This is a genomic window from SAR324 cluster bacterium, assembly GCA_029245725.1.
Taxonomy (GTDB): Bacteria; SAR324; SAR324; order SAR324; family NAC60-12; genus JCVI-SCAAA005.
Genome location: JAQWOT010000201.1, coordinates 1 through 57,671, shown reverse-complemented (window position 1 = coordinate 57,671; position 57,671 = coordinate 1). Strand labels below are relative to the sequence as shown.

54 protein-coding genes (1 of these 54 running past the window's edge) are annotated in these 57,671 nt (G+C 46.5%); 28 read left to right on the top strand and 26 right to left on the bottom strand.

The genetic code is table 11. The features are described 5' to 3' along the window. The 4 genes in view from nrfD to P8O70_10815 are tightly spaced (each overlapping or abutting the next) and all read left to right on the top strand, a layout consistent with a single transcriptional unit that may run on beyond the window. Positions 1-1,297, top strand: partial view of a polysulfide reductase NrfD gene (gene nrfD / locus P8O70_10830; protein ID MDG2197368.1) — the 3' portion only. The gene continues 182 nt to the left of window position 1, outside the view; 1,297 of the gene's 1,479 nt are visible here — the last part of the coding sequence; the start codon falls outside the window, past its left edge; it ends in the stop codon at positions 1,295-1,297. Next, on the top strand, positions 1,287-1,811 hold the full coding sequence (locus P8O70_10825) for a DUF3341 domain-containing protein (GenBank protein MDG2197367.1): 525 nt from the start codon (positions 1,287-1,289) through the stop codon (positions 1,809-1,811). Before nrfD ends, P8O70_10825 begins: the two co-directional genes overlap by 11 nt. Next, positions 1,795-2,472, top strand: a complete 678-nt coding sequence (locus P8O70_10820) for a cytochrome c (protein ID MDG2197366.1) — start codon at positions 1,795-1,797, stop codon at positions 2,470-2,472. The genes P8O70_10825 and P8O70_10820 overlap by 17 nt, the downstream gene beginning before the upstream one ends. Next, on the top strand, positions 2,469-3,749 hold the full coding sequence (locus P8O70_10815; GenBank protein MDG2197365.1) for a molybdopterin oxidoreductase: 1,281 nt from the start codon (positions 2,469-2,471) through the stop codon (positions 3,747-3,749). The genes P8O70_10820 and P8O70_10815 overlap by 4 nt, the downstream gene beginning before the upstream one ends. A 43-nt stretch (positions 3,750-3,792) precedes the next feature. Here P8O70_10815 and P8O70_10810 read toward each other — a convergent pair whose 3' ends face one another. Further along, complete coding sequence (locus tag P8O70_10810) at positions 3,793-4,506, bottom strand: hypothetical protein (GenBank protein MDG2197364.1); 714 nt, start codon at positions 4,504-4,506, stop codon at positions 3,793-3,795. A 328-nt stretch (positions 4,507-4,834) separates the two neighbouring features. On the opposite strand from P8O70_10810, the gene mpl reads away from it, so the two are divergent. The 12 genes from mpl to P8O70_10750 all read left to right on the top strand — a co-directional run bounded on the left by mpl (position 4,835) and on the right by P8O70_10750 (position 15,336). Then, complete coding sequence (mpl, locus tag P8O70_10805) at positions 4,835-6,262, top strand: UDP-N-acetylmuramate:L-alanyl-gamma-D-glutamyl-meso-diaminopimelate ligase (protein ID MDG2197363.1); 1,428 nt, start codon at positions 4,835-4,837, stop codon at positions 6,260-6,262. After that, positions 6,259-7,065 carry an SUMF1/EgtB/PvdO family nonheme iron enzyme gene (locus tag P8O70_10800; GenBank protein MDG2197362.1) on the top strand — a complete coding sequence of 269 codons (807 nt, stop codon included), beginning with the start codon at positions 6,259-6,261 and terminating at the stop codon, positions 7,063-7,065. Before mpl ends, P8O70_10800 begins: the two co-directional genes overlap by 4 nt. Then, positions 7,062-8,981: a DUF4105 domain-containing protein gene (locus P8O70_10795; GenBank protein MDG2197361.1), complete on the top strand. Its 1,920-nt coding sequence runs from the start codon at positions 7,062-7,064 to the stop codon at positions 8,979-8,981. The genes P8O70_10800 and P8O70_10795 overlap by 4 nt, the downstream gene beginning before the upstream one ends. Positions 8,982-8,984: 3 nt before the next feature. After that, on the top strand, positions 8,985-9,389 hold the full coding sequence (locus P8O70_10790) for a hypothetical protein (GenBank protein ID MDG2197360.1): 405 nt from the start codon (positions 8,985-8,987) through the stop codon (positions 9,387-9,389). A 190-nt stretch (positions 9,390-9,579) separates the two neighbouring features. Next, positions 9,580-9,906, top strand: a complete 327-nt coding sequence (locus P8O70_10785) for a hypothetical protein (protein ID MDG2197359.1) — start codon at positions 9,580-9,582, stop codon at positions 9,904-9,906. 434 nt (positions 9,907-10,340) lie between these two features. After that, the gene (locus tag P8O70_10780; GenBank protein MDG2197358.1) at positions 10,341-10,808 is read left to right on the top strand and encodes a cytochrome c; all 468 of its coding nucleotides are present in this window, start codon (positions 10,341-10,343) and stop codon (positions 10,806-10,808) included. Positions 10,809-10,853: 45 nt separating this feature from the next. Then, on the top strand, positions 10,854-11,294 hold the full coding sequence (locus P8O70_10775) for a DUF411 domain-containing protein (protein MDG2197357.1): 441 nt from the start codon (positions 10,854-10,856) through the stop codon (positions 11,292-11,294). 102 nt (positions 11,295-11,396) lie between these two features. Beyond that, positions 11,397-13,391, top strand: coding sequence for a heme lyase CcmF/NrfE family subunit (locus P8O70_10770; protein MDG2197356.1), 1,995 nt, complete (start codon positions 11,397-11,399; stop codon positions 13,389-13,391). Positions 13,392-13,393: 2 nt separating this feature from the next. Beyond that, on the top strand, positions 13,394-13,936 hold the full coding sequence (locus tag P8O70_10765) for a TlpA disulfide reductase family protein (protein MDG2197355.1): 543 nt from the start codon (positions 13,394-13,396) through the stop codon (positions 13,934-13,936). Between the two features lie 45 nt (positions 13,937-13,981). After that, a complete protein-coding gene (locus P8O70_10760) occupies positions 13,982-14,530 on the top strand; it encodes a tetratricopeptide repeat protein (protein MDG2197354.1) in 549 nt (182 codons plus the stop codon). 24 nt (positions 14,531-14,554) lie between these two features. Next, the gene (locus P8O70_10755) at positions 14,555-14,812 is read left to right on the top strand and encodes a hypothetical protein (protein MDG2197353.1); all 258 of its coding nucleotides are present in this window, start codon (positions 14,555-14,557) and stop codon (positions 14,810-14,812) included. Further along, positions 14,809-15,336, top strand: a complete 528-nt coding sequence (locus tag P8O70_10750; GenBank protein MDG2197352.1) for a gamma carbonic anhydrase family protein — start codon at positions 14,809-14,811, stop codon at positions 15,334-15,336. The genes P8O70_10755 and P8O70_10750 overlap by 4 nt, the downstream gene beginning before the upstream one ends. Here P8O70_10750 and P8O70_10745 read toward each other — a convergent pair. Then, positions 15,333-15,734, bottom strand: coding sequence for a hypothetical protein (locus tag P8O70_10745; protein MDG2197351.1), 402 nt, complete (start codon positions 15,732-15,734; stop codon positions 15,333-15,335). The two genes, P8O70_10750 and P8O70_10745, sit on opposite strands and share 4 nt — an antisense overlap. Before the next feature lie 155 nt (positions 15,735-15,889). Here P8O70_10745 and P8O70_10740 point away from each other — a divergent pair, with 155 nt between their 5' ends. Next, positions 15,890-17,314 carry a VWA domain-containing protein gene (locus P8O70_10740; GenBank protein ID MDG2197350.1) on the top strand — a complete coding sequence of 475 codons (1,425 nt, stop codon included), beginning with the start codon at positions 15,890-15,892 and terminating at the stop codon, positions 17,312-17,314. A gap of 24 nt (positions 17,315-17,338) precedes the next feature. Continuing rightward, positions 17,339-19,672: an AAA family ATPase gene (locus tag P8O70_10735; protein ID MDG2197349.1), complete on the top strand. Its 2,334-nt coding sequence runs from the start codon at positions 17,339-17,341 to the stop codon at positions 19,670-19,672. On the opposite strand, the gene P8O70_10730 is transcribed toward P8O70_10735, so the two are convergent. Beyond that, positions 19,568-22,996, bottom strand: a complete 3,429-nt coding sequence (locus P8O70_10730) for a transglycosylase domain-containing protein (protein ID MDG2197348.1) — start codon at positions 22,994-22,996, stop codon at positions 19,568-19,570. The two genes, P8O70_10735 and P8O70_10730, sit on opposite strands and share 105 nt — an antisense overlap. Before the next feature lie 9 nt (positions 22,997-23,005). Beyond that, complete coding sequence (locus tag P8O70_10725; protein MDG2197347.1) at positions 23,006-23,353, bottom strand: 4a-hydroxytetrahydrobiopterin dehydratase; 348 nt, start codon at positions 23,351-23,353, stop codon at positions 23,006-23,008. A gap of 222 nt (positions 23,354-23,575) precedes the next feature. Between P8O70_10725 and P8O70_10720 the strand changes: the two genes are divergently transcribed. Then, a complete protein-coding gene (locus P8O70_10720; GenBank protein MDG2197346.1) occupies positions 23,576-24,061 on the top strand; it encodes an alpha/beta hydrolase in 486 nt (161 codons plus the stop codon). A gap of 266 nt (positions 24,062-24,327) precedes the next feature. On the opposite strand, the gene P8O70_10715 is transcribed toward P8O70_10720, so the two are convergent. From P8O70_10715 to P8O70_10695, 5 genes are all read right to left on the bottom strand, one after another. Beyond that, positions 24,328-26,130, bottom strand: coding sequence for an aminopeptidase P family protein (locus P8O70_10715; GenBank protein ID MDG2197345.1), 1,803 nt, complete (start codon positions 26,128-26,130; stop codon positions 24,328-24,330). Between the two features lie 77 nt (positions 26,131-26,207). Then, a complete protein-coding gene (locus P8O70_10710) occupies positions 26,208-26,636 on the bottom strand; it encodes a hypothetical protein (protein ID MDG2197344.1) in 429 nt (142 codons plus the stop codon). Between the two features lie 90 nt (positions 26,637-26,726). Then, positions 26,727-27,323, bottom strand: a complete 597-nt coding sequence (locus P8O70_10705; GenBank protein MDG2197343.1) for a hypothetical protein — start codon at positions 27,321-27,323, stop codon at positions 26,727-26,729. Continuing rightward, positions 27,320-28,660, bottom strand: coding sequence for a tRNA (N6-isopentenyl adenosine(37)-C2)-methylthiotransferase MiaB (gene miaB / locus P8O70_10700; GenBank protein MDG2197342.1), 1,341 nt, complete (start codon positions 28,658-28,660; stop codon positions 27,320-27,322). The genes P8O70_10705 and miaB overlap by 4 nt, the downstream gene beginning before the upstream one ends. A gap of 23 nt (positions 28,661-28,683) precedes the next feature. Then, on the bottom strand, positions 28,684-29,079 hold the full coding sequence (locus P8O70_10695; protein MDG2197341.1) for a hypothetical protein: 396 nt from the start codon (positions 29,077-29,079) through the stop codon (positions 28,684-28,686). Between the two features lie 209 nt (positions 29,080-29,288). Here P8O70_10695 and P8O70_10690 point away from each other — a divergent pair, with 209 nt between their 5' ends. Together P8O70_10690 and argB are read left to right on the top strand one after the other, a co-directional pair. Then, positions 29,289-31,166 (top strand): LysM peptidoglycan-binding domain-containing protein, encoded by a 1,878-nt coding sequence (locus tag P8O70_10690; protein ID MDG2197340.1) that lies wholly within the window; start codon positions 29,289-29,291, stop codon positions 31,164-31,166. A 47-nt stretch (positions 31,167-31,213) separates the two neighbouring features. After that, on the top strand, positions 31,214-32,086 hold the full coding sequence (gene argB, locus P8O70_10685) for an acetylglutamate kinase (protein MDG2197339.1): 873 nt from the start codon (positions 31,214-31,216) through the stop codon (positions 32,084-32,086). Here the strand turns inward: argB and P8O70_10680 are convergent. The 8 genes from P8O70_10680 to cyoE form a co-directional block, all read right to left on the bottom strand. After that, positions 32,083-33,060: a L,D-transpeptidase family protein gene (locus tag P8O70_10680; GenBank protein ID MDG2197338.1), complete on the bottom strand. Its 978-nt coding sequence runs from the start codon at positions 33,058-33,060 to the stop codon at positions 32,083-32,085. The genes argB and P8O70_10680 overlap by 4 nt on opposite strands. A 24-nt stretch (positions 33,061-33,084) precedes the next feature. Continuing rightward, entirely contained in the window at positions 33,085-33,306 is a 222-nt protein-coding gene (locus tag P8O70_10675) for a hypothetical protein (GenBank protein ID MDG2197337.1), read from the bottom strand. A gap of 5 nt (positions 33,307-33,311) precedes the next feature. Further along, positions 33,312-33,911 (bottom strand): heme-copper oxidase subunit III, encoded by a 600-nt coding sequence (locus tag P8O70_10670; protein ID MDG2197336.1) that lies wholly within the window; start codon positions 33,909-33,911, stop codon positions 33,312-33,314. Positions 33,912-33,914: 3 nt separating this feature from the next. Further along, positions 33,915-34,265 (bottom strand): cytochrome C oxidase subunit IV family protein, encoded by a 351-nt coding sequence (locus tag P8O70_10665; GenBank protein MDG2197335.1) that lies wholly within the window; start codon positions 34,263-34,265, stop codon positions 33,915-33,917. 2 nt (positions 34,266-34,267) lie between these two features. Then, positions 34,268-34,861: a cytochrome c oxidase subunit 3 gene (locus P8O70_10660; GenBank protein MDG2197334.1), complete on the bottom strand. Its 594-nt coding sequence runs from the start codon at positions 34,859-34,861 to the stop codon at positions 34,268-34,270. A 55-nt stretch (positions 34,862-34,916) separates the two neighbouring features. Next, on the bottom strand, positions 34,917-36,632 hold the full coding sequence (locus P8O70_10655) for a cbb3-type cytochrome c oxidase subunit I (GenBank protein ID MDG2197333.1): 1,716 nt from the start codon (positions 36,630-36,632) through the stop codon (positions 34,917-34,919). A 25-nt stretch (positions 36,633-36,657) separates the two neighbouring features. Next, a complete protein-coding gene (locus tag P8O70_10650; protein ID MDG2197332.1) occupies positions 36,658-37,425 on the bottom strand; it encodes a cytochrome c oxidase subunit II in 768 nt (255 codons plus the stop codon). Positions 37,426-37,557: 132 nt separating this feature from the next. Continuing rightward, a complete protein-coding gene (gene cyoE, locus P8O70_10645) occupies positions 37,558-38,460 on the bottom strand; it encodes a heme o synthase (protein ID MDG2197331.1) in 903 nt (300 codons plus the stop codon). A gap of 336 nt (positions 38,461-38,796) precedes the next feature. On the opposite strand from cyoE, the gene grxD reads away from it, so the two are divergent. The 6 genes from grxD (at position 38,797) to P8O70_10615 (ending at position 44,813) form a co-directional block, all read left to right on the top strand. Continuing rightward, entirely contained in the window at positions 38,797-39,513 is a 717-nt protein-coding gene (gene grxD, locus P8O70_10640; GenBank protein ID MDG2197330.1) for a Grx4 family monothiol glutaredoxin, read from the top strand. A gap of 18 nt (positions 39,514-39,531) precedes the next feature. After that, positions 39,532-39,909, top strand: coding sequence for an iron-sulfur cluster assembly accessory protein (locus P8O70_10635; protein MDG2197329.1), 378 nt, complete (start codon positions 39,532-39,534; stop codon positions 39,907-39,909). Beyond that, positions 39,887-40,528 (top strand): YggT family protein, encoded by a 642-nt coding sequence (locus P8O70_10630; protein ID MDG2197328.1) that lies wholly within the window; start codon positions 39,887-39,889, stop codon positions 40,526-40,528. The genes P8O70_10635 and P8O70_10630 overlap by 23 nt, the downstream gene beginning before the upstream one ends. Before the next feature lie 66 nt (positions 40,529-40,594). Continuing rightward, entirely contained in the window at positions 40,595-43,351 is a 2,757-nt protein-coding gene (locus tag P8O70_10625) for a Calx-beta domain-containing protein (protein MDG2197327.1), read from the top strand. Between the two features lie 244 nt (positions 43,352-43,595). Continuing rightward, positions 43,596-43,808: a helix-turn-helix domain-containing protein gene (locus tag P8O70_10620; GenBank protein ID MDG2197326.1), complete on the top strand. Its 213-nt coding sequence runs from the start codon at positions 43,596-43,598 to the stop codon at positions 43,806-43,808. Between the two features lie 72 nt (positions 43,809-43,880). Continuing rightward, positions 43,881-44,813 (top strand): ROK family protein, encoded by a 933-nt coding sequence (locus P8O70_10615; protein ID MDG2197325.1) that lies wholly within the window; start codon positions 43,881-43,883, stop codon positions 44,811-44,813. Between the two features lie 79 nt (positions 44,814-44,892). Here the strand turns inward: P8O70_10615 and P8O70_10610 are convergent, their stop codons facing one another. From P8O70_10610 to lon, 9 genes are all read right to left on the bottom strand, one after another. Next, a complete protein-coding gene (locus P8O70_10610) occupies positions 44,893-45,576 on the bottom strand; it encodes a hypothetical protein (GenBank protein MDG2197324.1) in 684 nt (227 codons plus the stop codon). Positions 45,577-45,607: 31 nt separating this feature from the next. After that, the gene (locus tag P8O70_10605) at positions 45,608-47,128 is read right to left on the bottom strand and encodes a DUF2225 domain-containing protein (protein MDG2197323.1); all 1,521 of its coding nucleotides are present in this window, start codon (positions 47,126-47,128) and stop codon (positions 45,608-45,610) included. A 131-nt stretch (positions 47,129-47,259) separates the two neighbouring features. Then, positions 47,260-48,144: a 50S ribosomal protein L11 methyltransferase gene (locus tag P8O70_10600; protein MDG2197322.1), complete on the bottom strand. Its 885-nt coding sequence runs from the start codon at positions 48,142-48,144 to the stop codon at positions 47,260-47,262. Next, complete coding sequence (locus P8O70_10595; protein MDG2197321.1) at positions 48,141-48,410, bottom strand: hypothetical protein; 270 nt, start codon at positions 48,408-48,410, stop codon at positions 48,141-48,143. Before P8O70_10595 ends, P8O70_10600 begins: the two co-directional genes overlap by 4 nt. Next, positions 48,397-49,581: a glycosyltransferase family 4 protein gene (locus P8O70_10590; GenBank protein ID MDG2197320.1), complete on the bottom strand. Its 1,185-nt coding sequence runs from the start codon at positions 49,579-49,581 to the stop codon at positions 48,397-48,399. Before P8O70_10590 ends, P8O70_10595 begins: the two co-directional genes overlap by 14 nt. A 6-nt stretch (positions 49,582-49,587) precedes the next feature. Beyond that, complete coding sequence (gene asnS / locus P8O70_10585) at positions 49,588-50,979, bottom strand: asparagine--tRNA ligase (protein MDG2197319.1); 1,392 nt, start codon at positions 50,977-50,979, stop codon at positions 49,588-49,590. Further along, positions 50,976-52,328 carry a hypothetical protein gene (locus P8O70_10580; GenBank protein MDG2197318.1) on the bottom strand — a complete coding sequence of 451 codons (1,353 nt, stop codon included), beginning with the start codon at positions 52,326-52,328 and terminating at the stop codon, positions 50,976-50,978. The genes asnS and P8O70_10580 overlap by 4 nt, the downstream gene beginning before the upstream one ends. Positions 52,329-52,363: 35 nt before the next feature. Next, positions 52,364-54,307, bottom strand: coding sequence for a threonine--tRNA ligase (thrS, locus tag P8O70_10575; GenBank protein MDG2197317.1), 1,944 nt, complete (start codon positions 54,305-54,307; stop codon positions 52,364-52,366). A 48-nt stretch (positions 54,308-54,355) separates the two neighbouring features. Beyond that, complete coding sequence (gene lon, locus P8O70_10570) at positions 54,356-56,752, bottom strand: endopeptidase La (protein MDG2197316.1); 2,397 nt, start codon at positions 56,750-56,752, stop codon at positions 54,356-54,358. A gap of 190 nt (positions 56,753-56,942) precedes the next feature. On the opposite strand from lon, the gene P8O70_10565 reads away from it, so the two are divergent. After that, positions 56,943-57,671: ABC transporter substrate-binding protein (locus tag P8O70_10565; protein MDG2197315.1), on the top strand; the 729-nt coding region annotated here is incomplete at its 3' end.

The window sequence follows — 57,671 nt, the reverse complement described above, 5'->3', positions numbered from 1 at the left end:
GTTGGGTTTCCTCTCTGCTCTGCTACTTGGTGCAGTCAGCCTAGCGATACAAGTTGATGTTGGGATTGGGAATAGCGGGATCAGCCACCCCATCGCCTGGGGCTTCTACATCACTGACTTCGTTTTTTGGATTGGCATCGGCCACGCAGGAACACTGATCTCGGCTGTCTTTTACTTGACCCGAGCACCATGGAGAACCGCGATTTATCGCAGTGCCGAGGCAATGACTGTCTTTGCCGTAATGACGGCAGGGCTATTCCCACTCCTGCATACTGGTCGCCCTTGGTTAGCATATTGGCTGATTCCCTATCCGAATGAGCGCTACCTCTGGGTGAACTTCAAATCTCCCCTAGCTTGGGATGTTTTCGCGGTTACGACCTACATGTCCGTTTCTATCATGTTCTTTTTGTTGGGATTGGTTCCTGACATGGCAATCATGCGAGATGAAGCCAAAAGGAGAGGCAAGATGCTCCAGGCTAAAATATATGCTATCTTTGCGATGAGTTGGCGTGGAACGAACCACCAGTGGGTGCACTTCATGCGGGGCTACTTGATTTTTGCAGCTTTGGCGACACCCTTGGTTTTCTCAGTCCACTCCATCGTGTCTTGGGACTTCGCAATGGCATCGATTCCTGGCTGGCACACCACTATTTTTGCACCTTATTTTGTTGCAGGAGCAATTTTCTCTGGACTGGCAATGGTAATGACCGTGCTCATTCCAGTAAGGGTGGTGTTCCGATTGGAGGACTACATCAGCTATCACGTAGTCAACAAAGTTTGTCAGGTGATCCTGTTTACCTCGATGATTGTAGGGTATGCCTATGCGACCGAGTTCTTCATCGCTTGGTACAGTGGTAGCCCCTATGAACGTGCCGTCTTCTACTTCAGGCCATTTGGACACATGGCCACTTGGTCACTCACCGGTGATCAACCCGTCTCTTTTCCACTGTTAGCCTTCTACTTGATGGTCTTCTGTAACGTCATCGCCCCCATTCCTCTGTGGCGTAAAAAAGTTCGCAATAACTTGGTCGCAGTTTGGATCATTTGTGGTCTGATCAACGTGGGTATGTGGTTTGAGCGATTCAATATCGTTGGTAGTTCACTGCAGCGTGATTTTCATCCTTACAACTGGGGAGAGTACTGGCCAACTTTGGTGGAAGTTGGTATCACAATTGGAAGCTTCGGCTTCTTCTTCACGCTGTTTAGTCTATTCGTAAAAGCTTTACCACCGATGGCAATCATGGAATTGAAAGAGGCGGCTGAGCCTCCAATGAGAAAGGGACATCATGAGCACTAAGTTCTCAGGAGTCTGGGGAACTTTTGAATACCTAGATGACACCACAGAAGCAATTGAAGAATTGAGAAAAAAAGGTGTTGAACCGACCGTACTTTCACCCTGTCCTCGACATGAAATCGATCATGCGCTAGGTGAACCGCAGAGTCCCGTTCCGTTTATCTCTCTCTTTTTCGGAGCGCTAGGCTGCCTGATTGGCTATAGCCTACCAGCTTGGACCGCTTCGGATTGGGTACTTCCTGTGGGAGGAAAGCCGATTGTGACGATTACACCATTCACTATCATCGGGTTTGAGATGACAATTCTTCATGCCGCCATTTTTACACTGCTCGGACTGACGATTTTGATCATTATCGACTCGCTAAAAAATCCAATTCCCAAAGCAGCACGAGAGTACTTACGCTTCCAGCGAGATCGCTTCGGAATCGTGGTGCGCTGTGAAGCTTCGCAATATACACTCTATGAGGATTTGTTAAAAAAATATCAAGCAGAGGAGGTTTATGTTGAGAAAGGCTAAGGTGCGCCTGATTACTACAACCTTTGCGATGCTAGCTCTAGGTGGAGTAGTCTTTGCTGTTGACAACTACCCCTATTTCGATCCGAAGGATACGGGTTATGGGATTACCAATGATGACAAACCTTGGTTTGATGGAAAGGACTACCCTTTCTATCGAGACATGTACGATGGGAAGAGCCTAAAACCCATGGAAGAGGGAAGCTACGAACAGTTTCCACAAGATTCGGTACCCGTCAAAATTTCCCTAAACAAGATTCAGCGCATTTACGATCCGTTCATCCCTGCAATTGCAGGAGATGGCGCAGGAAAAGCAGGACATCCGCGAGAATACTTTCCAAAAAATCCAGGACAACCTACAGCAATATCTATTGCTAGAGGACAAGTCCTCTACGACACCTACTGCGCTGCCTGTCATGGTACAGATGGATTGGCTAAGACCGTTGTGGTTGAAAAAGGAGTCCCTGCACCAGCAATTGATCAGATGGTAAAGAATCCTGAGTGGGGCCCACACCTCTACAACAAGATCAAGTACGGCAGTTTCTTTCAGGAGCCTCGTGGCTACATGCCTGCCTATGGAGCCCAGACTTCAGTGCAAGACCGCTGGGATATGGTCAATTACATGATGAGCGACGCGTTTGGAAAAGGAGCCATGGTGCAATGAAAGAGATTATCGAACACTCTCAGATTGAACTACCCAAGAGTTTGAAGACGGTACTCTGGGCCTTTGTATTACTTGGTGCAGGCATGTTCGTGATTGGCTTAGCAACCGGTAATGAGGAAGGAATTACACGGACATGGCAAACTTTATTGATCAACGTAATGTTTTGGGGAGGTATTGCCCAGGCTGGTGTGATTCTCTCCGTAATCTGGCAGATTACTGATGCCAAATGGGGACGTCCTTTCAAACGACTTGCAGAAGCCTGTGCTGCTTTCCTGCCTGTTGCCTTCGTGATGTTTATTCTAGTGTTCTTCGGGAGCACTGTTCTTTACGAGTGGACACACACCCCATTCATGCACCATGGAGTAGCTGTCAAAGCTGGTTGGTTGAATATTGAATTCTTTGTCATCCGCAATATTTTCTGGCTGCTCTTGCTTTATGGAATCTCATATTGGTTCGTTGTGACTTCTATCAAGCCAGATTTAGGACTTGCCCGAAGGATTATGGGCTCTCGCTGGGGTGGAGTGCTGGCTGATAAATTGTTGGATGGATACGGAGATCAGGAAGACGAAGTTACTCGACTGAACCAACTATCCTCACGTATTGCGCCCGCACTGGCATTGCTCTATGCAATCGGTGGTTCATTTTTGGTATGGGATTTTGTGATGACGCTTGATCAAGAATGGTTCAGTACACTTTTTGGTGTATTCTTCTTGATTGGGAATTTACAAGCAACAATGGGCATTCTGATTGCCATCGCTGTGACCGTTCGGAATCATTCAAAAGTCCTTGCAGAATACATCACAATCAATAGATTGCATGATCTGACAAAATTGGTCTTTGCGTTCTCGTTGCTTTGGACATACATGGCCTTTTCACAATACATTGTGATTTGGTATGCAGATCTTCCGGAGGAAACACCATACTTGGTAATCCGATCCCAAACAGAGCCTTGGTCAACTCTATTTTTGATTCTGTTCTTATGGCTCTTTGTGTCTGTTTTCCTGGGATTGATGCCTAAAACTTTGTGTCGCACTCCCAATTATATCAGATTCATGGGAATCTACGTTGCGATTGGACAATGGTTGGCTGTTTACATGATGGTCGTTCCTTCATTGCAACACTTCGGGCACTATCACATTCTACTCGGATTCCATGAGTTACTAATCACTCTGGGCTTCGGTGGAGCTTTCTTCCTCTGCTACGTTGCTTTCTTGGAGCAGGTGCCACTGCTGCCCATTTCAGACAAGCATCTATGTAAGTCTTGGCACGGCCACTGATTCATCGAAAAAAGGCTTTCAGGATCCACTTGGAAGCCTGCTCTCACTTTCCTTTCTCCCTAGTTGAAATTCCGAGTAACTGCAACAATCCATGATCATCCCGCAGTGTTTGGGTGAATTCAAACCGTAGCAGAAAGCTTTTGGGATCCTTCACATGCTGGTGTGTACTAATCACCCTGCCACTCAGAGACGAGTACCAATCCTTTTCAATATCTGGATCTGCATCTGGGAGCTGCTGCAGGCTCAATGAACCATGTGCACCCTTAACCACCGGACGATGATAGCGAAATGTTGCACGTTCCAAGTTGATCTGCTGGAGAGCAACAACCCGTGCTTCCTCACCCAGCCTTGCAACGGCTCGAGGACAACGATCTTCCATCTCACGCCTTGCGGTTTTCCAGAGTTTCTCAAGAGCTTGATCTGGTAAGCCAAGTCGATGGCCGACCTCATAAAAGAAATTTATTTCACTGGGAAGTAGACGACCATCTACAATCATGATGCCGGCCAGTAGCTTTAGTATCTCAAACGCTAGTTCTCCATCCAGCTGAATTGAATGGACTCGAACTTTCCTTTCTAACCTAGCCACCGAAAGTAGTTTCTCTTTGAGTTCCTGGCTCTCAACCAACTCCATTGCCTTCTGCAGGTAGGGAAGTTCTGCATCATCTACTTTACCATCAATCGTGATGATACCAACCATTACTTCTGCCAGCCAGTTTCTCTGCTTTGAGTCCAAATCTTGGACTACGGCAAAATTCATTGCTTCCTCCAAAAACCATCTGATTTTGCACTTCCAGTTCCCCTAAATTTGTTGCAAGGGGTATGGCATGTCAGACGATTACATTCAGTATTTCCGACACGTAGGTGATAATTCATCTTAGCTCTGCCAGTTCATGCTCCTCTCGGAAATTGAAGAAAATATTCGGCATCTTTGAAAGAAAATTGCAACTGACATAAATTGACCAACTTGCTCATCAGCCAACCACACAGTATCTTTCAAAAGTTCTATCACTCCTTTACTTTCATATATTGACCTAGGACCATCCAAGATCAAAACCTCATTTCATTGCCCTGTTTGTAACTCACTCATGATTCACAAGCAAACCTCTCTCAACCATATTCATTTTAGTGGAATTTGTGGCACTGCCATGGGTTCTCTCGCAGTACTACTCCAAAAACGTGGATACCACATCACTGGCTCAGACCAAAATGTATACCCACCGATGAGTGATTTCCTAAGAGAGCATAGTATTCCAGTTCATGAAGGCTTTTCTCTAGCGAATCTGGAACCACAACCAGACTTGGTTGTATTGGGCAATGCGCTCTCGCGTGGCAACCCAGAAGTTGAAGCGGCCTTGGCCCAACGTATTCCTTATATTTCAATGGCAGAATTGCTGAAGGAATTCTTCATTCGTGGTCGAACTTCTTTGGTCGTCACTGGCACACATGGCAAAACCACTACAACTTCACTACTCGCTTGGATCTTTGCCAACGCCGGTATGAATCCAGGATTTCTGATTGGTGGGATTGCTGAAAATTTGAAGACTAGTTGTGCCGATGGCAGTGGAGACTTCTTTATCACCGAAGGAGATGAATACGACACAGCCTTTTTTGACAAACGCTCCAAATTTTTCCACTACCTGCCTGATCAGTTGGTACTAAACAACTTGGAATTTGATCATGCTGATATTTTTGTGTCCCTCGAACAAATACAGCAAAGCTTCCGCTGGCTTCTACGTCTGGTTCCAGGCAATGGACTCGTGGTTGCGAACGGTGACGATGACAACCTCAAACCTGTACTGGAACAAATTTACAGTCCCTTGTTAACATTTGGGCTAGGACCGGACTGTAATGTCCGAATTGAGGATATTCAAATCTGTGAAACAGGTTCTCAGTTTCGGCTGGAAGGCGCTGGTCAGAATTCTCAACAAATCTGGAACTTGCCAATGGCAGGTATTCACAACATTCGGAACGCCACGGCTGTCATTTTACTGGCTCAGCATAACCATCTTAGTACCGAACAAATTCAGCAGGGTTTTTCAAGCTTCCAGGGTGTGAAGCGACGTCAGGAATTGCGGGGAACCATCAATGACATCTGGGTGTACGATGATTTTGCTCATCACCCTACGGCAGTTGCAGAAACTATTCGGGCTCTTCGGCAAAAGCATCCTGGAAAACGCCTTCGTGCGGTCTTTGAACCGAGAAGCAACACTAGTGTCCTGCGGATACACCAAGAACAATTGGTCAGCGCCTTAGCTCAGGCAGACGAAGTTCTCTTGGCCCCACCGCATCGAGCAGAGCGAATCCCTATAAATGAACGATTAGACGCCCAGGCAATAGTGCATGCCCTGAACAGCCAGATTCCAGCCCATGCACTGGAAATCTCAGCTATCTTAGAACATTTACAGACTACGGCGACTAGTGGTGATGTAATCCTCATCATGAGTAACGGAAAGTTTGATAATCTGCATGAGCGCTTGTTGAAAGTCCTGAACTCTGAGACAGGTTTAGCATGAAGCCCTTGAACTGGCTGATCTTGTTCGTGGTTGGCCTACTGCCAATTGCTGGGCTGGTTTGGACCTTCCAAACCGATCCTCACTTGGCTGTTCCTGAAGACTCCAAAAATTCTTGGATTGACCCACTGACAGCCATCATCTTTGTTTATGTCAATCCAAGTTGTGAAGCTGGTCAGGATCCCTGTCCTCCTCCTCTCTGGATGGGAAGACATGAAATCACCAACCAACAATTCCAGAGGTTCCGGCAGTCGCATTCGAGTCGGAATTACCGGAATCAGCCATTAGACACTCCATTGCAGCCAGTCGCTTATGTCAGTTGGGAAGAAGCTCATGCATTTGGTGAGTGGTTAACCCAGCAACACAGTGGTCGATATCGCTTTCGCTTACCGACATCAAAAGAATGGCAACAAGTTTGTAAAACCAGAGAAACTCAACCCTGGAAAACTGCTGAGCAAGCTTGCCAATGGGCTTCAGTAAGTGATGAAGTCGCAGCTACAAGTTTTGGTTGGAGCCACCCCACTCATCCTTGCAACGACAATTTCACAGTCAGTGCTCCAGTCGGTTCCTTTCCTGTCAATACCCATAACCTTTCTGACGTACTGGGTAACCTTGCGGAATGGACTAGTGAAAAAGCCAAACTTCCCAATTCGGCAGTGCAAGGATATATCACCCGTGGAGGTAGCTGGTTCAGCCCTCCAGATCAGATTTCCTGTAAATTTCAGGAAGCTTTTTCTGCGCTCACTTCAGATCCTCGCATTGGCTTTCGGCTAGTTGCTGAAGGACTTCCAACCCCAGAGCAATGAAAGGGAATCATCTACTGTTCTGGTGGTTATTCTACCCACTGCTACTCATCAGGCTAGGGGCGCCACTAGCAGCAGAAACAATCGCACCGCAAACTCTACTTCAGTCCGCTACAACCAAAAAAATTGCTCAACACTCCTACTGGTTGCGACTGCTTCACTATCGTTCCACTATCCCATCCAGCAAAAGTGAGATCGTCAGTCAGGATTTTTTTCTAGATCACAACGGTGCACAGAACCCTCAAGCTGAATTGAACGCCACATTGCGAGCGTTTTATGAACCAGTTGGTGAGAATCCTGATCAACATGCGCAGTGCCGTTTTATTGCGCGTTTTCACTGGTTACAGCAACAACTCGAGTTTTCCCCAGCACCCCAACTCGTCGAATGTCCACACTTTCAACGCTGGGCCGGACTATCCAAACTTGATTCGCTAAGCGTAGTCTTTGTTTCGGCTTATTTGGACAATCCAGCCTCCTTTTTTGGCCATCTATTGGTCAAAATCAATTTGAAGGAGGGACTCTTTGCGCATCCTCTGCTCAGCCCAACACTTAACTTTGGTGCTAGTCCTGATCCAGCTGATAACGCTTTAGTTTATGCAGTGAAGGGAATTTTTGGTGGCTATAGCGGCCGCTTCTCTGACGAAAGGTTCTACAACTTTCAGCATATTTATGGAGAAAATGAATTACGAGACCTGTGGGAATACCCTCTGAAGCTAACAGAAGCTCAAGAGCGCCGTGTACTTTTCCACTCTTGGGAGCTGCTGCAGGATATTCACTTTGAATACTATTTCTTCTTGGAGAACTGCGCTTATCGTATGGCAGAGCTGGTTGCCATGGCTTGGGAAGAAGAGATTAATCTTTATTCTACATCTGAGTTCTGGGCCATTCCCGTCGATGTTTTCTTTCGATTACAACGTCTGCAAACTTCTGACGGGCAGTCGGTCCTTGGTGAACCAATCCTTGTCCCTTCCCGACAACGTAGACTGCAGTGGAAAACCCTAGATCTGAGCGAATTGCAGCAAGATTGGGTGATCCGAATCCAAAGCCAACCGGAACAACTGAATAAATTAGAACAATCTGGACTATCTCCAGAAGCCCAAGCTCAGGTGCTTGATGCGCTCACAGACTTGCTACAGTACCAGAAAGCACGAGAAGAGATACTCTCAGAATCTCATCAGAATCTGCGTCAAAAAGTTCTACTGAAACGTAGCAAACTACCGATACTCGTTAAGAAACCACAACCATCCACACCCGACCCTTTGAAGGGGCACCCTCCTTTGAGAACTCAGTTCGGTGGGTTTCAAAGAAACGACACAGAGCAAGGGATAGAAGTGGGAATTCGTGCGGCCTATCATGATCTGTTGGATCCAGTTCCTGGGCATCTCCCCTTTGCAGAATTACAAGCTCTGGATTTGAAAGTCCGTTTCGACAAAAAACGCTGGTGGATTCATCAACTGACATTTTTTGAGATTCAAAATCTTTCTATTTCCCCAACACGATTAGACACAGTTTCAGGGGTTTCTTGGCGAACAAGCGGTGAGTGGCAAGAAGAGGCTCTTGATGAATCTCAACATAAAGTCATGCGACTTGTTGGGGGCATCGGACAGAGTATAGCGCTACACCCTGATCTAGTTGGATTTACTTTTGCTGATACAATTCTGCAATCACGCACAGGTTCAATGCCAGAAACCAGCTTTCAATTGCAGCCTGCTGTAGGTGTACTCTGGCAAACTGGTGATCAATGGTCCATGCTAGCTCAATCCAGTTATTGCCAACCCTTGTTGGGGGAAAGTGCAATCGGTCTTAGTACCGAATGGGAGGGTCGTTGGCAGGTAAATTCAAAATGGGGACTTCGTTTTACTTGGCAACAGCAAGGGGCTGTACAAGAAGCCAAAGTGCTAGTTCATCATTTTTGGTAAAGTATGCACGAACTGCTCAGCCCCACTCTGTTGCCCTTGGTGGCACTGCTCATTGGCTTACTGGCTTTTGCTATTTGGAAGCAGGATCAAAAGCGACGGCAGTGGGCTGCTTGGCTCTGCAGTATTATCCTCTTGCTGATCTGGTTGCTGAGCGAAGTATGGATCCAGTCACCATCCGTTGATACCAACTTGGCTGGTCTACTTGCCAAGCATCAATTATATTCGAACTTGGCATGGTATCTGACCCTTTGCAGTACAGTTTTATTGTGGCTTTCTCTGCGGCCGACTGCTCCCGTGATTAGGATTGTTCTAGATACCTTTGTACTGCTCTTCTTAGTTTTTGGCTTTCTCACCATCTGGGGAATGGTTTGGATGGGGCAATTGCTCAGTAATCCCCAAGCTTTTTGATGTCTCCTAGTGGCTTTTCTTGCAGCACAGAAGCCAACCTGTTAATCTTAGGTTTCAAACTTCTACTCTCCTAAGATCATATGAAAGAATGTATTATTACAGTTCTTTTCTAACTATTTTTGGATTACCAACCTCCAGTTTTGCTGATTCGCGACAATTGGTTGAGCTTCCTGAAATGATGTGAGATCATATGCTGGAAAACATGCGGGACTATCTACTGGCTCTGACTGAAATTCAACAACATCTTGCTCTGGAAGAATACGAAAAAGCCTCCACTGTCGCAGAAAACCGACTAGGCATGTCTTCTTTAAGCGGTCACGGTGCATCGCATATGGCTCGTTTCATGCCCACCGCTATGCAGCAAATTGGTACACAGATGCATAAGGCAGCTAGCCGATTTGCGACTATTGTACGAGAAGGAGGTTTGGAAGAAAGTACACCGAAAATCGCAGAAGGCCTAGCAGGTGTCATGCAACAGTGTGTTGCTTGCCACAGTTCGTATCGAGTACATCCATGACCAAAAGATATCGATGGAGGTACTTCCTGTACTGTCTGATTAGCCTTCTTCTTATCTCTTCAACAACCTGGGCAGCAACTTGTCACTCACCAACTCTAACGTCTCAAGATCTGTCAATCTTTTCACCGAATGGTTTCAGTTGCCATTCGCAAGCTGACAGTAGGATTCATGGAATTCAGTGCATTCATAACAATCAAGAAGCCTGTCTTCTTCGTAGGAAAGCAACATTACCTGACCCAAACGCCTTTGCTAGTTTTACCCCTCAGTTCACTATAATCTCAACTAATTGCCCCACAACCAACCCCTGTTTTACAGACTCAATCCAGCCTGTTTTTGAACATATCTTTCTTCAAAATAGTGTCTTCCGAATTTAGGCTATCTCGCTACCCAAATTTTATGTGATTTGACAGAAACTTTTGGTTGTGAGTAGCGATATGATGGAGAATCAGCTTGTTCTGAGGAGAAGACAACTGACTGCCCTTTTGCTAGCACTGATTGTCGGGCTACTTTTGTTTGAACCCTGGTCATTATTCTCCAAGCCAATTTGGGAACAGGCACCCAGCAGTGAAAGCATTACCAAAGGGGAACAAATATTCGCAGCAAATTGTGCGGTATGCCATGGAGAGAAGGCTGTAGGAGAAAACCTTCAACGTCCGCTGGGAGGTATGAAGGATCAAGGAGGTTACCTGGCCCCAGCTCTCAACGGAACTGGTCACGCGTGGCATCATCCTGATGAAATACTGTTTAGAATAATTCAGGAAGGTTCGATTGCGGGAGATTCACCAATGCGGAGCTTTGCTGGAAGACTCAGTGATTCCGAGATTGTTGCTAGCATCCATTACTTCAAATCACTCTGGCCAGAAGAAATTCTGAATCGACACAAAGAAATGGTACAACACTGATCAATTTTGATTTTCATTCCATACTCTCTTACCACGGTAATTTCAATGAAAACACTGATAAGTAAACTTCTAATCATACTATTACTAACGGTGGCTTCTGTTGTTTGGGCCTCCGATATCACAATGTACAAGCACCCACAATGTGGCTGCTGTGAAAAGTGGGCGAATATCCTGCGTGATGAAGGACATCAGGTTACCAGCAAAGGCACCTACAACATTGAGCAACTCAAAAATCAGATGGGATTACCCAGTTCTCTGCGCAGTTGCCACACTGCCATCATTGGAGATTTTATCATTGAAGGACATGTGCCTGAAAAGACACTCGCTCGCTTTCTTGCTGACCCACCAGTTGGTGCCCAAGGGCTAGTTGTACCGGGGATGCCCATCGGTTCACCGGGGATGGAACATTCAACCCGAAAAGACGCATATGATGTGCTTTGGTTTGACCAGCAAGGCAAGGCACAGGTCTTCGAACACATTGACTAAAGCTCTTGTTGCAAAGCAAATCTCAAAAGCATTGCGGGGGCTTTTGCCCCACGCTAATTTACCAAAGATAATTTCATACGCTAAACACCAACGGAGTTAGAGATGTCCGATCTTGGCACGATCGCCTTGATGATTGCTCTTGCTGCTTGTCTCTATGGCACAGTTGTACCCCATCTGGGTGTTAGAACAAACAACTGGAACCTAATTCGTTCTGCACAAAATGCGAGCATCATCAGCTTCTTTCTGATTGCTATCGCCTCTGGAGTGCTGATCCACGCTCTTGTAGTAAGCGACTTCAGCATCTTCTATGTTTGGCGCAACTCCAGCGTTGACATGCCGATGTTCTTCAAAGTGACGGCATTCTGGGGGGGTCTGGAAGGTTCGCTGCTATTTTGGATTTTGGTTCAGAGTTTCTTCGCGATGGTCGTTGCTTTTCGCTACCAGTATAGCAATCGAGAAATCATCCCCTATGTAATCGCCACTCTGAATGGAATCCTCTGTTTTTTGCTCGTTTTGCTCCTCGGTTGGTCCAATCCCCTGGATCTGCAAGCAACCATTCCTGCAGAAGGACGAGGACTGAATCCGTTGCTACAGCATATTGCCATGGTGGTTCATCCGCCTTCGTTGTATCTGGGCTTCATCGGTTTTAGTGTGCCCTTTGCGTTCGCGATTGCCGGGATGATTCGAGGCAAATTAGACAATGAGTGGGTACTGACCACTCGCCGCTGGACTCTGGTCTCTTGGTATTTCCTCTCAATGGGGTTGATCCTCGGTGGGCAATGGGCGTATGAAGAATTAGGGTGGGGTGGTTTCTGGGCTTGGGATCCTGTTGAAAACGCTGCCTTCATGCCTTGGTTGACAGGTACCGCTTTCCTACACTCTGTGATGATCCAGGAAAAGCGTAACATGCTCAAAATCTGGAATGTTGTGTTGATCATTATCACATACGGACTAACCATCATCGGAACATTTCTGACCCGCTCAGGAGTGGTCAACTCAGTTCATTCCTTCACTCAATCTGAAATTGGCCCTGCTTTTCTGGTCTTCCTCGCTGTTGTTCTGGTTGTCAGTTTTGCGCTGCTCTTTCGGCGCATTCAAATGCTGGAATCCGAACACAAGATGGAAGCCGTACTATGCCGTGAAAATGCCTTTCTTGTTCAGAACGTAATCTTTGTAGGCATGGCATTCACCGTTTTGCTGGGAACCACATTCCCACTGCTAGCAGAAGCGATTCGTGGCACAAAGTTGTCTATTCAGGCACCGTTTTTCAACACGATCATGGCACCGATGGGCTATGTTCTATTTTTCTTAATGGGTATTGGGACCGTGCTTGCCTGGAGGAAATCGAGTAAAGAAAGCCTGCGCAGAAACTTTCAGAACCCGATGATTACAGCAACCGTTGGAACCATTATTCTGGCTGTCGTCATTCCATTTCATTTAGAAGCATTTACAATTTTTTGGATTGCTATCTTTGTCACGGTCACCATTCTGATTGAAGTTGGCAAGGCAGCACATGTGAAAGGCAAGCAACTACAAGCTAGCCCCCTAGTAGGGTTGATTCACGTTTTTCAGCGTAACCAGCGTCGCTATGGTGGATTAGTGATTCACTTGGGAGTCGTGCTAATGTTCCTTGGCTTTGCCGGTACATTTTTCAGCGAAGAACGCGACCTAACACTGGAACGCGAAGAAATGGTGCCACTGAACGCTTACTATTTAAAGTTCACTGGTGTTGAACAATTTCAGGTACGCAATGCCACACACCGGGCTGCAATCATTGAAGTCTATGATCAGGACAAACAGTTGCTGGAAGTGATGAAGCCTGCCAAAAGCTTCTATCCAACCCAACCACAACCCCTGACTGAAATTGCACTACGAAGAGAATTCCTGAAAGACCTCTACCTGATATTTTCCAGTGAATCCGGTGCTGACAGCGAATTAGTGACAATCAAGACCTATGTCAATCCACTCGTTGGTTGGGCCTGGATGGCTCTTCCCGTATTCACTCTGGGTATCGGCATCTGTTTGACGTATCGACCTCGCAGTTTGACCTCGCGCCAGGAAGTATTGCGTCAACAGTACCTTGCTGCTGAAGGCTGAGTATGTGGAATTCATGGAAATTCTGGACAGTCTGGGTCGCCTTAGGTGGATTGATTGGTCTGTTCGCTTTTGGTTTCACCACAGACCCCAAGAAAGTTCCTTCTCCCCTAATTGGCCACGAAGCGCCAAATTTTCAACTCGTCAATCTCTGGAACGGGGAATCCGTTGAACTAAGTGCTCTACGCGGTAAGCCCGTAGTCTTGAATTTCTGGGCTTCCTGGTGCGTTGAATGCCAACAAGAAGCTCACATTCTGGAAGCTTTTCACAAGCGTTACGGTGAAACAGTTCCTCCTCAGGTTCACGTCCTTGGCGTAGCCATTCAGGACAAATCCGAACAAGCGCAAGCTTTTGCGCGACAGTTTAATAAAACGTACTTCCTTGGCCTCGATAACACCAACGGTGACATCGCTTTGGAGTATGGTATTTATGGGGTGCCAGAAACGTTTTTTATTGATCCTCAAGGAAAGATTCGTTTCAAGCAAATTGGGGAGGTCAGCGCAGAATTGATGCAGGAACAAGTCGACGAAATGCTTGGTCAAGGGTAGTCGTAATCAGATTAGACAACTTGGTTTTTTGAGACAGGAGGCCTCATGAAGTTCATTATTCCTTTTCTGCTAAGTATCGCTGTTGGCTGGAGTGGTCTGCAGGCTGACCAACGTAATCCAGAATTACCTGATCTTTTTAACCAACTGGAACAGGCGGAAACCTCCTATACGGCAAGTCCGATTGTTCAAAACATTTGGACGATCTGGTTAAAACATCCGAACTCACAGCTTACACAAGCCATGAAAGCAGCTTCCGAGATCATGCAGAACGGTGACTTGGAGCAGGCTGAGTTATTATTTACGCAATTGATCGAAAAAGCTCCTGGCTGGGCAGAGGCCTGGAACAAGCGAGCCACCGTTCGCTACTACAGAGACAACCTGATCGGCTCAATTGCTGACATCAAGGAAACTCTTGTCTTGGAACCTCGCCATTTTGGTGCACTCTCTGGTCTAGGAATGATCCAAATGCGTCTTCAGGATTATTCAGAGGCCTTATCAACCTATGAATCTCTGCAAAAAATCCATCCAAACTCACAGGATGTTGGAAGAATACTTCCAGCACTACGTCAGCGGATTTCTCAACAGTACCTCTAGATCTTCTTCTTCAAACCACCATCTATGAAATTCCAGCAAATCCAGGAACTCTGGGAAATCAATCCAAATCCATTCCTTGGATTGTTCAGTCCACCGGGTCAGAAGGAACATCAATTATTTGCTGCACTCTGTGGAGCAGCAGTAAGAGGAAAAACTGATCTTGTCCAGATTAGTTCGCAAGAACTGGAAAGAGAATCTGGATTGAAGAGTGATGAACTCAGCGCAATGCTTGTACAACTGGAAGAAAAGGGAGTAGCTCGTAGAATCAAGGAATCCAAATGACTCTATCTGCTCTAGGTGAGAATTATCCACAATTACATGACAGCACTTATGTTGCAGAGAGCGCACAGATCATTGGCAATGTTCGGCTAGCGGCCAAGAGTTCTGTTTGGTTTCAAAGTGTGCTGAGGGGAGATTCTGATCAAATCGTGATTGGTGAAGAAACAAACGTACAAGATGCGACCATCTGTCACGTCGATCCAAGCTTCCCTTTAGAGGTTGGTACTCGAGTCACAGTCGGGCATCGCTGCATTTTGCATGGCTGTACGATTGGAGATGACTGCTTGATCGGGATGGGGGCTATTCTGATGAACGGTGTGCGAATCGGAGAGGGAAGTATCGTTGGAGCAGGAAGTTTATTGCTGGAAGGAACCAAAATTCCTCCTTTTTCGCTGGTAGCTGGTTCACCAGCCAAGGTGAAGAAAGCTTATGGGCCCGAGATTCTTGAACAGATTCGTCAGGCAAGTGCCCATTATGTCATCAGAGCGGAACACTACCGCAGCAACTGGCGGAAACTCGAATCCTAGGCGCTTTGCGCAAGAGCGTCATAGTTCATGGGGGAGGCGTTGTAGCGGTGAATTTCCGCAAACACCTGGCGCAGTTCCTGTGGACTCAGGTCTGAAAGAACCTTGTGATTGCTGCCTAGCAGACGGTTCAAAAAGAGCATCTGCTGCTCTTCAGATCGATAACCAAAAATCTTCAGTTGTTGTCGTAAAACATCGAAGACTCGTTGACTAATCTGAGGTTGGCTTTCTTCCTCGACTACTTGAAAACTTTCCTTGGACAGAGAACGCAACTCTTGGCGCAGTTCTACTTCTTCAGAAAGCTTTGAAAATCTTTTGCGCTCTCGGAGGACTTCCACCACAACGATCAATCCTGTGATCATCAGGGAAATCAAACAAAAACCGAGTAGTATGGTCTCCATGAACAAACTCCGTTGGCATGCGGAAGAAAAATTGCTAGGGCATCTAGGGCATTGACGCACACAAGATCCACAAAAGCACAAAGCAGACCAACCCTTCCTGTCTATATTTCTCATCAAAACAACCCAACAAACACTCTTTATAGCGCAAGCAACTCTTGAAGAACAGCACCATTTACACTTCTCCAGCACCACCTCAACTTGATCCCCGACCTCATGCGGACCTACGTGCACAGACACGCCAATTGGCCAGTGAACACCTGCGAAACGTGGAGCTGGCACCGGCAATTCGTCGCAGTCAGGAATTACAAAATTCTCTACTCACTGAGTATGCGGGTGACTCACCAGAAAATATCGAGCTTCTGAAAAAATGTCTTCAAGAAGTCAGCCTCATGGGAATCAATTTTGTGATTCCTAAACGACGTGTGCTCCTCAGCGTTCATGAGATTTTGCGTCTATCAAACCTTGGGTTTCGCTTTGGCAAACTAGACCCAGACTTTGAGATTCACCTACAGCAAGGTCGTCGTATTCCTTTTTTTAAGGGAGAGCCACTTCCTAAGCAAAACTGGGAACAAAAATTTGCCTGCATACTCAAACACAAAATTTGCCTGGAACTTCTACAAGAATATCGCTCTGCTTTGGAAACTATTAATCGGCAACGCCAACAAACCCTTGAAAGCAAGAATAAGAATTCAAGCCTGAACAAGGAACTACGGCAGCAGGCAGAAGAGAACATGTTCCAGTTTAAAGTCCCAACCAAGTTTGATTTACTCGATCCCCCGCTAATTCCAATGGAGGAAAGTCTGTTTGCTCATGATCAACAAGTGATGGAAGCAACCCTGTCCGATGTTGCCAAGAAAGTGCTGGAGATGCAAAATCAGGGAGAGCTTCCTTCTTTATTTCAGGAAACCACACTTCCCGAGATTCAGAGTGTACCGCACCATGTGATGATTCTGTTGGACATGAGTGCTTCGACCTTCGAGAAAGAAATCTTTAAGCTCTCCAATCTGGTTTGTGCGGAGTTATTGAGAACTCTGCCAACCTATTTACCTGACTCTACGTTGAGTATTTTACCCTATAGCGACGGTGCTCAGGGGGTAATGAATAATTTTCAGAATTTCATTGCACCAGGCGGCACAACTGCCTACGATGCCATCTTTTCATTTTCTCAACAGTTGCTTGGGAAAACAGAAGGGCATAGAGTGGTGATTCATCTCTCTGATGGGTTACCAAACAGCTTGGAAGACGCTTGCCAACAGGCTAAACAGTTTCCGACTCTCAATATTCACTATGGACAAATCATTTTCGGCCATACTAAAAGAGTTGGTGACTTAGCAGATTATCTGTTTGTAGATGAAGCTACTACTTCCGGACAAGATCGAGATTCCACCCGTTTTGAAAAATATGTATCTCACTTCACTGATGTTGCCTTGGCGTCACAAGGTGAGCAAATCATACTCTGGGTTATGCAGCATCTTGATGAAGCGGTGATAGCCATGCTGGATCTATTTATCGGGCAATATTTCCTGCAGCAAGCTTCACCTGAGGCTACTCATTCTGAAGACACACCCACGTCCCTCTAGACCTCTTACTATTCGTTACCTGTTATGCGAACACCGGTTGCTACTCTCCCGGACGCAGTGTGTGAAGAGTTGGACTTATTACAACAAGTTCAACAAGGAGCCTTGCGTGATCAAGCTGATGAAGCTGACCCCAATTATTATGATGACATTCTCGAGTTGCGAGATTCTCTAAGTGAAGCGCATCCAGAAGATTTACCTGCACTGACCACCCAAATTGAACAACTGGTTCTGCTTGCTCAACGTCAACAGGAGCGGACACCACGGAATCGAAGTTTTCACTGGCACTCCCCATATTTTGCCCACATGCGCTTACAGGAGCAGGGAAAGACTCGAGATTTACTGCTTGGCAACCAGAACTTCTTCTCAGGCCATCTCTCCTGCTCCATAGTCGATTGGAAAAAGGCTCCGGTTAGTCAAATTTTCTACCGTTACCAGGAAGAGGAAGAGTATATCGAAGAACTGGGAGGGCGTGAAGTTGAAGGACGGCTCTTACTTAGAAGACTAGTCCGTATCGAAGATGGAGTTCTACGCAGTGTCAGTTGTCCACAAGGAACGTGGTTTTTTGAAGACGGTCAGTGGTTTCAGTGGAAACAGACGAGGATTGAGCTGAGTGGTGGAAGTGGCAGTGCTACCCGACCAGTCCATGAAATTGGACCGTACCGACTGGATAAGCACCTACCGCAAATCACAGCCCTGATTGATGAACGGCAGTTTGAAATCATTAGTCAGCCAGAAGCTAGGGTGATTCTTATTCAGGGTGGGGCTGGTTCGGGCAAAACAACAGTAGCTTTACATCGACTCGCCTACCTGATGATGCAAAAGCCAAACTACTTCAACAGCAATAGCATCCTACCGATTGTTTTCAATCGTGCCCTCGCCCAGTACATTAGCAAGCTGCTACCTTCACTTGGAGTTGATGGTGTAGAAGCAAGAGTCTTTCAGGAATGGGTTGCTCAGTTACGTCAACGTTTTTTCCCAGACCTGCCTTCTCGTTATGCTGAGAATACTCCCGTAAGAGTAATCGAGTTCAAGCGAAGCCCTGTCATTCTAGCTTGGTGTGCTAAGGAGCTAGAGCATCGGCTGGAACGGTTTCAGGCTACCCTGATGGAATTGTTTAGTTCATTGATCAAAGGGGATGATGTAATCACTGTGTGGAACAGCTCTGCTAACTCTCCAGTGACCGATCGGTTATCTCGCCTGTTGAAATGGACCCAGGGGCAAGAAACCTTTACACATCTACCACCTATACCCAATTCCTCAATCCAGCAGCGAATAGACCGTCTAGTAGAAGATTGGTTCCCTGATGTCCTCAAGAATCCTCAAGCATTAGCTCTTCAACTCTGGAATGACGCGCTGATTCAACGTAGAACCTTGCAGGAAGCAATCACTGATTTTGCTCCAGGTTCGTTCAGTGAAAGTCAACTCGAAGAAATTTGGAGTTGGAACGTACGTTGTTACCAGCGGCGTCAGGTCATCGTCGGAGAACGAGTCGAAGAAGATGGAGAAACACCGGAAGGTTGGCTAGAAAATCAGAGTCTCAGCGATGAATTGCCAACCCTAGATGAAGAAGATGACACCCTACTGTTGCTGCTTTACCAACTGACTACGGGACCTCTCCGTGGTCGGAAGAATAAATTACTGCAGTATCATCATTTACTAGTAGATGAGGTCCAGGATTTCAGTATTCCAGAGCTTCAGTTATTACTCTCCATGACGCCTCCAGAGCGTAGAAGCGTAACGTTGGCTGGAGATATGGATCAACGTATTTTGGCAGGAAATTGCTACCAGGACTGGGATACCATGTTACAGGCCCTGAGTGTGGAAGTTACTGCAATGGAACCGCTAACGATTGGCTACCGGTCTACCTATGAAATTATGGAGGTTGCAAGGCATGTCATTGGTCACCTAAGCGTAAATACAGTATGGGAAGCCACAAGACATGGTGCACCTGTGGAACGGTTTGGCTTTCAGCATCCAGGAGTACTGATTGCGTTTCTAGTGGATAGTCTCGGCAGTTTACTGAGGAGAGAGCCTTCTGCGAGTGTGGTCGTACTCACTCGAGAGCTACCAGAGGCTAGAAAAATTGCAGAGCAGTTAGAACGAGCCGAGATACCAGGATTACGATTGGTTGCTGATCAGGATTTTTCTTTCAGGGCCGGAGTTGAAGTGACTGATATTTCACAAACCAAGGGACTTGAATTTGACTATGTTCTCTTAGTTGATGCAGATGCTTCCACTTATGGCCCAGATGATCTATCTCGGCACTTGCTCTACGTCGGTATCACTCGTGCTGCTCATCAACTGTGGCTGCTTCATTGCGGTAATCCATCTTCCCTCCTTCCAGACACCCTCCACTGAAGTATGTGATCGCCCTTCCAGCAAGCGAGAAAACAGTGGAATCTCCCGGGGTAATTTGGAGTCGGGTAGTGGTAAGAAGACTTCTGCGTTGCGCTCCGTGACATCTCCCTCCAGCAAGCCATTTTTATCATTTACATTGAGCGGAGGAGATGTCGCATAACTTAGAAGTAGCTTTCCTTCGAGCGACTTGAGATTGGGATGATAGATTCGTAGGCGTTCTTGGTACTCGTGAGTCTGAATCAAGTAGTAGGCGATACGCGACCAAACTGGCAGAGCTCCGCTGGAACCTGTCAGGCGGAACCGATTTGCAGTTGCTTCGGCTTCCCCAGGTCGATCTGAGCCAACATAGACGGCGATTGTGTAACCTCCCTGGGTTTGCATTCCCTGTCGTGTTGGAACTGGCAAATGACCAACAAAGGTCGCATTTGAATAATTGTTGGCAGTTCCTGTTTTCCCTAGAGCAGGGATTTGTACTTTCACCTGTTTTCCATCTTCACGCACATACTCTGTTTGTAGAAAGCGTTTTGCTCTTCGGCCTGTTCCATACTCAACTACCGAACGCATAATTTCTTGCAAAGCCCGATTGACACCAGGATCAAGAATGGTACGAGATTGATGATTCGCTTCGTAAATAGTTCTACCCCCGGTATCCTCAATCCGTCGAATCAATGACCAATGTTTTTTGGGTGATGTGGAATCTCCAAAAACTTGACCTGTGGCCAGTGACTGATAAAGCATTGCCAGATCTTGTAGCGTTACGTCATTCGCACCAAGCGGAAACGAAAGCACCGGCTGAAGTGGGCTCTCGACACCTAGGAGCGTTGCTACTTCCACAATTGTCTGTAGGGAAAGCAGCATCCTGAAGTCATGATTCCAATAAAGACGTGCCGTTGAATAGGGCTTCTGGCGCAATAAATCCTGCTGACGTTGTTGCATCAAGTCTTCAAGTCCCTGAAAAATCGTGGAACGGATCTGTCCGTGCAACCAAATGTTAGCTGGTGAAAAGAAGCGCTCTCGCTGATTCGAAGTCCAGACCTGATTGTACAAGCGGAAGCGATAGGGAGTTATGGGAACCCAGCCTTTTGTAAGATCACGGGGGTTCTCTGCGTAGGCTAATCGTGGAGGTATGGGGGTGTTATAAGGATCTGTCCGCAGTGCACTTTCATGAACATAAAAATTTTGAATCCACTCTCCTGCCACCTGATCATCAGTTTTAAAACTGCCGTTGAGGAAGGTATCTTTTGTTTGTACAAGTTGCTGCCGTAACCGTTCTTGCAACTCCTGAAGGCGCAAAAAGTTATTTTCCAATAACTCTCTTTCGCGGATTACACGCGCAGAACCCGAACGCAAGCGTGAGCGCACCTCAGCACGCCAGTTCCGACCATGATAAAGATTGCGCAGCGCCTGCTCTTCTTCAGGTGGTTCAAAGGCAGTATTGCGTAAGAGTTCCTGCCGAGCTGCTTCCATCAAGTAGGGCTGCATTCGATACTGAGTATCAATAATTCCATAAGTATCTCGCAACCGGACAACGTAATCTGCACGACTTTCGTTCTCTTCTCGTGCAAAGCGAGCGAATTCCATTAGTCGTTCGAACTGCTCTAGGTCCAAGTAATCGAGCAGGTGTTCCAGCAAATAGATACTGGCTAGATTCTCTGAAAGCGCACCAGCCCAGACCATCGAACTTTGATTATCTGGTGGATTATGATCGGGCTTGGGAATGTAGACTTCACCCTGCCATTGATAAACCCGATACTCATTGGACAAGGCCTCCAACGGATTCCAACCCAACTCCATTGCCACCATGTATAGTAACAACTTAAAGGTTGATCCAGGTTGACGATAGGCCTGCATGGCTCGGTTGAATCCACGAGGGTCAAATCCACCTGCAAAAGCCCGAACCTCACCATCTTGCAGAACCATCACGCCCCCGTCAAGGGTTGGTTGCTGTTCAATGCTCGCCTGCCAAACAGACCCTGTATTATCACGTTGATGCAAGGCCACTAGAATTGAACCACCTGTTTTTAGGTTCTCAAGCGCTTGCTGAAAATCTTTTTTTCGAAGTTTGTTGGTTACTTGTGGATTTATTCGACGGACGAACTCTTCCAATAACAAGCCCCAAACTTCTGCCCGATCAGTTCCTACTTGAACCTTTACGCTCGGGTTATCTCCCAGTAACACCTCTTCAATTCGGCCAGTGTAGAAGTTTCCGGATTCAGGTTGTAATGAGGATGGCTCTGGATTCGTGACTGGAGCAACATAGCCATTGCGCTGAAATTCTAAGCGAGAGAGATGTCGCCGCAACTCAAACTGCGCAAGATATTGGAGATTGGGATCAAGTGTCGTCTGAATGCGGAGTTCTCCCTTTTCCACCCCCTCAGCACCATAGTCCTGTAAAATAGAGTGAAATGGCTCTTCGTTCATCTGCTGTCGGACCACCTCAATCTGGTGGTTATCTTGATAACGGAACGACCCCTGTCGAAAAGCTACCAAATCCTGAGACGCCTCCAGGAAACGCTCCTCAGAGATGAGTTCCATTTCCAGCATGTTGCGTAAGACATAGTCTCGACGCTCCGTTGCTCTCTCGACAATACGCTGTATTTCCTCTGGATTCTGGGTTCGGAAGGGATTGTAGTTTGCCGGCCCCTTAACCGAACCAGCAATGAAGGCGATCTCAGAAAGATTCAGGTCTGAGACGTTTTTGTTGAAATAGTAACGGGCCGCTATCGCCAATCCCTGCCCTGTTCCGTGCACGTGGAATAGATTGGTATAGAATTCAAGAATATCTCTTTTACTGTAGCGAGCTTCCAAACGCAGGGCATCCAGTGTCTCCAGGGCCTTGTTTGCCCAACGCCCCTCTCCATGTTCCGGTCGGTGTTCAAACAAAAGTTCTGAAGTCTGCTGGGTGAGAGTGCTACCTCCCTGAATAACACGCCCTGCAAGCAAATTGGCCCAAGACGCTCGGAGGATTCCAATAGGGTCGATGCCGATATGCTGGTAAAAAGATTGATCTTCACTAGCAATGATTGCGTCAAAGAATGCTTCTGGAATCACTGCATCCAGGTCAGAATCAATCCGAGTTGGCTGGTTGGCCTGCAGGTAAAGAAGATGAACTTGATCGTAGAAGGCGCCTAATTTCGTGCGTTGATCACGATAGTAGACGGTTGTTTCGGTAAGCAGACGCTGCTTGATCGCATTACGATCAAGATGAGGAGCAGGAGCTAGGAACACAAGATAGCCCAGTACTGCTGTACCAGTCAGCAGTACTAGATTGATCAGCGTGAAGAGCCCGAAGCAGGCTTTGGCGACATATCGTGGAACTGACAAGATCTCACATCAGGTAGCAGTAAATTCATTTGCGTGAATCAGGTCACTCTTGGCAGCCATGATGAAATCACTCTCCACCAAGCCATCAATCTTGTGCGTCCAGTAGCTCACACGTACGTTGCGGAAGGATAATATCAACTCAGGGTGATGGCCTTCTGATTCTGCTAGATTCGCAATTAAATTCGTGAAACGAAGAGCTTCTTGGTAAGAGGGAAAGGCATAATCTTTCTGAAGATGGTGCTTGTTGATCATCTTCCAGTCATTCTGCAATTCTTGGAGCAGCACTTCTAGCACATCTCCTTTAAGCGGTGGAACACCTCCACAGCAAGGCACACACTGCCTTTGGGACAACTCCATTATTCTCTTCTCCTTGAATTCGCTTGCTGCAAAATAAAGCCCACTGCAAACTATTGAAACACTTCTATTTTGCCTGGGCTAACCAGTATTTCGCAAATCAATTCCCCTGCACTCAGAAATATGACAACTCCTGAATCTCACTATGTGTTGTGCTGTGAACGAGAACTCCATGTAGAAGTTTGGAATCCTGCTGCAAGTGAAACTCTGGTCCTCTAGCACGGATTGACACGCACAGGAAGAGACTTTCGTACACTGGCAACCCATCTCTCTCCACACTATCGCCTGCTAATTCCTGATACTCTTGGACGAGGTCATTCGCAGTGGGCACAAGATCCAATGACGGAATATACCGTCCCATTCTACATGAAACAGGCAGTTGCCCTATTAGAGCATTTTCAGGTCAAGCGTTGTGGCTGGATCAGAACTTCGATGGGTGGGATCATGGGCATGCTGCTTGGAGCCACCAGTTTACAGAAGCACTTGGTGGGATTCGTGATCAACGATATCGGTCCGGAGTTACCTACTGGAGCGATTCAGCGGATTGCCAGCTACGTTTCCAGGCCCCCAACTTTTAACAATTTTCAGGAACTGAAGCAGTATTTTCAGCAGGTCTACCAGCCTTTTGAGTGGCTCAGTGATCAGGAATGGCAGGAGTTGGCAATTTCCTCAGCTAGGAGGAAAGATGATGGTAGATGGACTGTTCACTAAGATGTACGTTTATCAGAATACTTTGCCCAAGCGTCCCAAGGAGGAGATCTGTGGGAGATCTATGAGCAGATTTGTTGTCCAGTGATGATTCTTCGAGGTGAATTTTCCGATATACTGACTCCCAGTGTTGCAGACCAAATGACGACTAGAGGACTAATGGGAAAGTTATTTACCCTCCCTAACTGTGGGCATGCACCCTATCTGAACACTCCCGAACAAATCGGTCTTCTAAAGAAATTCTTGCAGGAGACTTTCCACCAAGCTTCCTAAGCAGCCACCTGTAACCGCTGCGACCAGTCACAAGCTTGCTGGAGATACTCTTTCTCCCCGTCTTCATTGAGGAGTGGTGAAATCTCTTCCCAAACTCGCTTGTGATAGTGCTGCAACCAATTCCATTCGTCTTCTGTAAGAAGTTTTTCACAGACTAGCTTACGCTCAAAGGGGATCAGGGTCAGGGTGTCAAAGCAAAGCCACTCTTTGCCATCTGGATGCTTAGGATGCTGGGCAGCTGGCTGCACGACGTAGAGATTTTCCAAACGAATTCCTCCCCAACCCGTGCGATAGTATCCAGGCTCATTGGAAATAATCATTCCAGACCGAAAGCCAACATCTCCGGCAAAGGCCGATATGCGTTGTGGTCCTTCATGTACCCCGAGGAAGGCTCCTACGCCATGACCCGTTCCATGTCCGAAATCAAGTCCTTCATTCCATAACAAAGATCGAGTCACACCATCCAGTACCGCACCATTCGTACCCTCAGGAAAAACCTGGCGAGCAAGTCGAATATGTGCTTGCAACACCCTCGTATAGCATCGTTGCTGCTCAGCATCAGGCTCTCCCCAGATCATCGTACGAGTCGCATCGGTTGTTCCTCCCCCACACTGAATACCAGAGTCGACCAATAGGAATTCACCATCTGTCAGAATTTTTGCTGCACTCGGATTGCTGTAATGAACAATCGCTGCGTTGGCACCAACTCCAGCAATTGTTTCAAAGCTCAAATCTGCAAAATCTGGTCGTCTCTCATAGTAGCTACGTAGCCATCCAGCATATTGTTGTTCGCTTACCTGTTCACTGTTCTGCTGGGCTTGCTTCAATCTAGCAAGACTCTGAATTTTCCCAACTGCTGCCTGTCGGTGAGCGTAGCGAATACGCTGCAATTCGACTTCATTCTTCAAAGCACGTGGCATGATAACTGGACTTTCTGCTTCCAATACCTGGGCAGATTGATCTTGTAATAACAGCAAGGTGCCCATTGTAACACCCTGCGGGTCCAACCACACACATGCAGAAGCATCCTCTGCTAATTGCTTTAAGGTGAGAGCGTAGTCCTCATATGAATGAAACGTCCAATCCGTTAGTGATTTTAGTTCTGCGCTAGTAGGAAAATGACAAAAGCAGATTGCTTCTGTCTTGGAAATCAGCGCATAGGATTCGAAGACTGGATTACAAGGAACATCTTTTCCCCGCAAATTAGTCAACCAGGCAATCTCATCTAGCTGGGTCAATAATAAATGCGTAGCCTGATGTTTATCTAATTGGTCACGCAATTCAGTCAACTTTTCTGAGGTGGAACGACCCGTCCAAGAAAGTGGCAACAAATTAGGCTCTACCCGTTCAGGTGTCGCAATTGATCCGGTCTGATCAACCAAGTTACCAAGCACTGGTACCAACTCCGACTGGCAACTCACCAACGCCTGTGACCAACGCCTCCAACTCCGTGGGCTAACTGTGAATGGATCTACTCCGAAACGACACCCAGTCGATTGCTCTGCAAGCCATTCCACAACGTCTGGAACTCCGGCGAGCCCTAGCTTTCGGATTTCAAAATGCTCTCCGCTTTGCGCATCTGCTTGAATATGGTAGCGAGAATCCACAAATAGTTGCGATCGTTCTTCCCGCTGAACAATCGCGATACCAGCAGATCCATTGAATCCACTCAATGCTTCCAAACGACGGTGGTGTAGAGGCACGTACTCGTTGAGGTGCTCATCTGTCGTTGGCACTAAATAGCCATCTAATTCAGATTCCTGAATCAACTTCTGTAGCTGAGACAGACGACTAGACATTTGTAAATCTCTTTTGATTTGCGATTAGTTTGTGTTGGCCTTCGAGGCCAACACTTTTTGGGGAATGTGAGAAACAATCAGAATAGTTTGATCGGTGATTTGACACCTTCGGTAGGATAACGTGGGCGTGGGCGACTAGATGGACGTGTCCCATATTCTGGCTTCACTCTGAATGGATTGAAGTTCCGGCGTTGGGTATCATCATCTTCCAACACAGAGCGTCGGAGTGAACCGTAATTAAGCGGATAAATCGGTGGATTTCCTGTATTGCTCTCAACCATGCTGTTCACCGAACGGCCCCTACGAACCTCAGCTTGGTATGCTTGATCATAGTAACCACTTTGATAACCAGCACGAGACTGTGTTCGATGCTGCTGAAGTTGTTCATAGTTAATGCTTGGGCTTCGCGGCGCCATTGGCTTTCCACCAGTGATTCTTCGCGCTTCGACTTCCTGTACTCCAAGATAGAGCAACCCAAAGCACATCCATACAATCCATGGTTTCATAATCCTATCTTTCTTCTTCAATTTTGGTTTACGATAAGAGATGTGCAAATACTAAACAAATATTTTACCACCTTCTTCTATCGAAGATCTTTAGGTTAGACTACGAATCAAATCAATAGCCCATTCTTCTTCCTGATAAGCAGAAGAATCTGCAGCCACACCACCTTGTGAAATCAGAATTTCAGGGGCTTGGTCCAATGGCGGCTGTGTGGGCTTAGCACGCTTCACTGCTGTACGAGGAACTATCATCTGGACTTCTTCTTCACGCAGCGTCTGAATCATCTCACGCATCTTATAACTGCGCATCAACTGCCCTAGTATGCGTTTGGTGTAAAGATCCAGAAGATTGGGTCCCTCACGATGGAAAAGAGCAAACCATTGTAACGGCTCTTGAGTGTGGATCATCGCTGTACCATTGAAAAGCGGAAGAAAAGTCGCTGGCACCTCATCATTCCAAGCAATCAATGTACAGTCGCCAAAAGCCTGTTCCGGCGTTGCATGGTCATCTAGGAGCGTTTGAAGCAACTGCGGCCCAATATTGGGATAGGGCGTCAACAGGTTTCGCAGATGATCTCGGCGATTTCCTTGTTGCCAAGCTTCTACACAATGCGCCTCACACTCTCCCTCAACGTGGCAGATTGGGCAAACAAGATCTATTCGACTAGTGATCTGAAGTTGATTGATCATTTTGACAGTGGTTCTGCTTCCAGCAGGTAGGTTTTAGCTCCAGTGATCCGAACTGGCACTAATTCTCCTGGTTCAGCGGCACAGTTTGCAATCGCGACCGAGTGGTAACCTCGACTCCTTCCGTTGAGTCGATTTGGGTCCTTCAAATAAGGGCCTTCGACCAAGACCTCCTGCGAACTACCGATCAAAGCCTTATTTTTGGCTTTTACAATCGGCTCCTGTAACTCCAATAGCTGGCTCAATCTCTCGATCTTGACCTCTTCTGGCAACTGTCCTGAATATGCCGCCGCAGGTGTATCTGGCCGTGGAGAGTACTTAAATGCAAAGATCTGGTCATAATGGATGGTTTGGATCGCTTGCAAAGTCTGTTCGAAATCCTCTTCTGTTTCACCAGGAAAGCCAACAATCATATCGGTTGATAACGTTCCCTGTGGTACATAACGGCGATACAAGGCTACTTTTTCCAGATATTTTTCCAAGGTATACCAGCGACGCATTCGACGTAGCACACGATCTGAACCTGACTGCAGAGGTAGGTGGAGTTGTTCACATAGACTTGGTAACTCAGCAAATTCTTCCGCAAGTTCTTCTCGAAAATCTTTAGGATGTGGTGATGTAAATCTTATGCGTTGCAATCCTTCAATCTTGTCCATTCGCCGTAGCAATTGGACAAAGTCGACACCATCTGCCTTGTACGAATTGACGTTCTGCCCAAGTAAACAAATTTCACGAACTCCCTGGGCAACCAGATTTCTAGCTTCCTGCAAAATATTTTCTGGTTCCCGACTCACTTCCAAACCCCGTGTCATAGGGACAATACAAAAAGAGCAAAAATTATTACACCCTTTGGTGATCGCAAGATGAGCCTTCAGGTTAGCTCCTTTTGATAAAGAAACTTCCTCTGGGATAAAATTTCTAACTTTTTGACGAGGAGCTACACGATTTGTCCTTGCGATACGCTCTCCCTGAGCAACTTCTGCTAAGAGTTCAGGTAGTTCGAATAAATTATCTGTACCAAAGACCAAATCAACACTGCGTTCTCTTGCAAGAATTTGCTGACCTTCCTGTTGAGCAACACACCCACCAACTCCAATTTTCAGCTTAGGATTAGCTTGCTTTAGTTTCCGCAGCCTGCCTAGCAGGCTATAAACTTTTTGTTCTGCCTTGTCTCGAACAGAGCAGGTATTCAGCAGAATCAAGTCAGCTTCTCCAGCCTCATCTGTGTACTGGTAATTTTCCTGATTCAAGATTTCAAGCATCTTGTCGCTATCGTACTCGTTCATCTGACAACCAAAGGTTGCTATGTGCACCTTACGTTGAGGCAAAGTCGATTTCATGAAGTAGTCAAATTGGTTAAGTATTAGTTTAGTTCAACAGACTGTAACGGACTTAGATCCATTTCTGCGGCACAGATAGAGCATGCGACATCCTGCAGATCCTGAGGATATTCCACATAATGAGACTTACCATTATTTATCCAGAGTGTCTCCTCGAATTGTAAGCCATGGGCTGTTGGACGGACAAACTCATACCATTCTGTGCGATACAAGTTCTGCAAGCTTTTCAGCACAAAGTATTGGCCACTCTCATCCCTGAATCCACGATCAGGCTGAGCCATTACTTTCGACTCCTCAGTACGTTCTAAGATCGCTCTAAAGTCGAATTTACCCCATAAGAAATGAACTGAAGGCGTAACAGGATCGCGATCAACTTGAAAAACAAAATAGTTTTGACGTCGGAATGTATAAGAATTCAATGTAGCCTCTTTTACTCAGTACCAGTGGACTTAAATTTGATTAAATTGACCTAATGGATCTCTTTTTTGCAAGAAAAACTTTAGTCTACAAGCTGAATTACAGTGAAAAACTCTTTTTTCTTTTGTGTCATTTATCTTGCAAGAAATCAGGTATATAGGAATGATTTTTTGATTAATTCATTCACAAAAATGCTCTCTTTAAAGAGACAATGACGCTTCGCTCACTGCAATTCCTCATTCTGCTAGTAATCTTTTGCTGGGGTCCTCCACTACCCAGTTTCGGAGAATCCTCGGACCAGATTAGCACAGGCAAAGGAAAACCCTCGCTCCAGGCGATTGCAGATCAAAGATACTACGACATTCCCATCAAGCTCAATAAGCGAGTGCAACAGATGCTACGCTACTACACCGAGCGTAAGCATTCCATTCTTGACCGTGGACTTGCTCGTTCTGGGCGATACATGGATATGTTCCGCAGAGAACTACGAGCTTGGGGCCTTCCACAGGACTTGGTTTTCGTTGTGGCAGTGGAAAGTAACTTCAATGAACGTTCTGTCTCAGTCAAGCAAGCAGTCGGACTCTGGCAGTTCATGTCAACCACAGCACAGCAATATCAGCTTAGGGTGGATCCTTGGATTGATCAACGCAGAGATCCACTCAAAGCGACACGTGCTGCCGCACAGCACTTCAAATACCTTTACGAAATTTTTGGTGATTGGGAACTTGTGCTGGCAGCCTATAACGCTGGTGAAGGAAGAGTCCAGCGTGCGGTTAAACGAGCCAAGCAGCGAAAAAAACCAACTGACTTCTGGTCGCTATCTTTACCTCGGGAAACGCGGAGCTACGTTCCAGCAATCATGGCTACCGCAATCATCTATAAGAACTTAGATTATTTCGGAATCACTGGTGTTACACTAGAACCTCCAATGGAACAGTCACAGTTCCAAGTACCTGTCGACTTTTCCTTCCAAGAAGTTGCTCAACGTGCGGGAATGCCACTAGACGAATTACTCACCTACAATATGGCATATCTCCGGGAGATGCCGCCCATTGATCAGAAACATTACACTATCTACCTTCCACAGAAATATCAGCCTGCACTGTGGCAATCTCTTCGCCAGTATGGTGAGCCTTCTTCCCACTGGCTCCAGCACTACAATAGCATGCTGCAAGACACTCCAGAGAACCTACAAACTCTTGAGCGCCATGGCGATTTGAAATATGTACGTGTGCAGCGAGGAGAGAATCTATCGACAATTTCACGCAAGTACAACACAACCATCACAAGGCTACTGCGCTGGAACCGAATCCCTAAAAACCAGCTTCTGCAAGTTGGACAACGCCTCAAGATGTATGTTGTCAATCGTAAGGTCTTGGAGGAAGTACGAGAAAAAAATCAAAACTTGGAAGAGCGCATCCGTGGGACACAGTTTGTCATCCGGGTTCCCAAAGGAGCAACTCTCTCTGAACTGGCAGAGCGATACCACACAAATATCAAAGAGCTAATGACGATCAATCATTTACGCTCACCAATGGATCTGCAAGCTGGCCAGTCACTAAAGATTTATCCTCGCCCCAAAACGATTCAAGTTCCCCAAGGAGCAACACTGTCTAACTTAGCACAACGCTATGATGTTTCTGTGAAAGAGTTGATAGGTTGGAATAATCTCGCTGCTCCTAATGCTTTGCAGGCGAACCAAACACTAATCATTGCTCCACCGCCTGAACCAACCTCTCAACAATTGGTTCAGGAAAAACAGGTCAGAATAAGGGTTCCCCAAGGAGCAACCCTCTCTGAACTGGCAGAACGCTATAATGTGACTGTCAGTAAATTGATGGAATGGAACAATCTGAAAAGTTCTGATTCACTACTTGCAGGACAACAACTCACCGTATTTAGAGAGATCACACAAAACAACAAAGCAACCCACAGAATTATCCAGGTGCGTATGGGTGATACTCTCTGGGATATTGCTAGAGAACATAGGACTTCTGTTGAGCAACTCTTGGTTCTTAATGATCTTGAAGGAAACGAGCCATTACGACTTAACCAAAAGTTAAAGGTACCTGTCCGACCAGATATTTGAGCAACATACCCATAATCCTTCCTTTTCTGTCTCATTCGAAATCCCCAATGAAAATCAGTCACCGGGACAAGAAAGATCTACTGATTGAGGCTCTATCCTACATTCAGCGCTTCCGTAACCAGATCATCGTCATCAAGTACGGAGGAGCCGCAATGATCGAGGAAGCCCTGAAAACCAGCTTTGCCCAAGACATTGTGCTGTTACAATCCTTAGGAATGAGACCAGTCGTTGTCCATGGTGGTGGTCCAGAAGTATCGAAGGTGATCCAGAGCCTAGGCCAGGAAGTGACCTTTGTTGATGGGTTGAGAGTAACAACCGCAGAGAATTTGAAGGTTGCTGAAATGGTGCTCTCAGGAAACCTCAATAAAGAGATTATCGCTCATTTACAGACTTTTGGGGGAAAGGCAGTAGGACTTAGTGGGAAGGATGGAAATCTGATTCAAGCTGACAAGAAAAAGCACGCCAGTGGCATCGACCTTGGCTATGTAGGTACTATCAGACAGATCAATCCCGAACTACTGCATCTACTGATTCGAGAGCAGTTCATTCCAGTTGTCTCGCCAATAGGGATGGGGAGTAGTGGTGAGACCTACAACATCAATGCCGATACTGTCGCAGCTGCAATTGCAGTTGCGTTAGAAGCACGCAAGGTGATTTTCATGACTGATGTTGATGGGGTGTTATCAGATGGAAAAGAGTTGATTTCCTATCTGGATACGGCTACTGCGGAGAACTTGATCGCCAACAAGGTGATTTCAGGTGGGATGGTCCCTAAAATTCAGGCTGCGTTGGATTGCGTTAAAGCCAACGTTCGTTCAGCTCACATCATTAACGGAACAGATCCGCACTCTGTGATTGCTGAACTATTTACTGATCAAGGGATTGGAACGCAGATAGTGAGGGTTGAAGGAGAGGCTTAAATTTCATCAGTTTCAGATTTAGAGGCGTCAGCTGTTTTTGGAATAATAGCTAGATTTTCATAAGGTTCCCAATTTTCGCTGATAATTCGAAAATCCTGTACGTCCACTTGAAACTCTAAATATAACGTTTTCCAACCTAAATCACTAAAATCTGAAGAGCTATATTTTTGGAGAAAATGAACAAAGTAAGTATCCTTACTATATAGGAAGGTTAGATTCGAAGCTTGTATTTTCCGACTTTTATTTCGCAGATTAATTCTCTTCTTGTAGTGTAGCCATCTCTTCTTATCGAAATTTTCGTTTGTAAACCTACTTGAATAGTAATTTATGTAGTCTTCCACATTTGGATTTTCCCAAGCATCTATCCAGGTGACAACAAAATTTTTCAGCCTCTCTATTTCAGCTAGATGCTGATGTTCCTCCAATTTTTCTACTGATTCATCAATCAGAATCAAAGTGTTTGGCAGTTGTATATACTGCGCAATCTCTAAAAAATTTTCATTACTGACTGAAACACATCCCTCTGTTGGAATAGGCTGATCGCCCTCTGTACCATGCAACCAAATTCCATAGCCTGTCTTGTCGTGGAAGAGACGATCTATCAAGTTTGGGTAGTTTAGTGGGAATGCTCCTGCACCATAGGGTTTTGCTTCCTTAACACCATACATTCCTATCAAATCTTTCTCTGACCAAACGTCCGTAAACCAGTAGATCCCCGTTGGTGTCTTCAGATCTCCTTCTTTGAACTTGTCACCTGGCACTTTTCCCGTTGTACACGGATATGCAGCGATCATCTCCCACTTCGGATAGCCTCGATAGACTGCGATTTGGCAGTCTTTTTTATCAACCAGTAAAAATGTAAGATCTGGATTTTTGGAAAGGAGAAGATTGCGGGGTAGAGCGAGCGCTAAGCTTGTTATTGAAATAAAGAACAAAAGCGCAGGGATTGCCAAAAGATGGCGAGGAGGCAACATGTACTCGTCCTGACGGAATGAAGCTTAACTTTGATCAACCGCATCATGCTTCTGCTGCAGCTTCCGTACCCAGTAGAAGCCACCAATCAGCATGGCTACTGGCAGTACAGTCAAGAAAGCTGTCGTCAGGTAAAATGCGGCTCTCGTATTCTCTGAGGAAGAGAAACAAACCGCACAGGCTTGTACGTCGAAATTCAGGAATAAACTAGCCAGGCCAGTAATCACAATAGTAGGAACGGCTCTCACAATCCTCAAAGCAAGTAAACAAGTGTATATAAAACTGGCCAAACTCCAACCACAAAATACCAAAAGATTTGGGCTGCACGAAGGTTGTCAATTGTCAGTTGCTGGGAGGTAGAGTTGAGCCTTCTCAAACAAACAAGTAAAGCGAGCAGCCCTCCAATCACATGCAGCCCGTGAGCTCCGATGATCAGATAGAAGACACCTCCATAGGTACTGGAAGTAATGGTCAGCCCAAAACTAATCAACTGGATCCACTCGTATCCCTGCACACTGACAAAGACTGTTCCCAGAGCAATCGTCAAAGCAAGCAACTGCTTAGACTGTGATGCCTGCGAAGGGAATACCTTTACAGACCGATGCAGACAGAAGGCGCTCACCAAGAGAGTCAAAGAGTTCAATGCTGTTGCGAACACTGGAAGCCGAGGCTGACCCCATGGAGGCCACTCTTCGGCGCCAGAGCGGATAATCATATAGGCGCTGATCAGTGCTGCAAAGAACATCACTTCTGTCATGATCAGAATGACAGTCGCAAAAATGCTGCTTGAAACCAGTTGTCTACGTTCAGCATTCGAATTTGCTGGAATCTCAGGAGCTACGAGTAAAATCATGAATTACCGAAGTTGACCATCGACGTACCTTTGTTGCTCCGCACAGGTATTGTTAGAGATACAGTCTTGCCAGTTCTGGCCATCAGCCTTCATCACATCACCGGCAACGCCAAAAAAGAATACTCCAAGTAAAACAGTAGAAATTAGCAGTAGGAACCAGACGTATTTCTTCTCAAAGTTGAGATGCATGAAGTAAGCAGCGACATAATAGGTCTTTATAAGTGCAATTCCGAAAGCAGTCAATAGCGTGAGCCACGGAATTCCTAGCTCTGGCCCAATGATACTGACCACCAAGAGTACTAAGAGAAGTACCCAAATCTTTACATAATTTGGATGTGCGTGTGCTCCAGCCATATTCACTTTGCGATGTAGAGGAGTGGGAAAAGGAAAATCCAGACGATATCAACAAAATGCCAGTACAGCCCGATCAATTCAACCCTGTGTGGATTGAAGCCTTTCCTGAGGTCAAAGGAGATCAAAGCCATAATGACCATACCTCCGATCACATGCAGAGCATGTAGTCCTGTTGCCGTATAGTAGAAAGACCAGTAAGTATTGGTCAAAGGAGTCTTCAGCAGTTCTGGATCATCAGCGAAGAGTTTTGAGGAATATTCGTAATATTTGACCAGCAAGAAGACGAGGCCCCCACCAATTGTGTACCAGATAAATTTAAATGCCCGGTCAAAATCCTTCTTCTCTGCAGCGTCGTGTGCTAATACGATGAAAAGGCTGGAAGTCAGCAGGACGAATGTATTGAACGCACCTGCTGGAACTTTCGTAAAAACAGCTTCCCCGCCCCACCAAGGATTGTTTAGGCGGTACAGAATGTAGCAAGCAATCAATCCACCAAAGATGAAAATCTCCGAGGCTAGTAGCCACCATACCGCAAGTCGTCCAGTTGGGATTCCAGTTGCTGAACGGCTGGTTGCTAGAGGTCCTTGCATAGACATAACGATTTCTCAGAAAGTCATTAAGGGAAGAAACAAAGTTCTCCCTTGTTCATAATCAGTTGCGATCAGGCATATTTTGAGGCCAGTAGTCTTCCTTATTACCAGGAACGCTGTACTCATAGGGCCCACGGTAAACGGTAGGAAGTTCCGCAAAGTTTCCGTGGGGAGGAGGCGATGGAACTGTCCATTCTAGTGTGTTAGATTTCCAAGGGTTCGCTAGAGCCTTTTCTCCTTTGAACATGCTGACGAAAAAATTGTATGCAAAGACGAATTGAAACAACAGCATTGTCACCATGGAAACCGTTGCAAAGACACGGATTCCTTGTAGATCGGCTGTAGCCAAGTCTGGAAAGTGCTGAAAATTATAAATTCGTCGGTGCTGTCCAGCCATTCCAACTAGGAAGAGAGGTAAGAATATACCATTGAACGGAATGATTGTACCCCAGAAGTGGATCTTACCTAACGTTTCATCCATCATTCTTCCAAACATTTTTGGATACCAGTAGTACAAGCCTGCGAACATCCCAATGATCGCAATGGGGAAAAAGGTATAGTGGAAGTGTGCGATTACAAAATAGCTGTCATGAAAATAGATATCCAAGGCACTAGAGCCAAGGTAGATTCCTGTGACACCACCAAGCAGAAAGGTAATTAAGAAACCCAGTGCCCACAGCATCGGGGTTCGGAATTCAATTGACCCTCCATAAAGCGTAGCTATGTAACTGAATAAAATTTCGGCGATAGGAATTGAAATCAGCAGGGTTGTAACGAGAAAGATGTTAGCCATGCGAGGGTCAATCCCAGCAATAAACTGGTGGTGCGCCCAAACCACAAATGCCAATCCGCCTGTTGCGAAGGTAGTGTAGAGAATTGTCTTGTAGCCAAAGAGTTTCTTGCGAGCAAAGGTTGTCATGATCTCAGCGACGATACCTAGGGCTGGAAGTAAGACCACATATACCTCTGGGTGACCAAAGAACCAGAATAAGTGCTGCCAAAGTATTGGATCACCACCCCCAGAAGGAACGAAGAAAGTTGTACCAATTCGCTGGTCCATCAGAAGCATGATCGATCCAGCTATCAATGGACCAACTGAAGCCATGAACATGATCGAAGCCAAGACAATCATCCAGACTACCATGGGAATGTCGGTCATCCGCATTCCTGGCGCACGAGCGTTCATTGAAGTAGTCACAAAGTTGATCCCTCCGATCAGGAAAGCCACAAACTCAAGGGCAACAGCAATTAACCAAAGCGAAGCTCCCCAGTCCGTCAAGTTGTACTCGGCTACTGCTGATAAGGGGGGATAAGAAGTCCAGGCTCCGCCAAATCCTCCACCTTGTACGAAGAAGGACATGAACAGGACTACTACACTGAGTAGAAAGATTTGGAAGGATAAACGATTCAATCTTGGAAAGACCATGTCGTCGCAGCCGATCATCAGTGGAATCAGGATGTTTCCGAAAGCAGCGATGAGTACGGGCATCGCCACCCAGAAAATCATGATTGAACCGTGGTTGGTGATCAGCATGTTGTATTCTCCCGGTCCGATCGTACCGTAGAGCGGAACTTCCATGCCAGGGAAAGCCAACTGCATACGAAAGGCATAGGCGAAGTACCCTCCGACAATTGCCATGAACATTCCCGTAAACATGTACTGCAGTCCAATGATCTTATGATCAGTGGGGAAGAAGTACTTCATTATAAAGCTTTGTTCGTGATGGTCATGTTCGTGAGCGGCATGACTATCATGGGTGACCGTCGTCTGTCCCATACTTTCTCCTAAAACACTTCTTGGTTTAGAAGCTGCTGAGCAGCTTGTCTGTGAAGGATTCGCTATTTGATGCCGTACTGACGGTCATCTTCTGAAGTCGTTTTTGATAATCACTTTCGTAGGTTCGGTTGCGGATCGACTCCATAGCAGCGTCATAGGACTGCTGATCCTCATGAACTACGATTGTTGCACCCATAATTCCGTGACCATATCCACAAATTTCTGCACATTGAATGTCATACACTCCCGTTTTGTTGGGCTCAAACCAGCCGGTAATCGTACGTCCAGGGATAGTGTCCTGCCGCAGTCGAAAGGCTGGAACAGAGAAGTTATGCAGAACATCACGAGATTCTAGTTCGAAGTGATAGACAGTGTCTTTCTTCACATGCAGGTCATTGACATTAGAGATATCATCTTCGGTACCCAGTTTGCCATCAGGCCCTGAATGGATGAAGAACCAGCTCCATTGCTGCCCCACTACTCGAATCTTATCCTCTGCTTGAGGTAAGGTTTGTTTCACATCTACCCAAACCATTACCGTAAAAACGATAATAACTACGTCAAGTGCGATCACGGAGTAGTGTGGATAGTGCGTCCATTTCTTCTGAGAATGTGGATCACCTGAGATGTAAGCAGCTCGCACACCTTCTTTTCGTCGGAAACGAACCATGAAATAGGTCATCACTGCCAATACCATCACGAACCAAAAACCCACAATGATCGTGATCATATCGAACAGGAAATCTATGTCGCCAGCATACGTTGAAGCACCAGGCACAAAATACTCAATCATTTTAACTCCCTACAGCACATACAATATAACGGCTATGATGAATAGCGCACACCCCGCAGCCACGAGTCTGAAGGCTTTACTGGCCAACTCGTCACTATCGAGTTTCTTCATGATATGATCTTCCATCCTACCTCATAGAAATATTCGATCCAACGTCAACACCACACACCAGGCAGGCAGATAAATGATTGATGCGAAAAACACCTTTCTCGCATTCTGCTCATTGCGGTGCAGCCAGAATTGAAGAGTTGGCATCAAGAAACCGACTCCCAAAAGTGTAGCAACAACAAGAAAGAAAGGTCCTGCCTGTTCAAACCAGAATACGGAAGCACTGGCCAGAATCAGTAGGGTGATATGCAGTACCATGTGCACTGCAGTCAAGCGGCCATCTTCATCAATACTGGAGAGCATCCGGAATCCACCTTTATGGTATTCGTCCTGATACATCCAAGCAATGGCGAAAAAATGTGGCATCTGCCACAGGTAAAGTACCGCAAAGATTGGGAGTGCTCCCCAATCTAAAACTCCGGTTGCTGCACTCCAGCCCATCAGTGGAGGCAGGGCTCCAGTTATGGCACCAACCCAAGTGTTGGCAACCGTTTTTTGCTTCAATGGGGTGTAGAGCAAAAGGTATGTCAGGTGCGTCGCAGCACCCAAAAGTGCCGTGAGCCAGCCAGTGAATGCGAAAAGATAGCTAAAACCAACGATGCTTAGCGTAGCTCCTAATAAGATAGCTTCTTCTTCGCTGACTCGCCCCGTTGGGATCGGACGCTGACAAGTCCTACGCATGCGGCCGTCTTGCTCACGCTCAAACCACTGATTGAGCACATGCGCACCACCACCGATCAGAAGTGTACCAAGAATCAAGTGAAAGATCTTTGCTGGATCGCTGGTAACTCCGGGTAGGTAGTATCCCATCATCGCACTCAATACCACCATACCCAACAAACGTGGCTTGCAGAGGGTCCAGTAGTCACCCAGGCGACTACGCCACTGATCAATGGGGGAGAGGAAGGTGATTGACTTAGTTCTCATAGAATCCCTAAAGGTTTTTCAGAAATGGGATTACACAAAACCGGTGCACTTCTCGCAAGATAAAAAACCAACTCTTTCTACTTTTCATAGAATCAAATATTCTAATTTTACTTTTTTAATTTTAGCAGATGTCAACAAATCCTCAATTTTTTGGCGATGCCCAATTTTTATCTGGAACTTCCATCCGCAAGCTTGAGAAATAAAGGAAGTTTTTTTCATAGACAGATTCTCCAAATCATTCTCGATCCTTCATCTTCTGCGGCATCTGTACCGAAACTGATTTACTCCGAGTCAGAAATATGAGGATTATCAAGTAAGCAACAAGGAAAGGTAATCATGAAATTTAAGGTTGTTTCGGCTGATGCGACAGATTCATCACAATCTAGTGATGATTCGAAAGTTCGTATTGAAGGATTAATTGATAGTAGCCCTATTTTTCTATTCATGAAAGGCACCCCTGAAGCACCACAGTGCGGGTTTTCCTATCGTGTCTGTGAGGTCCTACGAGGGTGGAAAGTGCCATTTCACTCCTTCAATGTCTTGGCAGATCCTGATATTCGACAAGGCATCAAAGAGTTCACAAATTGGCCTACTATCCCTCAACTCTATGTAAATCGAGAATTTGTTGGTGGATGTGACATCATAGAGGAACTCTCACAATCCGGTGAACTACGAGAATTGCTGCAAGAAGCATATCCTGAGCAAAACTTTGAGCCTCCTCCTCCTCCCGCCCAAGTTCAGGCCATTTCGCCCACACAAGCCAAGCAAATGCTTGAAGAAAACTCTGAGCTAACGGTACTGGACATTCGTGAGCCTGATGAGCGAGAATATGCAAACCTGGAACGGTCTCAAGTACTTGATCACAAGCTCGCTGATGAAATTCTGAACCAATGGGATGCGAACACTCCCCTGCTGCTGATGTGCCATCGCGGTATCCGGAGTATGGAAGCTGCACAATTTTTTATTTCCCGTGGTTTTCAACAGGTTTTCAATATTGATGGTGGCATTGATCGTTGGTCTGACGAAGTCGATTCCAGTATTCCACGCTACTAAGTATTTTCTGAAAACAAAATGAACTCACCTACAATCGAACTTACACCGAGAGCAGCTGAGGTTTTTCGAGAAGCTTGTTCGGCAGAACAGAAAAGCCTAGCAGAATCCCGTCTGCGCATTGGAGCCAAGCCAGGGGGTTGCTCCGGCTATAAATACGAATTGGAATGGAACGCCTCTAAAGATCAACTGGAGAGTGATCTTCTGCTTGAATCACAGGGGGTCCAAATTTTGGTTGATCAGCTCTGCCTAGAGGAAGTTCTCGGCCCTCTAAAGATTGACTACAGTGACGCCAACCTTGTTGAGCAAGGATTCGTGTTCATTCAGCTCAGCAGCGGACGTCAATGTGGCTGTGGAGAGTCATTCACTCCAGTTCGTGACCTCCCCGCTTATGCCTGATTTGCTCGAACTGATCGCTAGCGGGACCTGCTTTGGTCTCTTTGTCTACAAGTGGATCATCATCATTGCTGTTGTCCTAACATGGGTCAGTGCAGATCCCTACAACCCGTTCGTGTCATGGATCAACCGAGTCACTCGACCTTTCTGGTATTGGTGTGAAAGATGGCTACCGCTCACCATGAGGCACTTCAGCGCCTACTTTTCTCTGCTACTGGTAATTTTTGGACAGGCGCTCATTCCAGCGTCTGTCCGTTCGATCAATCTGTTTCTGCAGGGGATAATTGAAGTAGATGCTTTGGCACTTCAGTTTGTTGGGCATCTCATCCAGTCTAATAGTATCATTGCCCAAAGTGTTTTCTTCTTCTTCATGCTGATCTTAGGCTTTTGGTTCTTCCTGACCCTGATCAATCCTGCTTACAATAATCCTATTGTTCAGGTCCTCCATACTTTGGCAGACCCACTGCTCTCTCCACTACAACGTTATCTTCCTCGAATGCGCTTCGACATCTCTCCTCTGGTTGGTGTGGCACTCTTCTATCTACTCAACGCCTATCTTGTACATCCTATCGCCTTCTACGGTGGGATGCTCTCCCAACCAGTCCAGCTCTGTGTCTACTGACTCTCCAGAAAAATGGTCGAATTTTTGAAAGGATTATAGCAGACGTCAACCCGAACTGACTGAGCTATGAACCTTTCCCAACGCCTGCTTTCTACCCTACTGATCTACCTTGGTATCAACCTCCCTTTCTCAGCAGTATTGGGACAAGAAAGTTCACTCATACAGTGTTCTGTGGAAAAACGTCGTGAATTGCGACTGCAGGGTTTACTAGACGATGTCATTGCCTGGCGTTGTGGTGATTTTCCAAAAGCTCGCATTCTAGCTCACTTGGAGGAATCATCCGTTCTGGAGGGAGATGAGGGAACTAACATCACAATTCAGCTAAACCGCCAACCTGCCTCCTCCGTCCGAATCAGCTTACGTAGCGCGCTGGCTGATGAAGTAATTCTGGACGCAGACGAACTAACCTTCACGACAAGTGACTGGAATCAGCCACGCCACATTCCAGTTAGAAGTATTGATGACGATATTGCAGCTGGTGATCGTACAGTAACCTTACAGCTTGCTGTAGCTGCCACGGAAGACACTCGCTTCCGACAAGCTGCTCCTGTTGGTCTTGTCCTGCAAAGTTTGGATAACGATGTAGTTGATTGGTCCGTAACTCGCCAACCTGGTCGACTACAAGAGGGAGGGGTTCCTGTCATATATGAAATTTCCCTACTCAGTCGCCCTATGAATCCCGTCACTTTACGGGTGGACAATAAGCATCCTGATTTCATCCAGGTTGCTCCAGATGAAATTCAAATTACTCCTGACAGTTGGCCAAAACCTCAATTACTTCGGGTTCAAGCAGTTGATGATCCCTTTGATAATCCAGATCGCCCTGTAGAAGTTCTTGCTTCGGTTAAATCAACCACAGATCAAAGCTACATCAAGCTTCCCCCACTTCGCTTACAATTGCTGGTCGAAGATGACGAAAATCCAGGAATTGTGATCGATCCAGAAAGAGGGGTAACAACTGAGGCAGGAGCCCAAGCCAACTTTGACTTGAGATTGCGAAGCCAGCCGCGCAGTCCAGTCCAGTTGAAAATTGAGTCTTCAGACGATACGGAAGGGAAAGTCTCTTCTCAGGAAATGCGCTTCACAGCTGCCGACTGGGATCGTACTCAGCAATTAGTCGTAGAGGGACTTGACGATCTTCAACAGGATGGTGACCAATCCTACGAATTATCAATTACAATAGATTCGACGGATGAGGCCTATCAGAAGCTATCCACCCTCCAAATTCCCTTGATTAACAGTGACGATGACATCGCTGCGTTAGAGTTGGAGAGCAGTTCAGATCAGATCAGCGAAGAGGGTGAGAGTTCTGAGGTATCCATTCGACTACTTAGTGAACCAAAGGGAGAAGTAATCGCAGAACTCTCTCTGGATAAAGCCGATGAAGCCACACTATTTCCAAACTCACTCACCTTTGACAAAAGTAACTGGAACGTTCGTCAACGGCTGCTGGTCGTTGGCAAAGATGATAATTTGGCAGATGGTGACCAAACCGTGACTATTTTTGTGAGAGTACTTGGGAACAGCCCAGAGTACGTTGCACTAGCATCCCAACAACTCACCCTAACTAATCGTGATGATGATATCGCAAGCATTCTGATCCGAGCACCTGAACGGCTCAGTACCAGTGAATCTGGAACTAGTGACCACTTTGAAGTGCTATTGCAGAGCAGACCTGAGGCTTTGGTGCGTATTCCTCTGCGCACCTCTCAGCCAAACGAGGTCAGCATCAATCCAGAGGCAATCGTCATCCAACCCGAAAACTGGGACCAACCTCAGCGAGTAAACATCCAAGGTTTAGACGATGAACGATTGGATGGTTCTCAATTTTTCTTGATAAATATTCTACCTGCTGAAAGTAACGATCAGCTCTACCAAGGTTTGGACGCAACAGATTTGGTTGGCACCAATGAAGACAATGACCAACCGGGCATACTAACTTCAACAGGAAACCTACGAGTAAGCGAAAGTTTTGGTGAAGACCAACTACAGGTCCGCCTGAATAGCCGTCCCAATGAAGCAGTGCATCTCCAGCTCAAGTCATCTGCTCCAGATGACTTCTCTGTGCTACCAGAACAACTGATTTTCACTCCGGAAGACTGGAATTTTGAACAGAGTGTGACTGTTCGTGGCCTACCAGATGAAGTTGCAGAAGCTAGTTCAACCTACCAGCTGTTGGTGTCCGTTACGCAGGGTGAAGAAAACTACAAAGGATTGGACACTGTTGAGGTCATTGTTGCTGTTGAAGACCAGACCCCTGAGCTACCACCAACGATGATCAGAGCTATGAGTGGTCTACAATATGTTGCTCTTGCTGGTCGAATGCAACGTGGTGAGTACTCAGAAACAGGAACAGATTTGAATCTCAGTGGCCAAAGCCAAGGACTGTACTACAATCATCATTGGGCCTCTCACCTAACAGTTGGGGTTGCCCTAGAAAGAGTAGAATTGACTGGGCAGAATCATACCCAGAATCGTAGTGTCGCAATTGAATTAGAAGAATACAGGCTGCAGGCATCCGGAGGCTACGCTTGGTATTTTTCGCCCGAATGGAGACTACAACCAGAGTTACGCCTCTCCTACAATTTTCTATCTGCTAAACGGACAGAAGAGGACTCCAACCAACGCCTTGAAGAAACATTGGATGGTAGAATTTTTACAGGTCAGCTTGGTTCCGGCCTGCACTATTTGGCAAATAAAACCTTATTTATTGGGGCTGGTATCTACCTTGACCCTAATAAGGTTTCTCTGGGATTCGCTGATGCAAAGGGAAATTATAACATTATCTGGAGCAGTGAGTTCATGGTTGGGCTCCAATTCTGAACAAAACAAACCCTGTCAAACAACCTATTCGCTACATTCACAGATTTCACATACGTCTGTCTGAGCACAACAATATCGTGAAAACCCTGCCCTGGCTGACTCCCTTCAAGCAGATCATCTTGTTCTTCGGCAATACCTAAGCAACTTCTCAATATAGCGCATCAATTTGTCAAAAGATTGACTTTGTCAACTTCTCTGGCAAATCCTTTGACACCAGCCATTTTTTCTAACAATTAAAGCCCCCATGGAATATTCGCAAAACGCAAGATTGGTTCTACAGTGCTTGCGACACCACGGAGAACTGTCCCGCGCAGAAATCTCAAGGATGACCGGTTTGAGCGCACAAACTGCATCCGTGCTCATGAATAAACTATTGAAGGACGAACTGGTTGTAGAAACCCACAAACGCTATGGGTCCATTGGCAAACCCGCAACCCAGATCCAACTTAATTCTTAAGGCGCTTACTCTCTGGGGATCAAGTTAGGACGTAAGGATATCACCATTGTATTAGTCGATTTCACGTGAGTCGTGATTGATCGTGTTTTTCTACAGCAAGATCTCTCACAACCTGAGGCTGAGATGGAACTCATTCTCCAGCAAAGCAACCAATTGTTTTCAAACAATCCAGGAAGCGCTCTTCGACTGGCAGGTATTGGAGTGGCAGTACCGTTTCGGTTGGAAGCATGGCACAATGAGTTAGGGCTGGACCAGGAAACATCAGACCGTCTCGCTGCTTGGGCAGGCTTTGATGTTGTTGATGCGCTGGAACAGAGCTTTGGCTGCGATGTATTCATGGAAAATGATAGAACAGCCGCTGCGATAGCAGAGATGCTTTTTGGGGTTGGCAAACGAGTGAATAATTTCGTCTACCTGTTCTTAGATGTAGTGATTGGGGGAAGGGTTGTTTGTGATGGAGACATCCTACGAGGAACCAACAGCAACGCAGGAGACTTAGCTCTGATGCAGATTGGTTCTCCAGGCCAGAGTAGCTTGCTGTTAGAGCATGCCTCCTTATTTCTACTGCTCAACAAACTAAGCAAAGCCGGAATCGAAAAATCAAAAATTACTCAACTTAGTGAAGACAGTAGTGAACAGCGTCAAATTTTTGATCAGTGGGTCGAACAGGCAGCACAAGCTCTCTCTTTGGCTGTTATCAATATCCACAGTCTGTTGGATACTGAAGCAGTGGTACTCACCAGTCGGCTGCCTCGTGAACTCATGCAATATTTTATTCAGCGGATGGAGGTCATACTGGAACAAGAACACCAACTAGATCTGGGTCAGAATCTCCCCAAGTTGCTGGAGGGAGAAAATCGGAGTGATGTTCATGCACTCGTACAGCCATGGTCCCCTACTATCACCGATATGCCACTACTTCTTCAATTCTGCCAAGACAGACTTTCTAAATACCGACTCATCTCTCTACTTTTTGAATTTCATATATTTAATCAAAAAGAATAGGCTGCTACCAAATCATTTTAACAAATCTGCTAGCAGACCACACTAACGACTAACTAGGCCTCTCTTTCCAAAGCTTTGCTCACAAAGCTACTCCCCAACGATAGCGTAGACCTACCCCAAGTATGTTAGAGCTGGTGTTGCGCACACCATAAAGGCCATACCCGGCAGAACGATGATGAATCCGGAAAGACAATTCAGCTTCTGGAAGTTGCGGCGGAGCTAAAGTGATATCTAGCGTCAGCAAATTCATAAAGTGTTTGGAGGGCCTGCCTTCGGTTCGCTCTTGATCTGGAATCTTGGAAGCGTAAGAAACTCCTTCAGCAAAGCCAATTGTGGTCTTCACATAGCGATCCCATCGAAAGTTCTTCCATCGGAATATTACAGAGGGGCCAATCTCGTTGATCACTTTCGTTTGGCTTTCTCGATAGTTGATGCTCAGGGCAGCTTCCAATTCCGTAACGTAAGGTTCCAAATAATGGAACCACCAAAGCTTCCTTGATATTCGACGTGCGACTTCCACTCCATAAACTAGCTCATCTGTGTTTGGGTACGCCAAATCCAGAGCTTTGGAAGGATCGTGTGAATCCGTATAGTTGATCAAACCGATGTCATCTAAGTTACTTTGAGCTGTCTGTCCCTTGAACAGCAATAGCCCCCAGGCATCTTCAAAGACTTGAGCACAAACTGGTTGGATAGGCAGCAGGAAAAAGCCTAGGCCTCCCACTAGCAAAAGCAGAAGGCGAAGCTTTTGGAAGAAATACATGTAGGAAGAGAAATGTCTTCGTAGGTAGGACTTACTCAGGCAAATGGAAGGTTTTCAGTTTTTCTTCGGAGTACTCTTCACGATCGTCATAGCACTTTTTTAACGCCTGCTGCGATACAGAAAGCACCTTAAACTCTTCAGATTCCTGATCCAATTTTCCTTCGGTGTCATAGTTATCCATAAACTTCATCAGCCCTCCAGCCCCCTGGAAGTCTTTGAAATACACTTTGAGCCTAAAGAGCAGTAAACAAGCCTTGATGATCTCGACCTTATCAAGTTGTTCAAAAATTGGTTCGAGCCATTCAATGATTTCCTTCAGTGCTGCCTTGGCTTCATCGATTCGACCTGCCTCCGAGAGCATTTCAGCTTTCACCATATTCAGTGAGGCCATTTTACGCACGTTGGCATACGGTGTGTCTGCAACCTCCGACAATCGTTTATGGGTCTCCATCGCTAAATCGTAGCTGAGCAATGCCATCTCAAGATCTCGTTCTTCACTCATGAATGCTGCTGGATCTTTTATTTTTTCTAGCAAGCTCTGCATTCGCTCTTCCCATCCTTCCTGGAACTGCTCTACGTTGAAGGGAGCGTCCCGGTTAGACTGTGAGCGGAAATGCTCCAAAACATTGGTAGAGAATCCACAGCTGGTACAACTCGTCACATCCAGCAGATTAAAATCGCAGAAGTCCATAGATCCGGAAGGACTTAGGTACTTTGGAATCCCAAAAATATTCTGTTTGGTAATCATGCTCCTGGCGCGCAAAGACCAAAAATGAACCTTATCATTGCCGCAAGCAAAACAATTGACGATACGCCCAGTCAACGAGGATTTCTTCGGTGTGAGCCGATCATTAACTGTTGAGACCTCGTAACGATCTGGGAAGAGGATCTGAAGAATACCGTGTTGGTCCCCCAGTCTCTGGACGATGTCTACGCGAATCGAGACACTCTTCTCATCCCACTTTTCCTGGCGCTGTCCAGTCACCCTGCCTTCAACACGATCGTAGAATTCTTCCTCTGAACCCGACTTGGAAATCTGGATATAAACCGGCATGTTGGGAACCATCGCCCGAGGGTTCCGGAAAGTACAACGGGATTCCGAGAGCGAAGTGAGTCGCACTAGAGAGGCATTCTTACCAGCAGAGATTTTTGCCAATGGTTTGGTTGCTTCCAGCATTGACCGTGCTGTCTTCCATAGCTTCGTAAGGATATTGCTGGTGAAGCCCAACAGACCACCCGCATAGACGAAAAAGGTGATTTCCGTCTCCGACATTTTCCCATCTACAACCATCAACTCCGCAAGATACTTGAGAATAATAAATGATTGCTTAGGATCAATCTTTCGTGCTTCCAGCGATGGTGTCTTGCCTTGGCGCACAACAGCCATGATGCCATTCACCTGATCACGATCTTCCAGAAAAGAAATGGCCTCTTTAAGAAATTCGAGCTCTGAGTCATCCACTCGACCATCGGCCACAATCATGCCGGCAATAGCCCGTGCAAACCAAATTTTCTCCTCAATGGACATAGCTTCAGTGTTAGGCAATTCCATGGGATTTCTCTCCTTTCGTGATTACAGAATAAGCATCCATGAGCAGCAAAGCTCACAGCAACCAACAATTTTTCAAGTTGAGCAAGAGTAACCCCATCTTTGGGGAGACGCAAAGAAAAAGCTGTGTAACCTTAGAACTTGCCCGCTTCCCGGTAAGCAAAGGCACTCCAACCTTCTGCCTCTGTCGAAGCACAAATGCGCAGGCCATATTTCGCTAAGGCGGTTGCAAGTGGTTCTTCCTGCTCTGTCAGAAGACCACTACAAATCAGGGTTCCACCAGCTGCTGTCAATCTTGCCAAATCTACCACCACAGATTTTAGTTCCTCTAACAACATATTGCTGATTACCAGTGGCGCCGGTTTGTTAATAATGTTGGCCGTACCAACAACGCCCCAAAAATGTTGACCCCGCTGATTCAGTTCAAAATTGTGAAGAGCCTCTGGCAGGACTACCGGATCATTGTCACAAGCTATAATTTTTGAAATTCCGAGACGAGTCGCAGCCAAGCCAAGAATGCCCGACCCTGTACCCACATCGATAAGACTGGTCGGCACCTGAGCTTCCTGCAAAATAACCAGTTCGAGCATCTCCAGTGCCAAGCGAGTAGAGACGTGGGTTCCTGTTCCAAACGCCTGTCCTGGCTCCAGCCAAATTACCTGACGATTCTCAGGCAGGTCCTTTTCGTACCAGACAGGTGCAATCAATAGAGTTCGACCGATTTCTACAGGCTGAAAATGATCATGCCAACCCAAACGCCAATTTTCATTCGGGCAGAGTCGATACTCTACTAACTCTAGTTTTCCAACTGCTTTTGGATACTCGTTACGAAAACGAGAAATCCACTCATCAAGTGCTTGTGGTTCGGTCAGGTAGCATTTCAGTCTTTGTTCACCATCAGCTTCTTGAAGAATTTCGCAGCCAGCTACACCCTGTTCAAAGCAAAAGCCTGTCCAGAGATCCGCCAGTTCCTCTGCCACGCTGAATACGCCTTCCTGATAGTTCTCCAGACTAGTCACTCGCGCGTCTTATCAAGATAGACTTTAAAACCATCTTCCAATAGTCCTCGCAAACGTGGATCTTTTTTTTCCTCTGCCAACTTGCATTGCTGACAGCGGCAGTTTACATGATGTGTCTTTTGGAATCGTTTGATACGTACCCGAGTCAGGTCTTTTCCCTCCGTTTGCATCTGACGCAGCACCTTCTCCACTTGTTCTATGACCTTGTGCAGAACAATTTCCTCATGCTTTGGGAAACCACGTTCTGTGGATTTACGGCCGAACATTTGCCTCTCCTGTTACCAGTTGGGACCGTAAGTGTTGCCAGCTTTGCTCATAAACTGACAATGTCTGCTCTAGCAATTTATTCGGATCAAAACATTCCAAAGACTGCTGACGGGCATTCTTACCGAACTCTGCAATGCGTTCCGGACTTTCCAGCATCCACTCCAGAATTTCGGCCAGGGCTTCTGCACTCTTGTCTTTTGTGATCCGGCCTGTGACACCATCCTGAATGATCTCAGGTAGAGCTCCGGTAGGAAAAGCAACCACAGGCGTCCCCACAGAAAAAAATTCAACAGCCACACGACAAATCACTTCAGAATCGACAGAACTAACCACGCCAATATCAGTGTGACGCATAATTTCCAGAACATCCTCGCGATAACCATACAAGTAGACATTCTGCTTGAGATTCGATTCAGCCAAATCTTGCAAAAGCCCTTGCCATTCTGCTTCTGTCTCATTCGTATCTCGATAGAGCATCAGCAGCACTATGTCTGGAAAACGCTTTCTTAGTGCGGCAAAACTTTTTAAAAGAATCCTTTGCCCCTTGACTGGCCGAATACGTCCAACAATACCAATGACTCGACAATGCCTTGGGATACCCAATCGATCAAGACACTCTAATCGAGATTGTTGAGCCTCACTTTCTCCCTGTGAGTCAATCGAACTTGGGTTAACAGGATAGTAGATGACCTGCAGACGCTCTGATGGAAGATTGAGGACCTGGCGAAGTTGGGAAGCGATCACCTGCGCAGGTACAATCACGGACTCAATCCAATCCTCATGTAACTTACGATTTAGCCAATGATCACGAAGTGGTCGAATTGTACCGCGAGTACGGATTAACACAAAACTTTTCAGCCGTTGCCGAAGCAACACGAGCAGGGGGAATCCCTCGGATCGGTGGGCATTGACAATCTGAATTTGCTGTTCCTCAATCAGGGATTGCAGCCGTTGGTAAGCCCGCCAAAGTTGCCAAGGATTTGAAGAACTAAGTGGGATGTCCGTAATGATTGGCAGGTTCCAATTACGCAGCTTAGTCTCATTCAGAGAATTGGGGAGGGTCAGCACCCAAACTTTATGCCCAGCATTCAGTAATTCTCTTGCGAGAGTAGCTGCATAGGCAGCCTCCGCATTCCACCAGCGAACGTTGCTGGTGATCAGGATCCGCATCAAGTCCTAGAAATCGGCATGGCCGGGCACTCGTGGGAAGGGGATCACGTCACGGATGTTCTTCATGCCTGTAACGAATTGAACAATTCGCTCAAAGCCAAGGCCAAAACCGGAGTGAGGCACAGAACCGTAGCGACGCAGATCTAGGTACCAACCATATTCTTCCTCTGGCAAATCTAGCTCACGAAGACGCTTTTGTAGTTGTTCGAGGTTGTCTTCACGCTGGGAACCTCCGATGATCTCCCCAATTCTTGGAAACAAGACATCCATTGCTGCCACTGTGCGATCATCTGGATTCTGCTTCATATAGAATGCTTTGATGTCACGTGGGTAGTCTATCAAAACGACTGGGCAGCCATAGTGCTGCTCTGTCAGATAACGTTCATGTTCTGACTGTAGGTCTGCACCCCATTCTACTGGAAACTCGAAGGGCTGTTCTGATTGCTGGAGGATATCAACCGCTTCCGTATAAGACACGGTCTGGAATTCGGATGAAACAATGTGCTCCAACGTTGCGCAAAGCTCTGGATCATACATTTTCTGCAGGAACGCCAAGTCTTCTGAGTGGCGTTCAAGGCAGCTGCTGAGCAAGAATTTCAGAAAGTCAGTAGCTAGTTGAACCAGATCCAACAATTCACAGAAAGCCACCTCTGGCTCAATCATCCAAAACTCAGCGAGGTGCCGGGATGTGTTGGAATTTTCTGCGCGAAACGTTGGCCCAAAGGTGTAGACATCACCAAACGAACACGCAAATGCTTCTATATTCAACTGGCCTGACACTGTTAAGAATACAGGACGACCAAAGAAGTCAGCGCTGTAGCCGGGCTTGCCCTGAGCAGTTAGGTGTAGTCGTTGATCTAGTGACAGAGTCGTAACTTGAAACAATGCCCCTGCCCCCTCTGTATCGCTGGCAGTGATGATTGGTGTGTGAATGTAAAGAAATCCACGTTCCTGAAAGAAACGATGGACTGCATCAGCGAGTGTATTCCTAATTCTGAAGACAGCACCAAAAGTATTGGTTCGTGGTCGGAGGTGGGCGATTTCACGCAGGAATTCGAGGGTGTGACCTTTTTTTTGAAGTGGGTAGTCCTCTCCTGGTGACCTCCCGTAAATTCGGATCTGCTGAGCTTGAACTTCAAAGGCTTGTCCCTTGCCAGGAGATTCAACCAGTTGACCAATCACTTCAACCGCTGAGCCAGTTGTTAATTTGGTGATCTCTTCATAATCGGGCAACTCTGCATCAGCGATGATTTGGATTCCTGACTGTGTTGAGCCATCATTCAAATTGAGGAAAGAAAATTTCTTTGAATTTCGTACTGTTCGTAGCCAACCTCGTAGACAAATCTCCTGACCAACCAAAGCCGAAGACAGTGCTGCCAGACGAGTCCGTTGACTCATAGCATGCCCCGCAACTTCTTAGACACATCAATCTCAATACTCTCGACCAAGCCCGACAATTCTTTGACATCCATCAGTATGCTCTTGCGATCCGGCATGATCGCATAAAGGTACTTGACGTATTCGGGCAGCATCTTCAAATAGACCTGGTTTCGGTCAAAACGAATTTGCTTACTCAGGAAGAGTTCCAGTTGACCCCTGGACATGTGCTTAAAGACATCAATGAAACCTGTTGAGCAGGTCTCTAACTCCTTACTGACATCTTTTGGATAGAAGTCAGAAAACCGCTTGCGAGAGGTCATGATTCTAGAAAACAGCAGCATCGTGATACAGACCACTGTACCGTTCACCCAATCAATCCCGTACATCCCCACATATCCGAGTAAGAAATAGCATGCACCGATGATCGAACCCGTCAATTGAAGGGCAAGGCGCACTCTTTCCACAGCCAAAAACTTGAAGTTATATTTGCGCTCTTTAACGAAGAACCCGAGGCCGTCTGTGAAACTATCAACTCCCATCACCAACTCTTCTGCTGAAGCCAGTCGATTCTGGAGTTCTGTCTCGAGTTGCTTCTTTTTCTCGGCTGCGCGCGCATTGAGAATTTCCTGGGAGACATAACGCTTCGTGGCCTTCAGTTTCTCGACCAGCACTCCAAGGAATTCGAATGGGTTCTCCGAACTCATCTGGTTTTGCTTGAACTGTGACTTAGCCTGTAGATAGTTGATGACCTCATCATAAAGGCGCAGGCGTTTCTTGCGTGCCTTCTTAGAACCTGTACGGCCACTGCGAGCCTCATATTCCGCATCTTCCTGGGCTTCAATGACCATTTCCTTGCGAATCAGAAGCGTAAAGATTTCGGAACAGACGTCGCCATGATTTTTGTTCATGTCGAACATCTTGGAAAAAATCTCACATATCACATAACTGGTTCCCGAAAATTTGCGATCACCAATCTCTACGTCTGACTTCTCCATGTTGTAGAAAGACTCCAACAGGTAGTCGAGCATATCTTGTACGTAGCCAACGTAGTCCTCAGTGTTGACACTTTCATTGACGAGAGCCACCCAGCTGAGAGCTGCAAAACGCTGTGTCTGCTCGTTGTCGAGCAGCATCTCAAGGGCATCAATGAAGTAGGGAAGTTTCTTAAGTGTATTCGTACTGGTGTAAATGAAGTCCGAGACCGTGACAGCGGCCGCTTTCGGATCTACCTCTTTCTCGAAGAGAACGACCATTCGGGTCGCTAGATCTTTGGCAAAACTCTCCGGAATCGCATCCTCGTCAGGCCCTCCTGACCCTTCACCTTCTTCATCCAGAAGATCATCATCAAAATCAGTATCTTCTCGCATACTTCCTCATGTTCAGCACATGTATGGAATTGGCTTCATCGCAAAGTTGGCGGTGTCGCTTCCGCTTGCAATTGAACTAAAAAATCTTCGAAGAGTAGCGTCTGTTGTTCTTTAGAGCCTAGTCGCCGAACCGTCACAGTTTCTTCTTCGGCCTCTCGTCTTCCTAGTGCTAGTAGTACCGGCACTTTCTGTAGGCTGTGTTCCCGAACTTTGTAACTAATTTTCTCATTGCGCAAATCAACCTCAGCACGTAGGCCCGCAGCCAATAGTTGGTTTTGCAAATCCAGTGCATAGTCATTGGCTTCTGTGACGATCGTTGCCAAGACAGCCTGTGTCGGAGCCAGCCACAATGGGAAGCGTCCAGCAAACTGTTCAACCAAAATACCTAGAAACCTCTCAAAGGAACCAAGAATCGCACGGTGCAGCATCACAGGTCGGTAGCGCTGTCCATCTTCTGCGACATAGTTTGCATCAAGGCGTTCTGGCAAAACAAAATCCACTTGCAGAGTTCCACATTGCCAATCACGACCAATTGCATCACGCAACACGAACTCTAGTTTTGGCCCATAGAAGGCGCCTTCTCCTGGATTCAGAGTGTAATCCTGACCAGCAGCTCTTGTTGCCGCTAGCAGCGCTGATTCTGCACGATCCCAAATCTCATCAGAACCAGCACGAACCTCAGGTCGGTCTGAAAATTTTACGCGGAAACTTTCGAAGCCAAAGTCCTGATAGATGGTCGAGAGCAACTCAATGAAAGCCTTGGTTTCTCCCTCAATCTGGCTCTCTGTACAGAAGATGTGTGCATCATCCTGAGTGAAAGCACGTACGCGCATCAATCCGTGTAGCGCTCCATGTGGTTCATAACGATGGCAAGAACCAAACTCGGCAAGACGTAACGGCAGGTCACGGTAGCTCTTGATTCCCTGGCGGAAGATCTGCACATGCCCTGGACAGTTCATAGGTTTGAGAGCCAAAGCGCGTTGATCTTCGCTATGTCCCTTGCCACCTTCATCCACTTCGGCAATGAACATATGCTCCCGAAATTTTTCCCAGTGACCTGATTTCTCCCAGAGCAATCGGTCCACCAACTGCGGGGTCTTGACCTCTACATAGCCTGCTTTTTCCAAGCGCTGACGCATGTACTGCTCACAAATTCTGTACAACGTCCAACCCTTTGGATGCCAAAATACGGAGCCTAGGGCCTCGTCTTGGAAATGAAACAACCCCATCTCACGACCAAGTCGTCGATGATCTCGCCGCTCTGCTTCCTCCAGTTGATGCAGATAGCCATTGAGTTCTTTTTCATTGGGCCACGCGGTGCCATAGATGCGCTGAAGCATTGCATTCTCAGACTTCCCACGCCAATAGGCTCCTGCTAGTTTCATTAATTTAAAACCCTGCCCCAAACGGCCTGTTGAAGGTAAGTGGGGCCCTCGGCATAAGTCGATGAACTCTCCCTGGCGATAGAGGGAGATCACTTCATCTTCTGGGAGATCACGAATGATTTGTGCCTTGTAAATCTCTCCTTGCTCTTCAAAAAAAGTGATCGCCACATCCCGCTCCCAGACTTCTCTTTGAATAGAGATATCTTCTTTCACTAACTCTCGCATCCGGCCTTCAATCCGCTCCAAATCATCAGGAGTGAAGGACTCTTCACGGGCAAAATCATAATAGAAACCATTCTCAATCACCGGACCAATAGTGACCTGAGTTTCTGGGTAGAGTTCTTTGACGACCTGGGCCATCACATGTGCCGCATCATGGCGCAGCAACTCTACGCCATCGGGCTGAGTTCGTGTTACGATTTCGATCTGTGCCTGATTGGGCAATTCTAGACAAATATCACTGAGCTGTTCATTGATACGAACAGCCACTGCATCTTGTGCTAAGCGGCGACCGATGCTGTTAGCTAGGTCCAATCCTGTGGCACCTTCAGGTAATTGACAAGATGAACCATCGGGCAGGAAAACTTCAATCATGGGAAAATGTCATTGCGGGCTGTTGGAAAAAATATCGTTGTGATCTGGTCAGACAACCGTTTCAGTACCATCTGTTGGAAGCTCTTCTCCAGCAGTGGTTGGCACCTCAAGTAAGGCTGGGTGATGTTCCAAGGCAATGTTGAGGGCGTCATTCACGTTATGTACCGCTCTAATTCGCAGTCCGTCTGTAATTTCGGCTGGAATTTCAGCCAGATCTTTCTCATTTTCCACAGGGATTACAACCGTTGAAAACATGCCCCGACGAGCAGCTAGTAGTTTCTCCTTCAACCCACCTATTTCTGTAACATGTCCCCGGAGAGTGATCTCACCTGTCATCGCTACTTCGTTACGAACTGGGATCTGGGTAAAAGCACTAACAATCGCTGTGATCAACGGTAACCCAGCAGACGGACCATCTTTGGGAGTCGCACCTTCCGGCAAGTGAATATGTAGATCTCGCTTTTTGAAGAGCTTATGATCGATGCGAAGTGACTCCGCATTGCTGCGCACCCATGAATAAGCGGCTTTGGCGGACTCCTGCATCACATCACCCAATTTACCAGTCAGGGACAATTTACCACCTCCAGGCATCAGTCCAACTTCCACCAGCATGGTTTCTCCACCCAGTGAAGTGACACCTAAGCCCATTGCCACGCCCACCTCGTTATGATCGTTCTTGCGATCCCTTGGTGGATGTGGCACCCCCAAGCACTTGTGCACTAATTTCGGTGTCACCATCATGTTCTTCTTCTCTTCAGAGCGAACCAACTGGGTAACTACTTTCCGACAGATCTTACCAAGCTCCCGCTCCAGATTGCGCACGCCAGCCTCACGAGTATAGCTTCGAATCACTTCTTCTACCGCAGCTTTGCGGAAACGCAACTGTTCAGCTATCAAACCGTGTAGTTTTCGTTGTCTTGGAATGATAAAATCTTCTGCGATTCGAACTTTCTCCAGTTCAGTGTAACCTGACAAGCGAATCACCTCCATCCGGTCCAGCAAAGGAGCGGTGATCTGCTGAGTAGAATTGGCAGTGCAGATGAAAAGTACGTCTGACAGATCGTATTCAACTTCTAGGTAGTGATCCGTGAAAGTGTTGTTTTGCTCTGGATCCAAAACTTCAAGCATAGCCGCTGAAGGATCACTGATCACGCTTTGGTAGAGTTTATCGATTTCATCAATCAACAGTACTGGATTGTTGCTACCCGCTTTGCGTAAAGACTGAATGATTTTCCCTGGCAAGGCACCGATGTATGTTCTACGGTGACCACGGATCTCTGCCTCATCACGCACGCCTCCCAGACTCATCCTGACAAATTTCCGATCCAACGCTCTCGCAATCGACTTTGCCAATGAGGTCTTGCCCACTCCTGGAGGACCCGTTAAACAGATGATCGGCCCTTTCAAAGAACCTCGCAGGTGGGCTACCGCAAGATATTCGACGATGCGCTCCTTGACCTTATCCAGTCCATAGTGATCCTCATCCAAGACTTTCTGTGCACGAATTAGATCAAAATTATCTTGGGTCTTCTTGCTCCAAGGCATAGAGACGAGCCACTCCAGATAATTCCGAACCACGTTAGCTTCAGAGGATAGTGGTGACATCATCTGTAATTTTTTCAGTTCCTTACGAGCCTCTTCCTCCACACCCTCAGGCATTTTTGCTTCTGTGATCTTTTGATCTATTTCCTCCGACTCTGTCTGTCCATCGTCGGCCTGGCCCAATTCTTTCTGAATGGAACGTAGTTGATCCTGCAGGTAAGTTTCTTTTTGCGAGCGAGAAATTTGCTCTTCCACCTGTTTTTTCAGCTTATCTTCCAAGCGGTTGATCTCCAACTCGCTTCTCATAAATTGACGCACCAGTTCAAGACGATGACGTAGTTCAAGGGCTTCGAGGAGTTGTTGTTTCTGCTCCCTACCAATATCCAAAACTGGGGCGATCAGATCAGCTACTAACAAAGATGAAGCTTTCTGCAGTCGTTTGCGAGCCTCCTCTCGAGCCTTGTTTTTTACCAATTTAGTATATTCATCGAACATCTTCCGAACATCATCTACCAGGCTACGCATGCCGTCTTCCTCACCTTCTTCCAGTTCAATCAAACGAATTCTAGCCAGGTATTCATTACGCTCCAAACTGCTCTCGAGGAGTTGTGCTCGCTGCTCTCCCTCGAAGAGAGCCTTGACCGTTCCATTTGGCAACCGCATCACCTGTAACACTTTCCCAAGAACACCATACTCGAAAAGATCTGACTGTTTTGGGCTCTCGACGTTTGGATTGCGCTGAGTAACAACAAAAATATGACGATCTTCACTAAGCGCACGGTCCAAGGCTTCCATCGAAGCTTTTCGGCCTACGAAAAAAGGCGTAGTCATTCCTGGAAAAATGACTTCTTCCCGCATTGGGAGCATCGGAACTGTTCTGATCTCAGCATTCGCAACAAACATGGAACTGTCTCGGTTGAAGGACTCAAGATTGATTGGAAAGACTTAATATATTAGAGAAAACATGCTCAAGGAACAAGTTCTGTAATTCAGTCACTGATCATGAGTTGCATTGTTTTATCGACATTCCCCCAGCAAGCCGATAAAGTAAATATCTACTGACTTTGCTAAGTTTTCAATATGGAGAACTGCTATGAAGCGACTACTCTGCTGGGGATTCTGTGCCCTATCGTTTTTGTGGGTCAGCTCGGTTGCTGCCAATGAAGAATTACCATTACGCCATGCACTGGCCATGAATGGTGAACCTAAATATTTAGCGGACTTCACCCACTTCGAATATGCAAACCCAAACGCACCCAAAGGAGGCCAACTTCATCAGAGTGTGATTGGCACCTATGACAGCTTTCATCCTTTCATTCCGAAAGGTGTCGGTGCTGAGGATATAGGACTGATCTATGAAACCCTAATGACCAGTTCGCAGGATGAGCCTTTCACCGAATATGGCCTCCTCGCAGCACATGTTCAGATGCCTGAAGACCGCTCTTTTGTGATTTTCCATCTGCACCCAGATGCAAAGTTCCATGATGGAGTGTCAGTCAAGCCTGCTGATGTGATTTTCACCTTCAATTCACTGTTAGAGAAAGGTGATCCCTTTTACAAGAAATATTATAAAGATGTGCAGTCTGTGACTGATCTTGGTGAAGGACGAGTACGCTTTGACTTTGGGGATAGCACCAACCAAGAATTGCCTTTGATCGTAGGCCAGCTCCCTGTACTTCCACAGCACTATTGGGAGAATCGAGACTTTGGAGAGTCAACGCTGGAACCTCCCTTGGGAAGTGGTCCGTACCGCATTGCCGAGTTCGAAGCTGGCAAGACGATTACCTACGAACGTGTGCCAGACTATTGGGGTAAAGATCGA

What these genes read in the sequence shown, in the direction of transcription:
- P8O70_10770 (MDG2197356.1), top strand. Translation starts at nt 11,397, where the DNA reads ATGTCCGATCTTGGCACGATCGCCTTGATGATTGCTCTTGCTGCTTGT.
- P8O70_10680 (MDG2197338.1), bottom strand. Translation starts at nt 33,060, where the DNA reads ATGTTGCCTCCTCGCCATCTTTTGGCAATCCCTGCGCTTTTGTTCTTT.
- lon (MDG2197316.1), bottom strand. Translation starts at nt 56,752, where the DNA reads ATGTTTGTTGCGAATGCTGAGATCAGAACAGTTCCGATGCTCCCAATG.
- P8O70_10580 (MDG2197318.1), bottom strand. Translation starts at nt 52,328, where the DNA reads ATGCGAGAAGATACTGATTTTGATGATGATCTTCTGGATGAAGAAGGT.
- P8O70_10635 (MDG2197329.1), top strand. Translation starts at nt 39,532, where the DNA reads ATGAACTCACCTACAATCGAACTTACACCGAGAGCAGCTGAGGTTTTT.
- P8O70_10810 (MDG2197364.1), bottom strand. Translation starts at nt 4,506, where the DNA reads ATGAATTTTGCCGTAGTCCAAGATTTGGACTCAAAGCAGAGAAACTGG.
- P8O70_10750 (MDG2197352.1), top strand. Translation starts at nt 14,809, where the DNA reads ATGACTCTATCTGCTCTAGGTGAGAATTATCCACAATTACATGACAGC.
- P8O70_10790 (MDG2197360.1), top strand. Translation starts at nt 8,985, where the DNA reads ATGCACGAACTGCTCAGCCCCACTCTGTTGCCCTTGGTGGCACTGCTC.
- P8O70_10660 (MDG2197334.1), bottom strand. Translation starts at nt 34,861, where the DNA reads ATGTCTATGCAAGGACCTCTAGCAACCAGCCGTTCAGCAACTGGAATC.
- P8O70_10815 (MDG2197365.1), top strand. Translation starts at nt 2,469, where the DNA reads ATGAAAGAGATTATCGAACACTCTCAGATTGAACTACCCAAGAGTTTG.
- grxD (MDG2197330.1), top strand. Translation starts at nt 38,797, where the DNA reads ATGAAATTTAAGGTTGTTTCGGCTGATGCGACAGATTCATCACAATCT.
- P8O70_10690 (MDG2197340.1), top strand. Translation starts at nt 29,289, where the DNA reads ATGACGCTTCGCTCACTGCAATTCCTCATTCTGCTAGTAATCTTTTGC.
- P8O70_10665 (MDG2197335.1), bottom strand. Translation starts at nt 34,265, where the DNA reads ATGGCTGGAGCACACGCACATCCAAATTATGTAAAGATTTGGGTACTT.
- P8O70_10755 (MDG2197353.1), top strand. Translation starts at nt 14,555, where the DNA reads ATGAAATTCCAGCAAATCCAGGAACTCTGGGAAATCAATCCAAATCCA.
- P8O70_10785 (MDG2197359.1), top strand. Translation starts at nt 9,580, where the DNA reads ATGCTGGAAAACATGCGGGACTATCTACTGGCTCTGACTGAAATTCAA.
- miaB (MDG2197342.1), bottom strand. Translation starts at nt 28,660, where the DNA reads ATGAAATCGACTTTGCCTCAACGTAAGGTGCACATAGCAACCTTTGGT.
- P8O70_10610 (MDG2197324.1), bottom strand. Translation starts at nt 45,576, where the DNA reads ATGTATTTCTTCCAAAAGCTTCGCCTTCTGCTTTTGCTAGTGGGAGGC.
- argB (MDG2197339.1), top strand. Translation starts at nt 31,214, where the DNA reads ATGAAAATCAGTCACCGGGACAAGAAAGATCTACTGATTGAGGCTCTA.
- P8O70_10620 (MDG2197326.1), top strand. Translation starts at nt 43,596, where the DNA reads ATGGAATATTCGCAAAACGCAAGATTGGTTCTACAGTGCTTGCGACAC.
- P8O70_10825 (MDG2197367.1), top strand. Translation starts at nt 1,287, where the DNA reads ATGAGCACTAAGTTCTCAGGAGTCTGGGGAACTTTTGAATACCTAGAT.
- P8O70_10760 (MDG2197354.1), top strand. Translation starts at nt 13,982, where the DNA reads ATGAAGTTCATTATTCCTTTTCTGCTAAGTATCGCTGTTGGCTGGAGT.
- P8O70_10775 (MDG2197357.1), top strand. Translation starts at nt 10,854, where the DNA reads ATGAAAACACTGATAAGTAAACTTCTAATCATACTATTACTAACGGTG.
- P8O70_10625 (MDG2197327.1), top strand. Translation starts at nt 40,595, where the DNA reads ATGAACCTTTCCCAACGCCTGCTTTCTACCCTACTGATCTACCTTGGT.
- P8O70_10710 (MDG2197344.1), bottom strand. Translation starts at nt 26,636, where the DNA reads ATGAAACCATGGATTGTATGGATGTGCTTTGGGTTGCTCTATCTTGGA.
- mpl (MDG2197363.1), top strand. Translation starts at nt 4,835, where the DNA reads ATGATTCACAAGCAAACCTCTCTCAACCATATTCATTTTAGTGGAATT.
- P8O70_10735 (MDG2197349.1), top strand. Translation starts at nt 17,339, where the DNA reads ATGCGAACACCGGTTGCTACTCTCCCGGACGCAGTGTGTGAAGAGTTG.
- P8O70_10800 (MDG2197362.1), top strand. Translation starts at nt 6,259, where the DNA reads ATGAAGCCCTTGAACTGGCTGATCTTGTTCGTGGTTGGCCTACTGCCA.
- P8O70_10745 (MDG2197351.1), bottom strand. Translation starts at nt 15,734, where the DNA reads ATGGAGACCATACTACTCGGTTTTTGTTTGATTTCCCTGATGATCACA.
- P8O70_10795 (MDG2197361.1), top strand. Translation starts at nt 7,062, where the DNA reads ATGAAAGGGAATCATCTACTGTTCTGGTGGTTATTCTACCCACTGCTA.
- P8O70_10780 (MDG2197358.1), top strand. Translation starts at nt 10,341, where the DNA reads ATGATGGAGAATCAGCTTGTTCTGAGGAGAAGACAACTGACTGCCCTT.
- P8O70_10595 (MDG2197321.1), bottom strand. Translation starts at nt 48,410, where the DNA reads ATGTTCGGCCGTAAATCCACAGAACGTGGTTTCCCAAAGCATGAGGAA.
- asnS (MDG2197319.1), bottom strand. Translation starts at nt 50,979, where the DNA reads ATGAGTCAACGGACTCGTCTGGCAGCACTGTCTTCGGCTTTGGTTGGT.
- P8O70_10605 (MDG2197323.1), bottom strand. Translation starts at nt 47,128, where the DNA reads ATGGAATTGCCTAACACTGAAGCTATGTCCATTGAGGAGAAAATTTGG.
- cyoE (MDG2197331.1), bottom strand. Translation starts at nt 38,460, where the DNA reads ATGAGAACTAAGTCAATCACCTTCCTCTCCCCCATTGATCAGTGGCGT.
- P8O70_10820 (MDG2197366.1), top strand. Translation starts at nt 1,795, where the DNA reads ATGTTGAGAAAGGCTAAGGTGCGCCTGATTACTACAACCTTTGCGATG.
- P8O70_10590 (MDG2197320.1), bottom strand. Translation starts at nt 49,581, where the DNA reads ATGCGGATCCTGATCACCAGCAACGTTCGCTGGTGGAATGCGGAGGCT.
- P8O70_10725 (MDG2197347.1), bottom strand. Translation starts at nt 23,353, where the DNA reads ATGGAGTTGTCCCAAAGGCAGTGTGTGCCTTGCTGTGGAGGTGTTCCA.
- P8O70_10670 (MDG2197336.1), bottom strand. Translation starts at nt 33,911, where the DNA reads ATGATTTTACTCGTAGCTCCTGAGATTCCAGCAAATTCGAATGCTGAA.
- P8O70_10765 (MDG2197355.1), top strand. Translation starts at nt 13,394, where the DNA reads ATGTGGAATTCATGGAAATTCTGGACAGTCTGGGTCGCCTTAGGTGGA.
- thrS (MDG2197317.1), bottom strand. Translation starts at nt 54,307, where the DNA reads ATGATTGAAGTTTTCCTGCCCGATGGTTCATCTTGTCAATTACCTGAA.
- P8O70_10655 (MDG2197333.1), bottom strand. Translation starts at nt 36,632, where the DNA reads ATGGGACAGACGACGGTCACCCATGATAGTCATGCCGCTCACGAACAT.
- P8O70_10705 (MDG2197343.1), bottom strand. Translation starts at nt 27,323, where the DNA reads ATGATCAATCAACTTCAGATCACTAGTCGAATAGATCTTGTTTGCCCA.
- P8O70_10650 (MDG2197332.1), bottom strand. Translation starts at nt 37,425, where the DNA reads ATGATTGAGTATTTTGTGCCTGGTGCTTCAACGTATGCTGGCGACATA.
- P8O70_10715 (MDG2197345.1), bottom strand. Translation starts at nt 26,130, where the DNA reads ATGTCTAGTCGTCTGTCTCAGCTACAGAAGTTGATTCAGGAATCTGAA.